General features: G+C 31.3%; 51 protein-coding genes and 1 pseudogene (1 of these 52 running past the window's edge). 22 read left to right on the plus strand and 30 right to left on the minus strand.

The annotated features are described in order from the left end of the window. Positions 1 to 612 precede the first annotated feature (612 nt). From ltrA to HY951_18150, 3 genes are all read right to left on the minus strand, one after another. Positions 613 to 1851 (minus strand): group II intron reverse transcriptase/maturase, encoded by a 1239-nt coding sequence (ltrA, locus tag HY951_18140; GenBank protein ID MBI5541982.1) that lies wholly within the window; start codon positions 1849 to 1851, stop codon positions 613 to 615. A gap of 698 nt (positions 1852 to 2549) precedes the next feature. Further along, the gene (locus HY951_18145) at positions 2550 to 2783 is read right to left on the minus strand and encodes a hypothetical protein (protein MBI5541983.1); all 234 of its coding nucleotides are present in this window, start codon (positions 2781 to 2783) and stop codon (positions 2550 to 2552) included. Positions 2784 to 2837: 54 nt separating this feature from the next. Further along, positions 2838 to 3629: a hypothetical protein gene (locus HY951_18150; GenBank protein ID MBI5541984.1), complete on the minus strand. Its 792-nt coding sequence runs from the start codon at positions 3627 to 3629 to the stop codon at positions 2838 to 2840. Positions 3630 to 3995: 366 nt separating this feature from the next. On the opposite strand from HY951_18150, the gene HY951_18155 reads away from it, so the two are divergent. Next, on the plus strand, positions 3996 to 4415 hold the full coding sequence (locus HY951_18155; protein ID MBI5541985.1) for a hypothetical protein: 420 nt from the start codon (positions 3996 to 3998) through the stop codon (positions 4413 to 4415). Positions 4416 to 4765: 350 nt separating this feature from the next. Here HY951_18155 and HY951_18160 read toward each other — a convergent pair whose 3' ends face one another. The 5 genes from HY951_18160 to HY951_18180 form a co-directional block, all read right to left on the minus strand. Continuing rightward, the gene (locus HY951_18160; GenBank protein ID MBI5541986.1) at positions 4766 to 6004 is read right to left on the minus strand and encodes a T9SS type A sorting domain-containing protein; all 1239 of its coding nucleotides are present in this window, start codon (positions 6002 to 6004) and stop codon (positions 4766 to 4768) included. Positions 6005 to 6079: 75 nt separating this feature from the next. Next, positions 6080 to 8437: a T9SS type A sorting domain-containing protein gene (locus tag HY951_18165; protein ID MBI5541987.1), complete on the minus strand. Its 2358-nt coding sequence runs from the start codon at positions 8435 to 8437 to the stop codon at positions 6080 to 6082. 2 nt (positions 8438 to 8439) lie between these two features. Continuing rightward, positions 8440 to 8904 (minus strand): hypothetical protein, encoded by a 465-nt coding sequence (locus HY951_18170; protein ID MBI5541988.1) that lies wholly within the window; start codon positions 8902 to 8904, stop codon positions 8440 to 8442. A 6-nt stretch (positions 8905 to 8910) separates the two neighbouring features. After that, complete coding sequence (locus tag HY951_18175; protein ID MBI5541989.1) at positions 8911 to 10680, minus strand: hypothetical protein; 1770 nt, start codon at positions 10678 to 10680, stop codon at positions 8911 to 8913. 1007 nt (positions 10681 to 11687) lie between these two features. Continuing rightward, a complete protein-coding gene (locus HY951_18180) occupies positions 11688 to 12755 on the minus strand; it encodes a tyrosine-type recombinase/integrase (GenBank protein MBI5541990.1) in 1068 nt (355 codons plus the stop codon). A 208-nt stretch (positions 12756 to 12963) separates the two neighbouring features. On the opposite strand from HY951_18180, the gene HY951_18185 reads away from it, so the two are divergent. Beyond that, positions 12964 to 13365, plus strand: a complete 402-nt coding sequence (locus tag HY951_18185; protein ID MBI5541991.1) for a hypothetical protein — start codon at positions 12964 to 12966, stop codon at positions 13363 to 13365. Between the two features lie 350 nt (positions 13366 to 13715). Here the strand turns inward: HY951_18185 and HY951_18190 are convergent, their stop codons facing one another. Next, on the minus strand, positions 13716 to 15440 hold the full coding sequence (locus HY951_18190) for a T9SS type A sorting domain-containing protein (protein ID MBI5541992.1): 1725 nt from the start codon (positions 15438 to 15440) through the stop codon (positions 13716 to 13718). Between the two features lie 161 nt (positions 15441 to 15601). Between HY951_18190 and HY951_18195 the strand changes: the two genes are divergently transcribed. Next, positions 15602 to 16015, plus strand: coding sequence for a hypothetical protein (locus HY951_18195; GenBank protein MBI5541993.1), 414 nt, complete (start codon positions 15602 to 15604; stop codon positions 16013 to 16015). 191 nt (positions 16016 to 16206) lie between these two features. Here HY951_18195 and HY951_18200 read toward each other — a convergent pair whose 3' ends face one another. After that, positions 16207 to 18078 carry a polysaccharide biosynthesis protein gene (locus tag HY951_18200; GenBank protein ID MBI5541994.1) on the minus strand — a complete coding sequence of 624 codons (1872 nt, stop codon included), beginning with the start codon at positions 18076 to 18078 and terminating at the stop codon, positions 16207 to 16209. A gap of 214 nt (positions 18079 to 18292) precedes the next feature. Here HY951_18200 and HY951_18205 point away from each other — a divergent pair, with 214 nt between their 5' ends. The 3 genes from HY951_18205 to HY951_18215 are packed head-to-tail and all read left to right on the plus strand — an operon-like array spanning position 18293 to position 20834. Continuing rightward, positions 18293 to 19810, plus strand: coding sequence for a F0F1 ATP synthase subunit beta (locus tag HY951_18205; GenBank protein ID MBI5541995.1), 1518 nt, complete (start codon positions 18293 to 18295; stop codon positions 19808 to 19810). 34 nt (positions 19811 to 19844) lie between these two features. Then, on the plus strand, positions 19845 to 20084 hold the full coding sequence (gene atpC / locus HY951_18210) for an ATP synthase F1 subunit epsilon (protein ID MBI5541996.1): 240 nt from the start codon (positions 19845 to 19847) through the stop codon (positions 20082 to 20084). A gap of 12 nt (positions 20085 to 20096) precedes the next feature. Further along, positions 20097 to 20834 (plus strand): dienelactone hydrolase family protein, encoded by a 738-nt coding sequence (locus tag HY951_18215; GenBank protein ID MBI5541997.1) that lies wholly within the window; start codon positions 20097 to 20099, stop codon positions 20832 to 20834. 186 nt (positions 20835 to 21020) lie between these two features. On the opposite strand, the gene HY951_18220 is transcribed toward HY951_18215, so the two are convergent. After that, the gene (locus tag HY951_18220) at positions 21021 to 21941 is read right to left on the minus strand and encodes a nucleoside recognition domain-containing protein (GenBank protein ID MBI5541998.1); all 921 of its coding nucleotides are present in this window, start codon (positions 21939 to 21941) and stop codon (positions 21021 to 21023) included. A gap of 159 nt (positions 21942 to 22100) precedes the next feature. Between HY951_18220 and HY951_18225 the strand changes: the two genes are divergently transcribed. The 9 genes from HY951_18225 to HY951_18265 all read left to right on the plus strand — a co-directional run bounded on the left by HY951_18225 (position 22101) and on the right by HY951_18265 (position 32331). After that, on the plus strand, positions 22101 to 24323 hold the full coding sequence (locus HY951_18225) for a T9SS type A sorting domain-containing protein (protein ID MBI5541999.1): 2223 nt from the start codon (positions 22101 to 22103) through the stop codon (positions 24321 to 24323). A gap of 109 nt (positions 24324 to 24432) precedes the next feature. Next, positions 24433 to 25230, plus strand: coding sequence for an outer membrane protein assembly factor BamD (gene bamD, locus HY951_18230; GenBank protein MBI5542000.1), 798 nt, complete (start codon positions 24433 to 24435; stop codon positions 25228 to 25230). A gap of 11 nt (positions 25231 to 25241) precedes the next feature. Further along, the gene (locus HY951_18235; GenBank protein ID MBI5542001.1) at positions 25242 to 25583 is read left to right on the plus strand and encodes a DNA-directed RNA polymerase subunit omega; all 342 of its coding nucleotides are present in this window, start codon (positions 25242 to 25244) and stop codon (positions 25581 to 25583) included. Then, a complete protein-coding gene (gene coaBC / locus HY951_18240) occupies positions 25583 to 26785 on the plus strand; it encodes a bifunctional phosphopantothenoylcysteine decarboxylase/phosphopantothenate--cysteine ligase CoaBC (protein MBI5542002.1) in 1203 nt (400 codons plus the stop codon). The genes HY951_18235 and coaBC overlap by 1 nt, the downstream gene beginning before the upstream one ends. Positions 26786 to 26789: 4 nt before the next feature. Continuing rightward, entirely contained in the window at positions 26790 to 27698 is a 909-nt protein-coding gene (locus HY951_18245) for a DUF4835 family protein (protein ID MBI5542003.1), read from the plus strand. Positions 27699 to 27703: 5 nt separating this feature from the next. After that, positions 27704 to 29359 carry a DNA repair protein RecN gene (gene recN / locus HY951_18250; GenBank protein MBI5542004.1) on the plus strand — a complete coding sequence of 552 codons (1656 nt, stop codon included), beginning with the start codon at positions 27704 to 27706 and terminating at the stop codon, positions 29357 to 29359. A 4-nt stretch (positions 29360 to 29363) separates the two neighbouring features. Then, positions 29364 to 29906, plus strand: a complete 543-nt coding sequence (locus tag HY951_18255; protein ID MBI5542005.1) for a hypothetical protein — start codon at positions 29364 to 29366, stop codon at positions 29904 to 29906. A gap of 12 nt (positions 29907 to 29918) precedes the next feature. Next, positions 29919 to 30830: a hypothetical protein gene (locus tag HY951_18260; protein ID MBI5542006.1), complete on the plus strand. Its 912-nt coding sequence runs from the start codon at positions 29919 to 29921 to the stop codon at positions 30828 to 30830. A 535-nt stretch (positions 30831 to 31365) separates the two neighbouring features. Beyond that, positions 31366 to 32331, plus strand: a complete 966-nt coding sequence (locus HY951_18265; protein MBI5542007.1) for an NAD(P)-dependent oxidoreductase — start codon at positions 31366 to 31368, stop codon at positions 32329 to 32331. Between the two features lie 103 nt (positions 32332 to 32434). Here the strand turns inward: HY951_18265 and HY951_18270 are convergent, their stop codons facing one another. From HY951_18270 to HY951_18305, 8 genes and pseudogenes are all read right to left on the minus strand, one after another. Continuing rightward, a complete protein-coding gene (locus HY951_18270) occupies positions 32435 to 34819 on the minus strand; it encodes a T9SS type A sorting domain-containing protein (GenBank protein ID MBI5542008.1) in 2385 nt (794 codons plus the stop codon). 359 nt (positions 34820 to 35178) lie between these two features. After that, positions 35179 to 35862 carry a hypothetical protein gene (locus tag HY951_18275; GenBank protein MBI5542009.1) on the minus strand — a complete coding sequence of 228 codons (684 nt, stop codon included), beginning with the start codon at positions 35860 to 35862 and terminating at the stop codon, positions 35179 to 35181. 218 nt (positions 35863 to 36080) lie between these two features. Beyond that, entirely contained in the window at positions 36081 to 36983 is a 903-nt protein-coding gene (locus HY951_18280; GenBank protein MBI5542010.1) for a cation diffusion facilitator family transporter, read from the minus strand. A 129-nt stretch (positions 36984 to 37112) separates the two neighbouring features. After that, positions 37113 to 38204 (minus strand): MBL fold metallo-hydrolase, encoded by a 1092-nt coding sequence (locus HY951_18285; GenBank protein ID MBI5542011.1) that lies wholly within the window; start codon positions 38202 to 38204, stop codon positions 37113 to 37115. Positions 38205 to 38220: 16 nt separating this feature from the next. Further along, a complete protein-coding gene (locus HY951_18290; GenBank protein ID MBI5542012.1) occupies positions 38221 to 40458 on the minus strand; it encodes a peptidase S41 in 2238 nt (745 codons plus the stop codon). Positions 40459 to 40659: 201 nt separating this feature from the next. Next, positions 40660 to 40981 (minus strand): annotated as a pseudogene (locus HY951_18295) (DUF421 domain-containing protein). A gap of 161 nt (positions 40982 to 41142) precedes the next feature. Beyond that, complete coding sequence (locus tag HY951_18300; protein MBI5542013.1) at positions 41143 to 42069, minus strand: SDR family oxidoreductase; 927 nt, start codon at positions 42067 to 42069, stop codon at positions 41143 to 41145. A gap of 12 nt (positions 42070 to 42081) precedes the next feature. Next, the gene (locus HY951_18305; GenBank protein MBI5542014.1) at positions 42082 to 42741 is read right to left on the minus strand and encodes a phosphoadenylyl-sulfate reductase; all 660 of its coding nucleotides are present in this window, start codon (positions 42739 to 42741) and stop codon (positions 42082 to 42084) included. A gap of 233 nt (positions 42742 to 42974) precedes the next feature. Between HY951_18305 and HY951_18310 the strand changes: the two genes are divergently transcribed. After that, positions 42975 to 43391: a DUF4440 domain-containing protein gene (locus HY951_18310; GenBank protein ID MBI5542015.1), complete on the plus strand. Its 417-nt coding sequence runs from the start codon at positions 42975 to 42977 to the stop codon at positions 43389 to 43391. 33 nt (positions 43392 to 43424) lie between these two features. On the opposite strand, the gene HY951_18315 is transcribed toward HY951_18310, so the two are convergent. Beyond that, entirely contained in the window at positions 43425 to 44459 is a 1035-nt protein-coding gene (locus tag HY951_18315; protein ID MBI5542016.1) for an endonuclease/exonuclease/phosphatase family protein, read from the minus strand. Positions 44460 to 44547: 88 nt separating this feature from the next. Further along, complete coding sequence (locus tag HY951_18320; GenBank protein MBI5542017.1) at positions 44548 to 45429, minus strand: class I SAM-dependent methyltransferase; 882 nt, start codon at positions 45427 to 45429, stop codon at positions 44548 to 44550. A gap of 106 nt (positions 45430 to 45535) precedes the next feature. Here HY951_18320 and HY951_18325 point away from each other — a divergent pair, with 106 nt between their 5' ends. The 6 genes from HY951_18325 (at position 45536) to HY951_18350 (ending at position 49584) form a co-directional block, all read left to right on the plus strand. Next, positions 45536 to 45949, plus strand: a complete 414-nt coding sequence (locus tag HY951_18325; GenBank protein ID MBI5542018.1) for a polymer-forming cytoskeletal protein — start codon at positions 45536 to 45538, stop codon at positions 45947 to 45949. Then, the gene (locus HY951_18330; GenBank protein ID MBI5542019.1) at positions 45900 to 46136 is read left to right on the plus strand and encodes an AtpZ/AtpI family protein; all 237 of its coding nucleotides are present in this window, start codon (positions 45900 to 45902) and stop codon (positions 46134 to 46136) included. Before HY951_18325 ends, HY951_18330 begins: the two co-directional genes overlap by 50 nt. Next, complete coding sequence (locus HY951_18335) at positions 46133 to 46510, plus strand: hypothetical protein (protein MBI5542020.1); 378 nt, start codon at positions 46133 to 46135, stop codon at positions 46508 to 46510. The genes HY951_18330 and HY951_18335 overlap by 4 nt, the downstream gene beginning before the upstream one ends. 75 nt (positions 46511 to 46585) lie before the next feature. Beyond that, a complete protein-coding gene (locus tag HY951_18340) occupies positions 46586 to 48400 on the plus strand; it encodes an ATPase (protein MBI5542021.1) in 1815 nt (604 codons plus the stop codon). Position 48401: 1 nt separating this feature from the next. Next, positions 48402 to 49082, plus strand: coding sequence for a TrkA family potassium uptake protein (locus HY951_18345; GenBank protein ID MBI5542022.1), 681 nt, complete (start codon positions 48402 to 48404; stop codon positions 49080 to 49082). A 1-nt stretch (position 49083) separates the two neighbouring features. Next, positions 49084 to 49584, plus strand: a complete 501-nt coding sequence (locus HY951_18350) for a dihydrofolate reductase (GenBank protein MBI5542023.1) — start codon at positions 49084 to 49086, stop codon at positions 49582 to 49584. A gap of 7 nt (positions 49585 to 49591) precedes the next feature. Here the strand turns inward: HY951_18350 and HY951_18355 are convergent, their stop codons facing one another. The 9 genes in view from HY951_18355 to HY951_18395 are tightly spaced (at most 19 nt apart) and all read right to left on the minus strand, a layout consistent with a single transcriptional unit that may run on beyond the window. Beyond that, complete coding sequence (locus HY951_18355) at positions 49592 to 50449, minus strand: protoheme IX farnesyltransferase (GenBank protein ID MBI5542024.1); 858 nt, start codon at positions 50447 to 50449, stop codon at positions 49592 to 49594. Further along, positions 50439 to 51365 (minus strand): cytochrome c oxidase subunit II, encoded by a 927-nt coding sequence (gene coxB, locus HY951_18360; GenBank protein MBI5542025.1) that lies wholly within the window; start codon positions 51363 to 51365, stop codon positions 50439 to 50441. The genes HY951_18355 and coxB overlap by 11 nt, the downstream gene beginning before the upstream one ends. 11 nt (positions 51366 to 51376) lie before the next feature. Beyond that, positions 51377 to 51661, minus strand: a complete 285-nt coding sequence (locus tag HY951_18365; protein ID MBI5542026.1) for a cytochrome C oxidase subunit IV family protein — start codon at positions 51659 to 51661, stop codon at positions 51377 to 51379. Between the two features lie 10 nt (positions 51662 to 51671). Continuing rightward, a complete protein-coding gene (locus tag HY951_18370; protein MBI5542027.1) occupies positions 51672 to 52286 on the minus strand; it encodes a cytochrome c oxidase subunit 3 family protein in 615 nt (204 codons plus the stop codon). 16 nt (positions 52287 to 52302) lie between these two features. After that, complete coding sequence (gene ctaD / locus HY951_18375; protein MBI5542028.1) at positions 52303 to 53904, minus strand: cytochrome c oxidase subunit I; 1602 nt, start codon at positions 53902 to 53904, stop codon at positions 52303 to 52305. A 10-nt stretch (positions 53905 to 53914) separates the two neighbouring features. Then, on the minus strand, positions 53915 to 54682 hold the full coding sequence (locus tag HY951_18380; protein ID MBI5542029.1) for an SCO family protein: 768 nt from the start codon (positions 54680 to 54682) through the stop codon (positions 53915 to 53917). A 10-nt stretch (positions 54683 to 54692) separates the two neighbouring features. After that, positions 54693 to 55592: a cytochrome c gene (locus tag HY951_18385; protein ID MBI5542030.1), complete on the minus strand. Its 900-nt coding sequence runs from the start codon at positions 55590 to 55592 to the stop codon at positions 54693 to 54695. Then, a complete protein-coding gene (gene nrfD, locus HY951_18390) occupies positions 55582 to 56901 on the minus strand; it encodes a polysulfide reductase NrfD (GenBank protein MBI5542031.1) in 1320 nt (439 codons plus the stop codon). Before nrfD ends, HY951_18385 begins: the two co-directional genes overlap by 11 nt. A gap of 19 nt (positions 56902 to 56920) precedes the next feature. Next, positions 56921 to 57671, minus strand: the 3' portion of a protein-coding gene (locus HY951_18395; protein MBI5542032.1) for a 4Fe-4S dicluster domain-containing protein. It continues 182 nt past the right edge of the window; only the last 751 of its 933 coding nucleotides appear in the window; its start codon lies beyond the right edge, outside the window — the gene reads right to left on this strand; its stop codon occupies positions 56921 to 56923.

Genomic DNA, 57671 nt, shown 5'->3' on the forward strand with positions numbered 1-57671 from the left:
ACAAGAACATTGACATGAGTTTAGAATTGTCACGATAAAAATGCCAAATAAAAAAAAGAGGATTATTTGTCTATTCATAACTTTAACTTTTTAAATGCTCTAATACTAGTCGTGCAGTTTTTTTACCTATTTTGCCTAACGTTTGAAGCTACGTAACGACGAGCATTTACTTGCAGTCGGTGTCAAACCGCTAATAATTTTATTTAATGTTAGATGTGTCAAGTTGCCCATGTCTGCTCGTTGTTATCGTAGGTGGTGTTACCAATATGTGCATTTATTGTTATTTCTTGCAGTTTGTGTCAAAAACCATTGAGGCTAATTTAGTCTTTTTTTAGTCAGGGCGGTTGTGTGTCGGCATTTAAATTTTTGTGAGAAGGGATTTTTCATTTTTTCTTTAGTCTTTGTCAAGTTGCAGTGAGGTTTATACAGAGCGAGGGCAGGCAAAAAGGATAACCTCTTTACGCTTTTTTGCACTTCGACAGGCTCAGTGTGACATCCATAGCTGCATTGCGGAAAAGCGGAAGTCAAGTAGATAAGGGGAATTTCGCCCCAAACCTCTCACAGAACCGTACGTGAAAGTCTCCCTTCATACGGCTCTTGTCATTCAAATCATTACCTGTAACCTGATGCCCAATGAACAAATAAAGACGGTTGCGTTTGTTGCATTTCTTTCAGCAATGAATATGCTCTTCTCGTGCTACGTAGCAAACTTTTGTATTTGTTTTTCATCCATTTTATTAGTCTCTTGTGAAACTGCTTGAATATTGAGGCAAGTTTGGAAGGACGATATTTACCATAGTAGTTTATCCAGCCTCGTATTTTCGGATTTAGCTCTTTGGCTATTTCTTCTATCGTGCGGGTACTCCATCTTTGTATACTCGTCTTTCTTATTTCCTCTAATATTCGCTTCCTCGACTTTGTGCTTATTGCTAAATCAAAACCAAGAAACAAATATCCTGCTTTTGTCTTTGATGGTCTCGGTTTAAAACTGAATCCAAGAAAATCAAATTTGACATTTTCATAATCTCCTGTTCGCTTATGGTCTTTGCAATAAACAATTTTCGTCTTTTCGGGATGCAATTCGAGTTCACATTCCTCTAATCTCGTCCTTATCATACTTAATACCAACTCTGCTTGTTCTTTGTTTTTGCAATGAACTATTACATCATCTGCGTAACGAACAAATCTCACATTTCTGCATGTTTTCATTAACCATTTATCCAAAGCATAATGTAGAAACAAATTTGCTAACAATGGACTGATTACACCGCCCTGCGGCGTTCCTTTTCCATTTTTGTATATCAGCTCTCCATTTGCCTTTTCTATTGGCATTTCAAGCCATCGCTTAATATACATTTTTAACCATGCCTCTTTTACATGTCTGTCTATGGCTAATAATAACTTCTCATGGCTTATGTTATCAAAGAACCCTTTTATGTCAAGGTCTATCACCCAATTGTACAGCCAACAATTTCGCCTCACTTGTGCTAATGCTCCATGAGTGCTTTTTAATGGTCGGTATCCGTATGAATTAGGGCTAAATTCCTTCTCTAATCTTGGTTCAAGGTAATCTTTTATCACCATTTGTGCTATCCTGTCCCCTACTGTTGGTATCCCCAATTTTCGGACTTTTCCATCTCCTTTGGGTATCTCCACTTCTTTTACTGGTGGTGGAAAATAGCTACCAGATGATAGACGATTCCAAATTTTGTACAGATTGCCTTCTTTATTCTTATCGAAATCTTCGATACTTACTTCATCTACGCCTGCACTACCTTTGTTCGCTCTTACCTTCTTGTAAGCTACCTTCACCATTTCTTCTGTTACTGGTACTGACTTTCCCATGTCCATTTCAATCTTTCCCTGCATCGCAGGGTTGTTTAAATTTACACTTTTGAATGACCTAAACCCTTCGCTCCTCTTCCATTACAGAAGACTCTTCACTACTACGGTTTAGTCCGTTTCCGTTACCGCTTCGGTACTATTTGCCTCGTGCTTGTACACTTGTGCATTTCCCTTTGTTTGCCCTGCGAATCCTTATGGTAGCATTAAATTGGCAAACTAACATCGGTATCCGGTTTATCCCACGTTCCATATACAAGCATGATTAGAGTTCATGCCACCTTTATATCGGTTGTCACATAGCCAGTAAAACAGGTAACCGCTATGCTAATCCTGTCATAACCACAAGCACAACAGTTTTGACAACGTGTTAAGTGGTCTCGATACTTCTTCAGTGGTTTACTTGCGTTCATCTCCTCTAACCGCACCTGATTTTGTCTTGCAAAACCTTTTTCTTATCGCTCAATACCTTGACCTTAAATCAAAGCACCATAAGACGGTTTGATAAATGCTCCTGTAAGCCCTTATCGGTGGGTCGTTTCCACCATCTTGTATATAGCATGTTAAAGAACTTTGAACTTATGCTCTTTTCCTTCGTGGCACACTGTGGTTAGACTTGTGTGATGGGAAATTTCATTATGGTTGCTTTCGATTCCCTGTCAAATTAGCAGCCTGTTTCAACTTGTACTGTCAATATTTCTATTTTGTTATGCAGTTTCAACTTTTTGCATAGCAGAAACATCTTTTGTTATGTTAAAAACAACTTTTGTCATTGAAGAAACATCTTTTGTTATGCCTAAAACATCTTTTGTCATTGAAGTTTTAACAATTGTAACGTGAAAAACATCTTTTGTCATTGAAGAAACATCTTTTGTTATGCCAAAAACATCTTTTGTAATGCAAGTTTTAACTTTTGTCAAGGTTAAAACATCTTTTGTCATGGCATTATCAACTTTTGTATTGGGTGTTTTAACTTTTGTTTGCTCCGTTTTAAATTATTTTCTTGGTTTTGTAAACTTTAATCTGCAAATAAGCTTATACTGGGGGCTATTTGCACCGAACAGAGACTTAATATAAGTTTTTGCTTCGGAAGCAACGTAATATAAGCCAACGGGTTCTTTGTAAAGAATTGCGTTACGTGAAAATTTTGCATTTGTTAATGGAATTGTGGCATTAATTACGGCTGTGTTTTTTGTTTTTAAGTCGTTGTATAAGGTTGTAAGGGCTGTAACCTTTAATTCGGCTTCGTTTGGGGTATATTGTGGAATAGATGAAAGGAACTTAATTAGTTTATCGAAATTGTCTAAACGGTTATCGTAGCCCATTTGTGATGTTGAAATATATTTCTGTTCCTGTTCAATGGTAATTTCTGCACCAGGAACAGGTTCGCCCTGTGCAGGTTCTGTTGAACTTATTTTAGGTGTTGCTCTACGTCCCTGAATTTTACGTGTATAAGTTTTTGCACTTTCTATAATTTGTTTGGAGATGTCGGAAGATTTTAAAGCGTTTGTAACTCTTGTAATAAGGATACTCAAGGGTTCGAAAGCTTCTTCACGTGCGTCTCGTGCAGTACGGTCAGCAGGAATTGCTGAATTGACAGTAGTGTTAGCATTTTTAGCTGTTGTTAAAAGTGTTTGCATTGGTGCTACTTTTAATGCTGTTTTAACTGGATTGTAGGTTGTACCATAACCGATACATTCGGCTATTAATACTTCGAAATTTGCAACGTTGTTGTAGTGGCTGGTTTCTGAACCGCGATGCTTTGAGATTTCATTAATTGTTGACATGATTGTAAGTTTTAGAATTGAATTTTACTTTTATAACGTAAAAAAGTCAATAATGTTGCAGAAAACAATGTGAAAAATAGAGTTTAAGATAAAAAAACATGAAAAACACAAATTTTTCAAAAAAATTAATTGTTTTATTTACTTAATAGTTATAAATTTGTATTATAAAAAACAATAAAGTGTTTTAGGTTCTTTTAATATTATTTGTAGCGTTAACTATTATTTTTGTTTTCGAAAACTGGTAATTTTCTATTCATGTATAAATAATAAGTCAAACGCTCATGCTATGGCGTGGGCGAACTTATTTGCATGAAGGGTATACCAGTACCTCGAAAACAGATATAGTTATGTCCCACGTCTTTTTTTATGCATATATATCTGCTCATTCATACAATCAATTCTCCGACATCTAAACGGAAACTGGAAAATTATCTTCCCAGCCTAACCAATATTTTATCTTTTGAAGTAGAAAATAACTGCTGTACATACGAAATACAAACTAATATTCGCAAAAAAGAACTAATAAAATTACTTGGCTTCTTTGTTAAAAAACTATCTCTAAATATAGATGAAAGGGTTGTTTTGTATGATACAAATATTTTGTCGAGCCTTCTTGAAAAACCAAGTAACAATGAGAAAATAATTTTAAATGGCGATGTTGAGAAAGAAAATAGAATTGAAGATATAATAATAGAAATGTTTAAGTATATAAATTTTAGGCAGGTTTTAGAAGAAGTACATAAAAATTATTTTGATTCATTACCAGAAAAACACAATACACAATAATAATAAATGAAAATAGAAGTAAGTGAAGAAACATTATTAAAAACAAATTATTGTAAGAATAATAAATTGTGTTTACATGGCGAATTACATCTTTGCTGTAAAGTAGTAAACTGTGTTGATGGAAAAATACACTTTGTTAAACCTATTACAAATTGTTATTGCAATTGTCTAATAAATTTTGGTAGTTCGTGTTTTTGTTGTTGTCCTACAAGAAAAGAAATATTTAACAAATACGAAAAGTAAAAAATCAAATATAAAATAGATAAATAATAGATAAAAATGTTATTGATTCATTACTTTACTTACAAAAATAGTGACTGTTCTAAAATCTGTGTTAAGAAGTCAGTTTGTTACTTTATTAATACTTTTTCTGAATATATTTTCTTACCATCATTAAATTTAACAAAGTATATTCCTTTAGGTTGACTTGATAAATCGATTTCGAAATTTGTCATAAAAGTTCTGAATGAATAAATGTTCTCGCCAAGAGAATTGTAAATATTTATGTCATTATTTATAGCATTTATTTGAGATTTTGAAATTGTAATATTTAGCTTTCCAGTCGTAGGATTGGGATAAATAAAAGATGAATTATTTAATGGTAATGGATTTTCATTTCCAATGTCTGAACTATTATCAAAATATTTGATTATTGTTCCATTAGTCCCAACGGCATAGCCTGTATTATTATTAGGAAAACATACAGAATTGAAAGTTTGTGATTGTATAGTAGCTAAAGACCAGATATTGCCACCATCTATTGTTTTTATTACTGTACCAGAATTAATGCCATTACCACCTACTGCATATCCAATATTGTCGTTTGTAAAATAAACCGAGTAAAGAGGATTTGTTTCATCTGTCAATTGTGATGTCCATGTCAAACCTGCATCAGTTGTTTTATAAATGGCAATTCCTGTTGAATAACTCATACCAACTGCATAACCAATGTTAAAAGAAGGAAAATGTATAGAGTAAATCGCTGTATATCCAGTAGGATCAATGATTTGAGTTGACCAATTTAGTCCACCATCAGTTGTTTTGTATATATTCGAAGAATAATTTACAAGGTAACCATTATTTATATCTGTAAAAAAAATATTAGGAATAGACATAACCATATCTAAAGAAATAGAAGATTGTAAAAACCAATTCTCACCGGCATTTATAGTTTTATAAATATAACAAGTACTAGCGCTGCTGTCAGTACCCAAAACATATCCAGTATTATTATCTGCAAAAAATATTGAACGGAAATAATAAAATGTTGCAGTAGTATTTTTTATTGTCCAAGAAGTTGCACCATTTGTTGTTTTTAATATTTTATTGGCATATATTGAATAGCCAGTATCATTGGATGTGAAAGAAATATAACTTGCAGTTCCTACAGGAGAAACAACAGACCAATTAGTACCACCATTTACTGTTTTTAAAAGTCCGCCATTTTCTTTTGTTATATATCCAGTATCAGGAGAAGGGAAAAATACACTTGTTAAAAAAGTTGAAGTCCCTGAAAATTGTGTAGTCCATTGTGCATTAACAATGTCTCCCAAAAAAGTAAGCATTGTCAAAAAGATTATTTTTTTCATTTTTGTATATTGTTTATGGTATTATATGGCATTGTTATACATATCACAAAATAAATTAATATCGGTAATTAGATATTATTGATTTACGACTTTGCTAACAAAAATATTTCCATCAGATGTAATTACTTTTACAAAATATATTCCTTTAGGATTTGAGGATAAATCAAACTGAGTATTTCCTGAAAAATTATCTTTTAAATACAATCTGTTTTTTAAAATATCAGAAATTTCAACGGAGAAGGAAATATTTTTATCAGAACAAGTAACATATAGAATTCCTAATGTGGGGTTTGGAAATACGTTAATTTTATAATTCCCGTTTGAATTAAAAAATTCCTGATTTGAAGCATTATTATTAATTCTTTTCTCAATTGGTGTACCAGAGGTATCAGGTATATCTGTACACGGTGGTTTAACAATGTTCATACATAACCTGTAGCCTGTTTGTGTTGCAGTATCTGTTAGAGAAATAATTATTTGATAAGTGCCGGGGTTGGCATAATATACAGATGGATTTTTAATATTTGAAAACTGAGGATTGGCACTGGTACCAAAATTCCAGATATAAGTATATTGGTCAAGGGTATCGCCGTCAATACCATTAAAATGTAATGTATCATACCCGCAAGGCATTGCAGGTAAATTAACAGTAATACAGGTATCTTCTGAAGTTGATTCAAATGTAGTAGGTTGTGGTATTGTATCTGTTATGAAGTTTTCACCACAACCAACTGGTTCAATATAAGCATGAAAAGTTGAACCTTCTTGAGCATGAAATCCGGGTTTTAATTCAATTTGTTCACCTGCTTTATAGTTTACCCATGGTAATGTTTGAGAGTCTATAATCTGTGTTGATGTAATTGAATTAAATGCAACTAAATTTTGAGGAGTATTAACATTTCCCAATAAATACCTGTCATTATAATTCTCGTAGGAAATACCACCATAAATAATTTGATATAGATTATAAAATATCATAAAATCAAGACCATTATAATTTCCATTTGGATCACAACAACCTTGTTGTTCAGTAATTATATCGCGCCATCTATAAGAGCCACTCCATCCACCCCAAATATCGTCAGTAGGACGATTTCCATTTCCATAATTATAAGGGCCTTCACATGGTGCGCTGTTTATTTGTGTTAATGCTTTAGATTGACTCATATATGTTGTACTTTTATTATGTAAAGCTTCATAAATCATTAAATAAAATGTTTCACTATTATAATAAGAAGTAACATTTTTAATACCCCACCCTGTTGCAGGGATATAAGCAGGAATATGAACACATGGTAACCAAGATGGACACCAGTTCCAGCAACATCCTAAATTAATAGTTATACCTACATGCCAAGATTTTCCAATTGCAGCAAGAGTAGCAGACATACTATTATTCCAAACAACACCACTATGGTGTAATCCAATTGGTTCCCAATTTGCTTCATCTAAACCAGCTTCAGGGTCAGCATAATTGTTATTGCAAGTATTATCAAAATAATTAGCAGCCTTAATAAAACCAAAAGCATAGCGTCTTGCATCACCCGGGCCTAATGCCCACCATATCCAAGAGTTATTCGGATTATGTACAGGAATTCCATCAGGTTCAAAAATTAACCAACGAATTGGTATAACTCCATTATCTTCATATTCATTCCTAACAAAAGTAATTATATTACATGCAATAGATTTACTTTTCGAATACTCCCAACTATTTATAGGGCAATACCTTCTTACAAAAGCTAATCCCTGCAATACTCCTATGACTTCATCTTGAGTCATTGCTTTTTTTGTAGTTTCTCCATCATAACAAGTACGTGAGTCAATAAAATCAGTATAACCGGGATGCCCTGCGGGTAAACCAAATGTATTGGTAGTACTATTCCAAACATTGTTAGCAAGTGTTAAATTTTTATTTAATAAATCCAAATGCCTTTCACCATTAGTAGTATGTCCATTACTTGCAATTGTATCCAAAAAATTGCAAGGATTACTTGGCATATTTTCACTTACAAAAAAACCATCTTCAACATCAGGATATCCCCAATAATTTTCGCATCTATCCATATAATTAGCAAATTGATTTAATGCCAAATTAATTTCATGTAAAGTATTTGCAGCTTCATTTGTTTGCCCGTTATCCGATAATAATTTATATTCAGTTGCAAGCATACTTAAATAATAGCCAAAATAAACACCATGTTGCCCATTTGAACTAATTTTATGAAAGGGGTCAGGATGAAGACCAACGTCTTCGGTAAAATCATTCCTTTGAGAAATTATTTCACTTTCACCTTGTCTTGTGCCAGGTATTACAAAATAATTTAAACGATTTCGATAATGCCAGTATTTGAGCATGTTTTCAGTTCCACTTTGAGCAAAAGAATTAATGTAAACATTAACAAATAATATTAAGAAAATTATTTTTCTCATAACTAATATTTTTTAAATGAAATAATATAATTTCTACTATTAAAGTCAGTTGTTATTTTTAATTTACTCTCTGTTAATTTCAATATTTTCCATTCGCTTCTCCCGCCTCCTAATGGGCCTATGTCTTTATATAGAGATGTATCTCCAAAATTAATATGCATTATCTTTTTATTATTAGAAAAAGTAAAACGACCTCCCATCGAAGGCATTTTACTATTATAAAAATTCACTTTGTTATCGGAATCCAGACTTCCGTCTGGGTAATAAAGAGTTATTTTCATTATACCTCCACAACTATCATTATAATATTGTAAAGAGTCAATACCATCTGAGGTAAATCCAATTACTTGCCAATCTCCATTTAATCTTTTTTCTACTGAACGAAAACTGAGCATAGGACCGTCTTTGTATCTGCAACCTGATAAAATAGTTGTTAATACAATTAAAATAAACAGGAACTTTTTCATTTAACTTTATTTTTTAAGTTCTTCGATTACTTTCTTCAATTCATCAATCTGTTTTTGCAAACTAATAATATACAAGGCTTGTTCTTCTGTTTTTTGTAAAACAAGATTTTGAAATTCGCCTACATTCATTCCATTTTCTTTTACTTCTTTTGCTGATGGAATTTTAGGTAAATGATGATTTTGTTTTATATAATTTTCGAGTTCGTAAATGGTCATTAAGTTATAATCGTCATTAAAAACAAAGTCTCCTAAATGACCCATCTTAACAATAACATCCCTTGCCAAAACATGTCCGTTACCATAAACAATAAAATTATTGATTGTGTCTTTTTTAACTGCAAGTGCAATAGTATTATCGCCTGTAGTGCCTACATTTGCTATTATTCCATAACCATGTGAAGTTGAATCAAATGAAGTTTCAACGATTAATCCAGTTTTAATATTATCTGATTTAATATATAGTTTTGAGGTTGGTGTAAGTGTGCCAATGCCAACTGTACCGTCTGATTGTAGTCTCATTATTTCATTATAGTTATTAGTAGCATTTCTGAGAGTAAAAGTAAAATTACCGGCTTTCTGATAGCGATCAGGTTGCATTAAAGTAATATATCCAACAGCTGTATTGCCTCCACTTATCCCTTTTGCCCTAAATCCTATAGAAGAATGTTGTGAATTAGTTTGAGCATTATTGAAATTATCAAGCAGTAAAGATGGAATTGGTGCTACTGTTGGTGAATAAGAAACCGTATCAATGACTGAAATATGTAATTTTCTTTCAGGAAAAGATGTTCCAATACCAACGTTTCCCCTAGTAGCATTAATTATAGTAGCATTTTGAGCTAGATTCATACCGCACTGAATATATAAATTACTTCCTTGTGTAGTATATAGAAGATTATATGCAGTATTCATCACTATTGAACTATCTCCAAAATGTATCAAACTATCCCCAACTAAAGATGTAATCCTACTTGTTCTTATTTTATCATTAACATTCAAACTTTCAAAATTAGTTTGCCCGGAAACATTCAAATTAGAGGTATAAATTGAATTTGATGAAATATTTCCCGGTGTATTTATATTGCCATTTACTTGCACATCTCCTGTAACATCTAATTTGAATTTTAGCTTTACATCGCCCTTGAAATTTGATTCACCATAAAAGGCTTTAGTACTATCCATTATTATTGAGTCGGCTTTAAGTGCTGCCGATTTTAATTCCTGTGTAGCATATATTTTTCCTGTATTAACTTCGCTTGTTGCATTAACTTTATCGGTAATAATAATTCCACCACCTACATATAAATTTTCTGAAATTCTAACATCCCCATCAATATCAAGTTTAAATAATGGGTGATCAGTACCTATTCCAATATTTCCGGGAGTCATTGTAAAAATATCTGGATCATGAAATTGCCAGTAATTTTGAGGAGTAGGAACATTTCCCCATGTACCGTTACCTAAGAATACTTTTGTTGCATCATTTGGAAATGCTGTTGGAATTAATTTACCTGAATTGTCAAAAGAAACAATTCCATTACCAACATTAGATAATGAATTTAATAATATACCGCCGCCTGGATTTATTTGTAATGCAAGCGCATTATTTACCTTTATTAAAAGGGCTTGGTTATTCGATGTGCCAAAAGCCTCGCCAGAAAAAATGGAGTTAAGTCCTGTTGACCATTTCTGACCTGATTGAGAAAAGGCAGAAAAATTAAAAGTTACAAATAACATTGTTGTAACAAATAATAATGAAATTATTTTTCTTTTCATATTTAGGTGTATTTAGTTTAAAATTATCAAAGTCATTTTACGGAGTAAATATTGTAAGGTTATTGTATTTTGGCTGTTATTTATAAACATGATTTTAACAATGTTATGAACAATTGTTTGAAGAAGATGGTTGGGGAAGATTTGGCTCTTTGACTTTTGCGAAGGAATTGCTTGTGTAGTGGGCAAAAGGCAATGTGCCAAATGTGCAAGGGCAAAACCTAACTGCCTGATAAGGCAGAGTGCGGTGGCAGAAAAATTTAAATTATTAGGTTGGGCTAGAGTGTCGGCAGTCTTAAAAGTCATTTTATTTTTTTATTTTAGTCAATATACAAAACTGTCAAATATACGATTTTTTGTCTTTTCTATGCATTATTGGTAACGGTTGCAGCTTGGCATAGTTGCGTTATTTCTTGCAGTCATTGTCCAAATGTAATAAAGTTGATTAAGGAAAGCAAATTTATTTAACATTCTACCAGCAATTATGCTAAGGTGGTGTTAGCAATCTGTAGCAGTGCTGCTCAAATTCAGCAATACAGCGTCAAAGAGAAGCGATTTGAACAACGGTTTCAAGTTGTAATAATGTTTCGAACTTAGTTTCCGGCTGATTTGTTGCAGCATTTTCTTTTCAGGATTGTCATGCGAGGAATGTGCGGTTTTGGGCTGGGTAAAAAATTTAGGTCTGGCCACAATTATTTGGGTCAAATTATTGTGATTGCTCCTGCTTTGTCAAAAAGAACGGATTTGCTCTTTTGAGTGATTAGCGAAAAAAGTGCAAAGAACAAATTTGTCATTGAAAAACTGCCGTTTTTTTGCGCTGAGAAATTTTTTACGAAGTGAAGCATGCCTTGTGCGTTCTGCTATAGTTGCTAACACCCTTATAGGTTATATATCGTCATACTTATTCGGCTAATGGTGGACGTATATGTATTACTCGAGTTGTTTTTTATATTTTGTTCTTTATTATCCATTTTTATTTTGCCATTATCAAATATATTACAATATATCAACTAAAACAAATCATCGTAAGGTGATTTGATTTTTTGTAAGTAATGAGAACTTACATGTGTATATATTTCGGTTGTTTTCGAACTTCTATGACCAAGCAATTCCTGAATATAGCGTAAATCAGTTCCCGATTCTAATAAATGCGTTGCATAACTGTGACGTAACCAATGTAAAGTTACTGGCTTGGTTATTTTAGTTTTTTCTAAAGCTTGCTTTAAAATACTTTGTAAACTCTGTTCGCTATACCTTTCGCCTGGAGCATTTCCTTCAAAAAGCCAAACTTTTGGTTTGTATAAACGAAAGTATTCTCTTAACATTTCAATTATTTTTATTGTAATTGGAACAACTCTATCTTTATTCCCTTTAGCATTTCTTATCATTAACAATCCACGCTTACTATTAACATCTAAAGGTTTTAAATTTAATAACTCACTTCTGCGTAAACCACATGCATATATTAAACTTAACATTGTACTGTGTTTAATGTTTGCATGAGATTTTAAAATTAATGATACCTCTTCTTTACTTAATACATTTGGCAATTTATGCTGAGTTCTTGGTCTTTCTATTTTATCTACCTCAAATTCACATTTTACAATTTCTTTGAAAAATATTTTAGCTCCATTAATAACCTGATTTTGATACGCATAACTTAATTTTTTATTTATAATATACTCGTTAACAAAATTAATCATGTCACTGTTATTTATTTCAATTAAAGGTTTTGGCCAGATAAATGATAAAAAAACTTTAAGACATTCAGTATAATTGTTTATTGTTGCTTCGCTATATCGTTTATGCTTCATCCATGATTTGAATTCAGATATTTTTCCTGAATAATCATCAGAAAAGGGTTTAAAATGCTTAACTTTTTTCTCAGATTTTGGTTTATCAAATTCATTTGTATCAATTGATAAATCTGGCGATTTTTTATCTATAGCAGAAAAATCAAAGTAAGCTAGATTACCTAAACCTGAATAAATTTTATTTCTATTAAATTCACTTTCGTATATATACCATTTATTATTTGTTTGACTCCAACTTGCAAAAGTTTGAGTTTTAACTGCCATATTTAATTCATTATTATAATTAAATAAAATAAATATTACGGGCCTGTTTCGATGTGTGCCAGGTTCAAAAGTAATTTTAGATTTCATATAAGTTATTGTTTGAATAGAATATTCAGAAAAAATAATTTCTATTAAATATAACCTTTATGATAAGTGTATTGCAAATTTAACCGTACATTTGTTCGTTTAATATACTTATAATATACTTATGTATTCAAAATTAACTAATGTAGTAGCTTCAAAATGTGCTGAATGTGGCAAAACATTAAAAGGTCGTTTAGGACAGAAATTTTGTAATGTTTATTGTAAATCAGCATATCATTATAAAAATTCAAAACTAAAAGAATCTAGTATTTATGTTAGGGTTGATACTATACTTAAACATAATCGCCGGGTTTTGAAACAATATAATTTATCAGGACAATCACAGGTAAAAGAAGAAGTACTAATTAACGAAGGATTCAATTTTGACTATTATACCACAACTTGGAAAGCAAAAAATGGAAATATTTATTACTTCTGTTACGAATTTGGATATCGTAATCTTGAAGATGGAAAATATATGTTAATAATGTGGCAAGACTATATGAATAAAAGAAAATTTTTATAGCTCACAAAACTCATTTTCTATATTTTAATCACGGCACAGCCCCGTCAGTCCCATGTCTGTTAACCGCAAAACAACGAGACGACAAGGCAAATATTAATACTTTACAAACACTCTTCAAATATATAATAAAAAATCGCTGTAACAAAAAAATAGATTAATTGTTATATCATTTTGACATTTTATTTCACATGCTAAATAACAGCTTTTTAATTATGTTATTTTATCTTTTGATTTTAATTGTTTTTAAAAAACATAACAATCTGAATTACATGTATTTTATTCCCCATGTCAATCGTTAATTAGAATAAAAAAACCGACTTATGTCGGTTTCTTTATTCTTCTAATATATGTTACTGCACTACAATCTTCTTTAATCCCGTTGTTTGATTATTGTTATCAACAAGTCTGATAAGATAAATACCTGAGCCTAATTCTTTAAGATTTATGTAACTTTCTCCTGAAGAAATATCAGATATAGTTTTAATTATTTCTCCTGTAATATTCACTACTTCTATTGAGTATATTCCAGTATTATTAATTAAAATTATTGCATCATTAACAACAGGGTTTGGATAAACATCAAAAGTACTTTGTAATTCAGGTGTTATTTGAATCTGTGTTGGCATCGAAATAGTATTTAATGTAGAATTTGTTATAACCGGAGCATTATAATCAAAATATATTGCTGCACTATTTGTTATTTGTGTTCCTATAGGTAATGCTGGTTTTGGATCAATCGAATAAACAACGTGTCCCATACTTCCATTTAAATCAATACTACTATCCGGAAGAAAAATATTTTCAAAATTAAACCGAATAACATTTGGAGCCGGCCATGTTGTGTACATATAATGACTACTAGATAAAATTCTTAAAGAATTAATATCCAAATCAGAATCTAGTGTGTCGTCAATATATATATTATAAGCATAATATGTTCCTGTATTCTGGAAATTTATTGTGTAAATAAGTTCTTGTGTTGGCGATATATTTCCGGCTGCACCTGCACCTCTGGGGAATACCGCTTTATCATTTGGATCCCATGAAGTTACTACCGGAAAACAAAATTCACCTGTATTGTTATTAGGATTAAGATCTCCGATTATTGGTGTAGTTAAAATATTTACACAAACGGTATCGCCAATTGTAGCAGTTGTACTTGTTATAACATTAAAATAATTGGAAACAAAAGCGTTTGAATTAAAGGTAACCTGATATATTAGCGTATCACCACTAATAGTTATTGGAATCGATGATGTTACCGAATTATCATAGGTTAATAACGGATCGAGTAATATTTTAACTGTTGCTGTTAAAGGCGAATTACAAGTGAAATTGTAAGTTGTAACCCCCATAACCCTTGATTGGCCAGGAATGCAGCCTGTTGGATGAATAATGCTGGCAAAGTTAAAACCGGTTGGAGAACAATAATAACCAAAATTATTTGACGTAGAAGGTATTGTGTTTATCTGAATTGATTGCGGACAGAAATCGATAAGATTTATAGAAGGAGAATATTGATTTCTTGGATAAACAGTATAATTATATCCTATTGGAACATTTGGAAATTCATATTGACCTGATATATCAGAATAAACATATTCAATAAATTGATTGTTTTGATAAAGATCTGCGCGCTGATAAGAGTAAGCTGTTTCTCCACCATCTAATGTGCAGTTATTATTAAAATCATTATAAATATTTCCGCTAACAACTCCGCATGTGTTGCTTATTATAATCGGTATAGTGCAAGTAAATATTTGACCACTTTCTGTAATTGTTAAAGTAGCCTGATACGATCCTGCAGTTGAATAAGAATGTGTAAAAACGTGGTTAAAATAACCTGTACCTGAGCTAAATTGAGCTGATTGTCCGTCACCAAAATCTACATTAAAGTCAGCAATATGCTGAAAATTGCCATAATAATTAATATTAAAAGTTGGAATAGCAGGAACCTGGCAAAATAAAGATCCTTCATTGGTGTAAAATGTTGTAGAATCAATCTGGGCTTTTATTTCATTAGAATTTAGAATTAAAATAAAAATTCCGATAAATAATCTGTAAATTGTTTTCATAGTATTTTATTGTTTGTTTTTCTATAAACTCAGAAAATAAAAATAGTTGCCTTAAAAAACAAATTTAGAACAAATTTTATAAATAAATATTTAGTAATCATTAAATCATTAGTTTTATCATTAGATTTCATTTTTTTGTATATTTGTTAAAAACAAATTATATGAAAAATTTAATATTAGTAATTACACTTTTTGCATTTATATATTTCACAATATCCGTAAATGCACAGGAAACATTACCAGTAAATAAAAATAACGATTCAATTGAATACACATTAAATGGTACCATAGCATCGAAAACAGGAAAAACAGTAAATATTAAAATTAATAACCAGAGAACTATTCCAACAGTTGGCCAAACCGGAATACTTCAAAAATATTTTGAAGAAGAAATATTTGGCATGAAAACAACAGGTTGGCTGGATATTGGTAAAATGAAAGTTACTTCTGTTAAACCTGATATGGTTTCAATGACAATTATTGAAGAACATAGTGTAGTTACCAAAAACGGACAAAAAGTAGACAACTTTAAAATTGGGAAAATTGTAAATTTTAACTGGAAAACAGTAAAATAGTTTTTTAACGAGAGTTCTTTATTATTTGTCATTCTGAACATAGTGAAGAACTTTCTCACCGAAGGTAATCTATATTCCTGACAAATATACACCTCGATTCGCCGCGACGGACTCTCAGTATGACATTTGGGTTAGTATTGCTGTCAGGTCTTTCGACCTGATTGTTTTAAATTCGTGAAATTAGTGTCTTATTACTTCTTATCCAGTTTTTCGTAAACCGAATTTGCACTTATAAACTCCGGTACAATCTCCTTCATTTGTGCAACAACATTGTAATTATCATATGTATTTATTGATTCCAGAAGTTTCTCAATTTTACTATTCACATCATTATAATCATATGATCTAACCTTTGCAATCATTATTTGAGGATGATAAGTAGGAACGGTATTTTCTTTATCATTTAGTAATTCTTCGTATATTTTTTCTCCAGGTCTTAACCCTGTAAAAGTTATTTTAATGTCTTTATCTTCAATCAAACCCGAAAGACGAATCATCTTTTTTGCAAGATCAACAATTTTTACAGATTTACCCATATCGAAAATAAAAATCTCGCCACCTTTGCCCATTGCTGCAGCCTCCAAAACAAGCTGACAGGCCTCGGGAATAGTCATAAAATAACGGGTAATTTCAGGGTGTGTAACTGTAATTGGTCCACCATTTTCAATTTGCGCTCTGAATCTCGGAATTACCGAACCATTTGAACCCAAAACATTACCAAAGCGTGTTGTTATAAAACGGGTTTCAGAAATTGTAGATAATGATTGAGTATATATTTCGGCAACTCTTTTTGATGCACCCATAACATTAGTAGGGTTGACAGCTTTGTCAGTTGAAATCATAACAAATCTCTCAACTTTATGCACATGTGCCAGAAATGCAAGAGTTTTAGTTCCTAACACATTGGTTAAAACAGCTTCTGCAGGATTTTTTTCCATCATTGGAACATGCTTGTATGCACCAGCATGGTAAATAACAGTTGGCTTATACCTTTCAATTATATAGTTTATCCTTCCTGCATTTGTTAAGTCGCCAATAATTAATTTAAAATCAGTAAATCCTAAATCTTCTAATTCAAGCGATAAGTCATTAAGCGGAGTCTCTGCCTGATCAAAAAGAACTATATTCTTAGGTTTAAACTTAGTTAACTGAATTACCATTTCGCGACCTATTGACCCTGCTGCACCTGTTACCATAACAACCTTTCCAAGTATCTGCGATTTTATATTTTCTTTATCAAGTTGAATAGGGTCGCGTTCTAACAAATCTTCAATTTTAATTTGTTTTAGCTGATTAGCACTCAATTCACCATTAATCCATTTTGAAGCTTCAGGAATAGTAAGAATATTAACATTTAAGCTAAAACAAATATCAGTAATGTTGTTTTTTATTTCCGATGATGTAAAAGTTGTTGCAAAAACAACAGAGGTTATATTATATTTCTCGATTAAATAAGCAAGTTTATCATAAGAATAAATGTCAATTCCTTCAAATTTATTTCTACTCTTTTTACCTGAAGGATCGATAAAGGCAACTGCACGGTATTTAATTTCTATGTCATTATCAAAAGCTCTCTTAACAGTGTGAGCTAATTCATCAATTCCAATTATTATTATGTCAGACCTCTTTCTGTTTGGATTAACATACTCAAAATAAAGCGACTTTACTAACAATCTGGAAAACGTTAAAACAAATACTGTTATCAAAAAATCTAAAATAATTATTGAGAACGGAATAATAAAAACATGATTAAACGTGTAATATGTTATAGCATCTATACCGGCAAAAGAAACACTTCCAAAAAGAGTAACAAGAAATATTCTCTCTGCATCTTTTGTACTTGCATATCTTACCAATCCTGCATATAATCTGCTTATCAAAAAACTTAACGCCCTTATCACAAGAATTATCGGCAAAACATAATAAAACATCGGTATTAATTCGTGATATGGAATAGAAAAATTAAATCTTAATAAATAAGAAAGAAAAACCGAAAACACACAAATTAAAATATCAATTAAAAAGACCACCCACCGAGGTGTGTTTTTTCTTAAAAGTTCCATTTATTTATATTAAGAATTACGACAAATGTACAAATTGCAATTTTAAAATTCACTCTTTTTATTTAAGTTCTTTTAATCAAACACATAATATATATCTGTACGTCAACTATTTTAACTCAATTATTTTTCTTTAAAACTTGTCAATAAAAATTTGTTTTTGGGTTTGGAAAAAATTCTATCTTTGTGACAAAATTGAAATTAAAAATTAAAATTAATGTCGCAGAAAACTGGTGAAATAGTACAGGTTATCGGTCCGGTGGTTGACGTAAGTTTCGAAAAAACCGGCGGTGTGCTTCCAAATATTTTAGAAGCGCTTGAAATAACTAGAGATAATGGTCAAAAGCTAATTATTGAGTGTCAGCAACATATAGGCGAAAACACTATCAGAGCCATAGCTATGGACTCTACTGATGGTCTTCGTCGCGGAATGACTGTAACTGCAAAAGGAAGTAACATTAAAATGCCAATTGGAAAACAGATAAAAGGCAGATTATTAAATGTTATCGGAGATGCTATTGATGGTCTTTCTGAAATGAAAAAAGATGAAGGTTATCCAATTCATGCTCACCCTCCAAAGTATGATCAGCTTTCTACCGAAACTGAAGTTCTTTTTACCGGTATTAAAGTTATCGACTTATTAGAGCCTTATTCAAAAGGTGGAAAAATTGGTTTGTTTGGTGGTGCTGGCGTTGGTAAAACCGTTATTATCATGGAGCTTATCAATAATATTGCAAAAGGATATAGCGGAACATCTGTATTTGCCGGAGTTGGTGAAAGAACCAGAGAAGGTAACGATTTACTTCGCGAAATGATTGAATCAGGCGTTGTAAAATACGGCGAAAAATTCCAGAAAAGTATGGAAGAAGGAAACTGGGATTTATCCTTGGTTGACCAGAACGAATTAGTAAACTCACAAGCTACAATGGTTTTCGGTCAAATGAACGAACCACCGGGAGCACGTGCTACTGTTGCTTTATCAGGTTTAACAATTGCTGAATATTATCGTGATGGCGATAAAGAAGAAGGTGGAAAAGGTAAAGATATTTTATTCTTTGTTGACAATATTTTCCGTTTCACTCAAGCTGGTTCAGAAGTATCTGCTCTTTTAGGTCGTATGCCTTCAGCTGTAGGATACCAACCAACTTTAGCAACTGAAATGGGTGTTATGCAGGAAAGAATCACTTCAACAAAAAATGGTTCTATTACTTCGGTTCAGGCTGTTTATGTACCTGCTGATGACTTAACTGACCCTGCTCCTGCTACAACTTTCTCGCATCTTGATGCAACAACTGTTCTTTCACGTAAAATTTCTGAGCTTGGAATTTATCCTGCTGTTGACCCATTGGATTCAACCTCCAGAATTCTTACTCCCGAAATTATCGGACACGAACATTATGATTGTGCTCAAAGAGTTAAAGAAATATTACAACGTTATAAAGAATTACAGGATATTATCGCAATTCTTGGTATCGACGAACTTTCTGAAGAAGATAAACAAGTTGTTCACCGCGCACGTCGTGTTCAGCGTTTCTTATCACAACCTTTCCACGTTGCCGAACAATTTACTGGCCGTCAGGGTGTAATGGTTTCTATTGAAGATACAATTCGTGGATTTAATATGATTATTAACGGTGAAGTAGACCAATATCCAGAAGCAGCATTTAACCTTTGTGGAACAATTGAAGATGCTATTGCAAATGGTGAACGTATGCTTGCTGAAGCTAAGGCATAATAATTGACAATAGAAATTTATAAAATTGTTAATTATGATAGTTGAAATTTTAACACCAGAAAAAAGCCTTTTTACCGGAGAAGCTAAATTATTACAGCTTCCCGGTGCAGATGGCTCTTTTGAAATAATGAATAACCACGCTCCATTGATTTCTACATTATCCGAAGGAAAAATCAAAGTTGTTGAAACTAATGGCAACAAAGTTTTTTTCGATATTTTAGGAGGAATGGTTGAAATGTCATCCAACAAAATAACAGTTTTAGCTGAAGCTTAAAACACTCTTTTTATGAAACACTTACTTACTACCCTAATGTTATTCTTAGGAATAATCTCTTTGCACTCACAAGAGTTGGTAACTTTCGAAGCATCTGACGGACTTACTGTATCGGCAAATCTTTACGAAGTTGACGAAAGTTCACCTTATCTAATTCTTTTTCATCAGGCAGGGTATAGTAAAGGAGAATATAAAGCTTCTGCAATAAAACTATTAAAATTAGGATATAACTGCCTGGCAGTTGATTTACGTTCAGGCGGAGGAGTTAATTTTGTTCAAAACGAAACTGCAAATCTTGCTAAATCAAAAGGTATGTCAACAACTTACCTCGATGCTGAAAAAGACATGCTTGCTGCAATAGACTATGCATATGAAAAAAGCAAGAAGCAAGTTGTACTTTTAGGTAGTTCATATTCCGCATCTTTGGCATTAAAAATTGCAAATGGCAATTCAAAAGTAAAGGCTGTTGTTGCATTCAGTCCCGGTGAATATTTTCAACCTGATATGGTAATGAAAGATCAACTAAAAGGCTTTGACAAACCGGTTTTTGTTGCTTGCTCACAACGCGAATACGCTTATATGAATGAATTACTTACAAACATACCAGCATCTGACTTAAAAACTATTTTCAAGCCTCAGGATGGACTTGGAGAACATGGGTCAAAAAGCCTTTGGCAGGATTGTCCAACAAGTAAAGAATATTGGTTGGCACTTTTACTTTATTTCAAAAAGTTAGATAACATTAAGTAGGATACACTACTCATTTAAGCATTTTGAATTGTTGTACGTTCTACGTTGTACGTTCTACGTTGTACGTTGTACGTTCATTATTAATTGTTGTACGTTAATTGTTATACATTCTACGTTGTACGTTAATTGTTAATTGTTCTATGTTGTACGTTTCTTATAGAACAATGAACTATAACAACAAATTTTTCAACTCTTTGCCAACCCTATCCACAAAAATTTCTTATATACATTTTTAATTGATAGTAGCTTCATTACTAAAAAAGCTAAAATAACCCGGGTTAAAAATATCCACCAGAAACTTGCACCCAACACAACAAACACTAGTGTGTCTTCAATTATTGCATGTGCTAATACCATAAATACCGTAACAAGGCAGGCATCTTTGTGGCTTAATGCTTTCTTTTCAGAAAACTGAAATAATATTCCTGCACCATAAACAATACCTAATAAAAAACCAGCCAACCAGGGAATAAGTGCACTAGGTGATAAACCAATTAGCGATGAAAATCCTTGTAATTTATTTTTTATTACCTGACTGAATTTCCACTTTTTTAAAAGCTCATATAAAAAATTCATAACAAAGATTAAAACTAAAACCTGAAAACAAGTAACAACCATAGCTTTTATTGTATTTACCCAACTAAAAGTTTCAGGGTTCATATATGGATTAAGAACTGCACCTTTCATTTCATCAGGTAAAATTAAATTCATTAACATCCCTGCTAATAAGCCAAAAACAACTCTGAATAAAGAAAATCTTGCGTTTGCAAATTTCAGTTTAATAAGTATACCACTTTCTACTAAAAGATTATGCGAAAAACCAAGTATAATTCCAAGAATTGTAACCTGTTTAAATGTTAAATCTAATGCAGGAATAGTCGCAATACCAGCATAAACATTACCGAAGAAACCAGCCATCAGTGTTACTGCAGCTTCTCCCGGTAATCCTAATAATTTCATAAATGGGCTTAAAATTGGACTTACCCAAACAAAAAAACCAGAAAACTTTAATAAAGCAGCTAAAAGTGAAAATGGCACATATATCTTCACCAGCATCCACGATATCTTAAGCGATAACTTTCCGGTAGTTATAAATATTTCTTTCATTTTGAAAAAGTTTTCGAAATTATATTTAATTATCGAGAACTTATTAAAGCAGTATATTTTTTTTCTAACTATTAACTAAAACATAAAATAGTAATTACTAAAACAAAGCTCAGTCTCAATTTTATAAACTACTTTTGTATTTAAATTAACAATTTAATTATGAAATATTATTTTCTACTTTCTTTAATTATCTTATTCCCCATTTTAACAAAATCACAAGCCAATATTGCTGCTGCCAGAGCAATTACAGTAGGCACATCAGTTACAGTAACCGGAATAGTTTTGAACGGATCTGAACTTGGTAACACAAGATACATTCAGGATACAACAGCAGGAATTGCAATTTACAACGCATCTTCTGCTAATGCAGTTCTTAGTTCTGCCATTAAGGGAGATAAAATTACAGTAACAGGTATTTTAAAAAACTACAACTCATTATTAGAGATTGATCCGATAACAACAGCTACATTAATTTCCAGCTCACAGCCCTTACCAGCTATTCAAAACATAACACCAGCAGGAATGAACGAAAGTACAGAAAGCGAATTAGTTCAGATTAATCATTGTACAATTCAGGGAACCGGGAACTTTACAGCAAATACAAATTATACTTTTAATTCAAATGGAGAAACCGGACAACTAAGAATTGTGACCACCTGTCCGTTGGTAGGTCAGGCTATTCCTACCGGAGCAGTAAATATTTCGGGAATAGTTTCACAATATTCATTCACAGGTTATGGCGGGTATCAATTACTTATAAGAAATGGAATTGACATTGTTCCTGATTCGTCAATAATTATTACATCGCCAATTACAATAAGTAATATATCAACTAATGGTTTTACTTTAAACTGGACTACTAATATTACAGGTACTTCTCAAATTCAATACGGCAATACAACAAATCTAGAACTGGGAATTTTAAACGGAACAACAAATACAACAAATCACACAATTAATTTAACCGGAGCCAATGCTGCAGAAATATTTTATATAAAGGCATTCTCGGTTCACAATAACGATACAGCAAAAGCCTCTGTTCAAACATTCGTAACACAATCAAATTCCTCAGGAAATATAAAAGTTTACTTTACCAGAAGTGTTGATAATACTGTTTCAACAGGCACAAATGCAATTACACTAAACAGTTTAATTGATGATACTTTAATAAATTATATAAACCGCTCAAAATATACTCTGGATATTGCAATTTATAATTTTAGCACAACAAATCTTGCAAATATTACAGGAGCTATTAACAGTGCAAAAAGCAGAGGCGTTGCAGTAAGAATTGTGCATGACGGAGCTGCATCAAATACCGGACTTACTGGATTAGATGCATCAATCGGACAAATTTCAAATGGAAGTTCAAGTGGAATAATGCATAATAAATTTGTATTAATAGATACAGATTCACCAGATCCTGAAGATGCTATTGTATGGACAGGCTCAACAAACTGGACAGATTTGCAGATTAATAACACTGATGCGAATAATGTTATAATAATTCACGATCAGAGTCTTGCAAAAGCATACAAAATTGAATTTGAAGAAATGTATGGAAATTCGGGTTTATTGCCTAATGCTTCAAATGCAAAATTCGGAAGCTATAAAACTAATAATACTCCACATGAATTTATTATTGGCGGTAACAGAGTTGAGCTGTATTTCAGTCCTTCTGACAGTGTTACAGAAAGAATTATTGATGCAATAGAAACAGCAGATAATGAATTATATGTAGAAACTAATTTAATTACTAAAACAAACCTTGCTGATGCCATAAGTAATAAAGCAGGTTCTGGTGTTGTTACAAAAGCGATGGTAAATAGTCCGGGCAATTGCACACCTGCAGTAGTCTCTATACTTTCACTTGCATTAGGAAATAATTTTAAAGAATATATAGAAGGCGGAATTTTACATCATAAATTACTAATTTCAGATCCGAATTACACTACCTCCGACCCCCTTGTTTTAACCGGTTCACACAACTGGAGTTTATCTGCAGAAACTATAAATGATGAGAATACACTTGTTGTACATAATGCAACAATTGCAAATTTATATTATCAGGAATTTGTAAAACGATTTGGTTTAAGTTCTGTTATCACAAATAACAGTGAATTGCAAACAAATTACAATATTAATATTTATCCAAATCCATGCACTAATTTTTTTACATTAAATTTTCCAGAGAATTTAAAAACTGATCTTGAAATTAATTTATTTGAAATATCAGGTAAACTTATTTTTTCTGAAACAGCTAACTCAAAAAATAAAAATTCATTTTCTTTTAATGTTTCCAATTTGAGTAAAGGGTTATATATTTTGAAAATTCAAGACGAAAATTCATTAAATTTTCATCAGAAAATTTCAATTGAATAATCTTTATTAAATAATAATAATCAGTTTTTTTTCTTAAAAAACCTTTAATTGCAATAATAGAATAGCGTATTCGTTATAGAATTTCATTTAAAATCATTACCTTCGCAAAATGTTTTCAAAAAAGCTATATATAGTCGCACTGATCTCATTATCAATTATCTTTGGATCGTGCAGTAAGTATCAGAAATACCTTAAAAGTTCTGACTACGCTTTAAAATATGAAAAAGGCGTTGAATATTACGAAAAAAAGGACTATTACCGTGCAATCGGTTTATTTGAAGAATTAGAAAACATGTACAAAGGTTCCGATAAAGCGGAAAAAATTCAGTTTTACATGTCATATTGCTATTACAATCAAGGAGATCACATTTTAGCTGGATATTATTTCAAAAATTTTGCTGAAAGATACCCTTTAAGCATTCATCGCGAAGAATGTGATTATATGTCAGCATATTGCAGTTATTTGAATTCACCTGAAGCAAGTCTTGATCAAGCATATACATACAAAGCAATTGAAGAAATGCAGATGTTTTTAAATAAATATCCTAAAAGCACAAGAGTTGCAGAGTGTAATAAAATTGTTGATGCATTAAGAAATAAACTTGAAATTAAATCTTACAAAGCTGCAAGACTTTATTTTGACATTGGAGATTTTAGGGCTGCAGTTATAGCATTTAAGGCTGGTTTGATTGATTTTCCAGATAGTCCTTTCAGAGAAGAAATTTTATTTTTAACATTAAAATCAACCTATTTGCTAGCCGAGAATAGTATCATTTCAAAAAAATCAACCCGTTATCAGGATACTGTTGATGAATATTATACCTTAATCGCTGAATTCCCTCAGACTAAATATCTTAAAGACGCAGAGAAAATTTTTAACGACGCAACCAAAAATTTAAAAAACTAAATTTCAATAATATGGATCATAAAAAAATTAACGCATCAGTTTCAACAATTACACGCGACTTAAACAAACTCGAAATAGAAACGGGAAATATATACCAGTCAGTAATGGTTATAGCTAAACGTTCAAACCAAATTTCATTAGAAGTTAAAGATGAATTAAGTCGTAAATTAGAAGAATTTGCTTCATTTACAGATAATTTGGAAGAGATATTTGAAAATCGTGAACAAATTGAAATTTCACGTTTCTACGAAAAACTTCCAAAACCTTCTTCAATTGCATTACAGGAATTTATTGAAGGAAAATTATATTTCCGCACTCCTGAAAAAGAAGAAAAACAACCTGATATTCTATAATGTTTCTTCAGGGGAAACATATTATTCTAGGTATCACTGGAAGTATTGCCGCTTATAAAGCAGCAACTATTACCAGATTGCTTATTAAAGAAGGTGCCGAAGTAAAAATTGTTATTACCCCAACCGCTAAAGAATTTATAACACCAGTTACACTTTCAGCATTATCAAAAAATTCCGTGTTGTGTGATTTTTTTCAGCAACATAGTGGCGACTGGAATAGTCATGTTGACTTAGGAATATGGGCCGATTTATTTATTGTTGCCCCAGCATCAGCAAATACTATAGCAAAAATGGCTCATGGCGTTTGCGATAATCTTTTACTCACAACTTATTTATCTGCAAAATGTCCTGTAATAGTTGCACCTGCAATGGATTTAGACATGTTTGCACATCCTGCAACCCAAAAGAATATAGAGATTCTAAAATCTTTTGGTAATAAAATTATTGAACCGGCTACAGGTGAACTTGCAAGTGGTTTAGATGGAAAAGGAAGAATGGAAGAACCTGAAAAAATTGTTTCAGAAATTGTAAAATTCTTCGACTCAAAAAAAAAACTTAAAGGCAAACGAATAATTGTAACTGCCGGACCAACCGTAGAAGCAATTGATCCAGTGCGATTTATAAGCAACCATTCTACAGGAAAAATGGGATATGCTATTGCAAATTGTTTGCAAGAAGAAGGAGCAGAAGTTATTTTAATTTCAGGCCCTGTCTCAATAAATAAAATAAACAAACAAATAAAAATAGTTAGCGTTATATCTGCAAATGAGATGTTTGAAGCTGCAAACGAATGGTTTCCAAAGTCAGATGCGGCTATACTTTCAGCTGCAGTTGCTGATTATACTCCTGCAAATGTGTCTGTTACTAAAATCAAACATGCTCAGAATTTAACTACAATTCAACTGGAATCTACTAAAGACATTGCAGCTCACCTTGGTAAAATAAAGACTGTTAATCAAAGAATTATAGGCTTTGCATTAGAAACTGATAATGAAATAGAAAATGCCAAAGCAAAGCTGAAAAATAAAAACTTAGATCTTATTGTGCTTAATTCGCTGAAAGATAAAGATGCAGGTTTTGGAACAGAAACAAACAAAGTAACATTTATTGACAATAGCAATAATATTCGTAATTTTGAGTTAAAGCATAAATCAAAAGTTGCAGAGGATATTGTAAATGAGTTATATAAACTACTGTCTTAATATTATGCGAAAGTATTTAATTTTAAGTTTAATCCTGTTCTCAGGAATAGTTAATGCACAAGAACTTAACTGTCGTATTTCGGTTTCTTCACAACAAATTCAGACTTCAAACAAAAGAATTTTTGAGTCGATGCAAAAAGACCTTTACGAATTTTTGAATAATCGTAAATGGACTGACAATGTTTTTTCGAATGACGAACGTATTGAATGTAACATCCTGATAAACTTAACTGAGCAAATTTCCACTGACGAATATAAAGGAACAATACAGGTTCAATCAAACAGACCGGTTTTTAATTCGAATTATAATTCTGTAATGTTAAATTTCAAAGACAACGACGTTCAATTCAGATATGTAGAATTTCAACCAATGGATTTTAGCGAAAACACTCATTTATCAAACCTTACATCTCTCCTTGCCTATTATGCTTATATTATTATTGGTCTGGATTACGATGCATTCTCTGTTGATGGTGGTACAGCTTATTTTCAGAAAGCAGAGAAAATTGTAACAAATGCACAAAACGCTACAGAAAAGGGATGGAAATCATTCGAAGGTCAAAGAAACCGCTATTGGTTAATCGAAAATATTCTTAACCCAAAATACGGTCCTGTAAGAGAATTTTATTACAATTACCATAGAAACGGATTAGATGTAATGGCAGAAAAAGCTGCCGATGGAAGGGCTGTTATTGCTGAGAATCTAAAATTATTACAAAAAGTATTTCGCGAAAAACCTAGTCAATTCATGACTTTTCTGCAAGTTGTTCTGGATGCAAAATCAGACGAGTTTGTAAATGTTTTTTCTGACTCATATCCCGAAGAAAGAACCAGAGTTAACAATTTGCTAAAAGAAATTGATCCGACAAATTCAGGAAAATACCAGAAAATACTCACACCTGACGGAAAGTAAAATTTGTGTTACAAGCTTTACTAATACAGAACTACGCATTAATTGACAACCTTCAGATAGGTTTTAAACCTGGCTTTTCAACAATCACTGGCGAAACCGGTGCAGGAAAATCAATACTGATGGGAGCCTTGTCGTTAATTCTTGGACAAAGAGCAGATTTAAGTTTACTAAAAAACAAAGAGAAAAAGTGTATTGTTGAAGGCACATTCTTAATTTCAGATTATAATCTTGAAAGCTTTTTTAAAGAACATGATTTAGATTTTGCAGATACTCTTTTAATACGAAGAGAAATTGCTATTAACGGCAATTCACGAGCTTTTGTAAATGACACACCTGTAAATCTTAACATAATAAAAGAGCTTGGCTTAATGCTTGTTGACATTCACAGTCAACATGAGAATTTGCTTCTTTCAAATGGTAATTTCCAACTATCAATTTTAGATGCATTAGCCGGCAACAAGGAATCATTAGAGACTTACAAAAAGCATTTCGAGACCTTTGTTAACTCACAAAAAAAACTAAAAGATTTACAGGAAAAATCAAATAAAAATTCAGCTGATAATGATTATTTCCAGTTTCAGTTAAAACAGTTAGAAGAAGCAAATCTGCATGATGATGAAGTAAATGAACTTGAAAAAGAAAAAGATTTATTAAGCCATTTTGAAGAAATACTTGAAAATTTTGAAACTGCAACAAGGCTATTATCAGAAGACGAAACTCCAATCCTTTCAAGACTTAAAGAGTTAAGAAACACTTTAGAAAATCTTTCAAAAAACTATCCAGATGCTATTGAATGGAAAAACAGAATAGATAATAACATTATAGATTTAAAAGACATTGCTTCAGAAATCGGAAATACTTCATCGAAAATAGATGCCAATCCAAACAGACTATCAATAATTTTAGAGAGACTTGATGAGATTTATAGCCTACAACAAAAACACAGAGTTAACACTATAGCAGAACTGATAAGCATAAGAGAAGATTTCAGGAATAAAATACAATTTACCGAACAACTTGACGAAGAATTAAAACAACTTGAAGAAAGTATAAAAAAACAATATTCACAACTCGACAAACTTTCAAAACAACTTTCAGAAAAACGCAAGAAATCAATTAAAGATTTAGAAAAGAAAGTTATTCCTATGCTTAAGGTATTAGGAATTCTTAACGCTGATTTTAAAGTTGAATTATCTGCCAATACAGAATTTTCTTCAACCGGAAAGGATATTGTAAAGTTTATGTTTTCTGCAAACAAGAAAGTTGAATTGATGGAAATTTCTAAAGTTGCATCGGGAGGTGAACTTTCGCGCTTAATGTTAACAATAAAATCACTGGTTGCAGATTCTAACGAAATTCCTTCTATTATTTTTGATGAAATTGACGCAGGGGTTAGTGGTGAAATAGCATTTTACATGAGCGAAATTATGCAGAATATGGCAAAAAAGCTTCAGGTAATTTCTATTACTCATTTACCTCAGATTGCTTCGCGTGGCACAAATCATTATCTTGTTTACAAAGATCATTCAGGTAAATCTTCAGAAACACATATCCGACTTTTGAATAAAAATGAAAGAATAGCTGAAATTGCCAAAATGCTTAGTGGAAAAGAAGTTTCTGAAGCAGCACTGGAAAATGCACGTAACCTTTTGAAAAACTAATTAGATGTTTAATTATAACAATATATTAAAAACAATTGTAATTGCAACATTACTAATCTTTAGTTCCGATTTATTTTCACAAAATAAAGGAATTGGGTTATGTGCAATTTACAATTTCCAAACAGAGAGCATCGGTATCGGCTTAAGAGGCGAAGTTCCGGTAAAAAAATTAATAATTGTACCACAAATTGCATATTACCCGGCTTTTAACAAAATAACAGAATTTTATGCAGGTGTTAGCTGGCATCTTGATATTGCTAGTTATGGAAATTTAACAATGTACACTGTTCTTAACGGAGCTTTTAACGGATGGATAAATTACGAAAGCTCAACTATGAGTAAAGCCAGATTTGCAAACTGGGCAGCTGAAGGCGGAATTGGGTTTAAGAAAGGTAAATGCTGGAAACCATTTATGGAATTAAGGTATAATGTTAAATGGAAAGAAGCAAACCTGAGATTAGGAATTATGTATTATTTTAATTGCAATACAAAAAACGGACGTTCAAAAAAGAAGAAAGCAGTATCATGCCCTGCATATAACCAATAAATAACTAACAAAATGAAATCAAAAAGCAAATTTTTAAGTTTAATGCTGATAGCATTATGTTTTATTAGTACTTTTATCAGTAGCTGTTCTAAAGAGCGCATTGAATCTAAGGAAGAAGAAGATCAGCTTAATGATTACCAGTCGATGAATAATTATTACGACAGTAAAAAACAACAGGAACAAGAATTTACAATCGATTCAACTGGCACCGGACCAATAGTTGGTAATCAGGGAACAAAAATATATGCGGCTAAAGATTTATTGATGTATCCAAACGGCGATAGTGTTCATTGGCCTTATACAGTTAAGCTTATTGAGCTATACACTCCAAAGGATATGTTATATTATCAGATGCCTACTGTTGCAGGTGGTAGTTTACTAACAACAGGTGGTGAAGTAAGAATAAGAGCATTCAAAAACGGACAGGAATTGGTATTACGTCCAACTAAAACATGGACTATTGAAATGCCAAACACCAGTCCATTAGCTAATATGAAGATTTATTACGGAGTTCAAAGTTCATCTTTTATAGACTGGTCGCCTAACCCTGCTGGAAACTACAATACAACTTCTTATGGTTATACCGGGCAGATTGCAACTCTTGGCTGGACTGCCTGCGGAAAACCTGCTGCAGTTTCGACTACAACAACAAATTATAGTTTTACTTCAACAACTGATAATTTGCAAAATGTTAGCACATTTATTTATTTCCCAAATGCAAAAAGTTTAATGCAGGTTTATAATCAGACTTCGGGTGCAATTCCTGTTGGCGAAAATGCTAAAATTATATTAATGGGAATGAATAGTAATAACGAGATATTCCACTATTATAGCGAAACTACTATAAGCACATCAAATCAGGTTAGTGTGACTTTAACTCAGATTTCTGATGCCAATTTAACTGCAATATTGAACGCATTGTAATTTTATACAGTCAGGTCGAAAGACCTGACGGCGATGCTATCCTAAATGCTAATTCGAGCCTGCCTGACAGTAGGCAGGTGTAATCGAGAACTACAGAAACTACATAACCCGCACTTCTCGATACGCTGCGCTACTCGAAGAAGCAAATGGGTTTTTCTATACACAACTATTAAATGCTAGTCTACCGCAGCGGAGAGTTTATCGAGAACTACAAAACCCGCACTTCTCGATACGTTTCACTACTCGAAGAAGCAATTGGGTTTATTTTACAAAATTGAAATGCTTGTCCACCGCGGCGGAGAGTTTATCGAGAACTACAAAACCCGCACTTCTCGATACGCTGCACTACTCGAAGAAGCACTCTCCTAAATGCTAGTTCGAGTGTAATCGAGAACTACAAAAACTACAAAACCCGTACTTCTCGATACACTTCGTTACTCGAAGTAGCATAAGTATAATTATATTTTAATCTAAATATGACAATATGTTTAAGAATTTATTATTTTTATATCATACAAAATGAGCAATAAATAAAATGAATAATAAAATAAATGTACTCATAACCGGTGCTGCTGGTAATCTTGGCGGAATACTTGCAAAACATTTAAAACCCAACCCTCTTGTTAATCTTCATTTAATGATTCATAAAAAAGATGTTGCTCCAGAATTAAAAAATGAGGACATTAAAATTATTAAAGCTGACCTTTCAAAAAAGGAATCTCTGAATAATGTTTTTAACAATATTGATGTTATAGTACATTTTGCAGGTATTTTGTTTAAACCAAATCCCGATAAGTTCTTACCCATTACAAACACCGAGTACTTTAAAAACTTAGTTGATGCTGCAGTAGAACAAAATGTAAAACGTATTATACTTTGCAGTTTTCCGCATGTTGAAGGTGAATCTTTCCCCGACAAACCTGCTACTGGAAAACTAGATGCAAAGCCGAGTTCAGCGCATGCACGTACACGACTCGAAGAAGAAAAATACATGTTCAGCAAAGCTGAAAACAATACCTTTGAAGCTGTATCATTACGATTGGGAATGGTTTACGGAAAAGGAATACTAATGATGGATGTTGCAAAAATACTGGCAAAATACTGGGTACTTGGAATATGGAGAAAGCCTACATGGGTACATTTTATTTCAACTCAGGATTTTCTTACTGCATTTGAAAATGCAATTATAAAACAAAATATAAAAGGCATTTACCATTTAGGTGATGATGGCGTGCAAACATTACAGGATTATTTTGAAGTTGCCTGTCCGTATTGGGGGCATAAAAAACCCTGGCACAATATGCCAGTATGGCTTATAATGCTTTTTGCCAATTGTTGCGAAAAGTATTCTTATATTTTCGGAACCCGCTCTCTCCTAACCCGCGACTTTATAAAAATTGGCATGGTATCATATTATGGCGACACTAAACGAATGAAAGAAGATATATTACCAAGCCTTAAATACAAGACTTTTAAAGATGGTTTAGAAACATTTAAGTAAAATATTTGAACTTTGTTATTTAGTCTCTAACACGGCGTATTGCCCATCCTGAAGCTTCGGAACAGCTTGCTAAATTTTAATCGTGTGTTATGGGCTAGTTTTATTATTGTCTAATTATTTTTTTTACATAAATATTACTTGAGTCAATTACTTTCAATATATAAACTCCTTTAGTCTGATTTGCCAAATTAACTGTAGTGATATTTGTAAGATCAGTAATCACTTTTTTAAATAATTGCTTACCATCTACATCTGAAATCAGAATAGTATAGTTTTCGTCACTTTTAATTTCATTGAATTTAATATTAAATACCCCATTACTTGGGTTCGGGAAAATAGTAATGTTATTATTTGTTTTATTTGTTTTAATTCCTAAAGTACTAACAACACGATTAACCGTTGAGTTTGTTGCAATAGCTGGATTAAAATCAAAATATATTTGTGCTTTATTTCTAATTATAATGCCTTCGCTATTTGATTCATTTTGTTTAATTGTATAAGATAAAAAGCCCTGACTTTGTATTGGATTAGTTGTACTATCTGGTAGATTAATGTTACGGAATTTCCAAGTAGCTATATTTTGCCCACTTAAATTAAACTCATAAGGATGACTTGCTGCATTTGGAAATATCGTAGAAATATCAAGATAATCCGAAATAGTATCTTGTATAATTACGGTTTTTGCCGTATCATTTCCAGTATTTTGAAAATGAATTGTATATTTAAGAACTGAGTCATTTAGTAGAATATCTCCTAAGCTTCCGTAACCTATAGGAAATACTTCTTTGAAATTTGGGTCAAATGAACCAGAAACTATACTTACAACAGAATCAACATTATTTATAGGTGTTTCATCTCCAACAATTGGATTAATAGAAGTATATAAAACTAACTGGCTATTAATTAAACTTGGTAATGCAGGAACCTGAAAGGAGATATGAATAGTATGTTGCTCGTCATATTGAAGATTTGTAAAGTTCCATGAAAGAACATTACTAGTTTGGCTATTTAATAACGGAATGCTTGAAACAAATGTTAAAACTGGGTCATATGTTAGCTCAATATTTCCATTCATTGGAAATGTTCCAACATTTTTATATTGGATTGCTACATTATATATAAATCCCGGATGAGGTGTATTTGCTGCAATATTAATCTGTAAATCCTGAACAATCTGATTAGGATTCCATCCGAAATTATAATTTCCAGCACTACCCGAAAGTACATTAATATCATAACTGTTTGTAATATTGTTAGGACAATTTATGTCCCAATAAAGTTGTGGCACACATTTCACATTATATGTTCCCGGAGGAATAAGAGTTGAATAATTTCCGTTAGAATCAGCATATGAATAATATGGTCCAGGAGTTATTTCGATAATCCGATTAGTAAGGAGCGTATCATTGCTATCAAAAATACAATTTGAATTCTCATCATTATAAATGGAACCAGTAATCAATGAACAATCATTCATTGTACATAATTTCTTTAAGGTTACTGGATTGCCATTTAATGCACAACTAATATATAAATCGCCATTAAATGTGGTGAAATTTGAATATGAAGTAAAGTTATATGTTACAGCATTAGTTCCATTCCAAATTGCTGCCTGGTTACAGATAATTTGCATACAAGATCCTTGCATATATAATTTTCCATTATACCCCAATACACGTGACGCGAAATCAAAACTGGAAAATCCGGGTGCCGACCAATTATTACCATCCCATTTAATGAAACCATATGAGTTTATAGAACCACCTCCGGCAAATTGACCTCCAACATATAAATAACTGCCATATGCATGAAGCGACCAAATATTATCACCTCCATAAAAGTCTGGTATCATACCGCCTCCTACAACAACCCAACTAAAACCAGTCCATTTTCTAAACTCTGAATATCCACCAATATATAACTCGTTATTAAAAACTTCAATTGCCATTATTGTACCAATTGGTGTAATAATATTACCAATGCCAAGCCAGTTAATTCCATCCCATTTTGCAGCATAATAAGCATTGCCATTTATTTTAAAATAGCCAACAGCATAAATTTCATTATTATAAATTGTTATATCTCTGGCAATAGCATCAAAGCCATTTCCTAAAGGCACCCAATTTCCAGAGGTGTCCATTTGAGCAATTCTGTTAACAACAATTCCATTAATTGTAGTAAAATTTCCAATAACGATTAGTTTGTTATTTAATATTACTCCTTTAGATATGGTACCATTAATTGTCATATTTAATGGTGTAAAACTATTTCCATCCCAACTTGCTAAATTTTTTGCTGGTAAATTTCCAATACTATCAAAATTTCCGAATAAATATAATCTATTGTTAAATTCTTTTATAAATGTCACAGAACTATCAATTACACCACTTATAGAATACCAAGATTGTGATTTTCCAATTGAAATATTTGTTAAAATGATAAATAATATAAAATAAAATTTTAAGCAAATCTTTTTTAATGTTTTCATAGTTATATACTTTATTATATTGCTAAGACAATAATGACTTGAATTTAGTTGCCTAATAATTTATAATGGGTTAAAATAATTGAATTAATGTCCATTTAATTTGGAATTCTCTTTCTACTTTTTAATTTAAATAATAAAATACAATTTACAAATATTATTTAATTTTTCAAAATCATTAACCAAACTTGGAATATTTGAATAATTGCACCTAACGGTTTGCTGTTGAATTTGGCAAGCTTTTACTTGCAGTTGTGCTTGCCCCTTCGGGGTCAAACTGCTAAGAATTTTATTTAATATTAAAATTGTCCAAGTTGCTCATAACAGCCTGCTAAATTTTAACCGTGTGTTAGGCACTGAAATTATTTTTGTCTGTTGTAGCGTGAGTCATATTCACTTAATATGTCCATTATTGCTTTATCGGATATTTTCATTTTAACAATTACTGTGTCTGGTGTTACGCTATTTTCAGTTTCACCTTCTATTATTTGGTCTAAAATGTCAAAAGTTGAAATAGATATAGAAACAATTTCTTGATTTGAATAGAATTCACAATTGGAATCCATTTCGAAATTAGTAAATCCATCTTTTGAATCTGCGAATCTTAAAATCAAAATAGGGGATGTGTTGGGATTTTTGCAATTATAAAAGAAAACTTTCAAGCCACGATTATAAAATACTCCTGAAGAATCTGTAATTGTTGTCAAAAAGCAATTGAGATTTTGTGATGCAAATTTGATTGGAAAGTTAAAGAATTTTGTTCTTTTTATAAATTTGTCTATATATTGTTTTCTTTTTAAACTATAGTCTTTCCCAACTGTGTCTAGTGGATAAGAAAAAAACATATATTTATCATTGTCCCAACCAGACACATTGTCGAATTGTGTTGCCAGTAATTGTATTTTTTTATGACTTAACGGTTTTAAATTGTTAAATCCATTGTTGTAAATATTCTTAGCATTTAATTCTAATACAATTTCGTTGTCACCAGTTGTAAAAGAAACAGTAATTGAAAATATTATTAATATGTAAAAAAGTCTTTTCATTTTATTTTAGTGCCTAACACATCGCTAACAGTATCTTTTATTATTTCTAGTGATTATAAATACTTATAAGAATTACTTTCAAATATAAATAATAACACAATTAAAAATAAATATATAGCAATATTTCAGATATTTTCTTAGCTCTCACCACATCATGCAAGTGAAAAAAAAACAAATTGTAACTCGCAATTTTACATGAAGTAATATATCTAAACTTATTATTCATTAATGCTGCTTAACGAAACTCTGACCTCAAAATTTTGAGAATAACTTTCGACCTCAACTTTTATCTGATTTTTTATATTGTCGATTGTTTCAATTGATTTAATCTCAAAATTTTTATCGTAAAAACAGATAACTTCAATGCACGTTGTTCTACCAATTTTTGCAGCATTAATTTTTAATTCTTTAAATCCAAACTTTTGTTTATTGTTTAGAAGTTTTTCTTTTATCTCTTCTGTAAATTTTTCGGGGGGTGCTGTTAGCAGCAAATCAGAAACTCCTGATTTTATTAATTTTATTGGCTGATAAACAAAGAAAAGTATAAGAATAATTGTTATTCCCGGATCTAAATATGGGATCAGATAGCTGTACTGAGTTTGCTTTAACCATATCGACATTAAAAAAACTATTAAAACAACAACACTTATAAGAGCATCAAGCATCCAGTTAACTGATTCTGTATAAAGTATTTCAGATTTTGTTTTTTTAGCAAAATACCTTAACATAAATGTTAAACTACTGCATACTAAAACCGAAAAAATTAAATATTCAGTAACAACAGCCAGTTCAATTATTCTACCTCCATTAAAAATTGATTGAATTGAAGAAACAAATAACGATACAGCTAATCCCATTAATAACAAACCGTTAATTAATACAAATAACGGCTCAAAAGAATAGTATCCAAAATTATACTTTAAACTGTGTTGTATTTTCAATAATTTCGAAATACGTAACCCTACTATTGAAATTGTCATTGCTATTAATGTATAAAGTGCATCAAATAACAATGAAATTGAGTTACCAAATAACGAAGCCAAAATACCCGTAACAGCCATTATTATGGAACCATAAATAGATAATTTAATTGCAAAAGATTCCTTATTACTAATAACCATTACTTCTTTAAATAATTTAAACAATTACAACTACATACCATCAAATATAAAGAATTACATTTTCAAAAACAAATAAAAATCACATCACTCTTTCATGCGTGCACGCATGAAACAACCTAAGAGAAAAAATTATTTCACACTCTCCCACCAGTTAGAAAACTTTTGTGAATTATCTGACAGATTAACCTGTTCGCCGATTAAAGGTGTAATAATATTCAGGTTTTCTTTTTTATTTAGTTCTGAAATTGCCTTTAATGGCTCGGCCCATAAATGTATAGCAAGAATAAATTTACACGAATGTATTGGTAATATTCGTTTTGCATTTAAATCTTTTGCCGCCTTTATAACTTCTTCTGGCAACATGTGAATATGCCTCCAATTCTTATTGTACTGACCATTTTCGAGTATAGCCAAATCAAATGCACCAAAAGTTTTTCCTATATCTGCAAAATGTTTATCGTAACCACCATCACTTCCCATAAATATTTTCAAGAGTGGAGTTTCGATAATAAATGATGTCCACAATGTTTTGTTACGTTTTAAAGTTCTTCCCGAAAAATGTCTGGATGTAACAGTGTGTACAATAAAGTTATCTTCAAAAACTATTTTTTCATCCCAGTCTTTTTCATATATAATATCAGGGTTATACCCCCAACGTTCAATATGTTCGCCGGTACCTAGTCCGCAAATTACATTTTTAACCTTATGCTTTAAACCTGCCAGAGTATTATAATCTAGATGATCCCAATGATCGTGAGAAATAAAAAGATAATCTATTTCGGGAATATCATCTGTAGAATACGGATCTGTTCCTTTAATTGCCTTATTTGTAAAACGAACCGGCGATACCGAACCACTTAAAACAGGGTCGAACAAAATCTTTTTGCCACCAATCTGCATAAAATACGAAGAATGCCCAAACCAAACCAGAATATTATCTTCGGGGTTTAAATTCATCAAATCTGTTTTAACCGTAGGCATAACACTTTTAGGCTTTCTGTTCTTTGTTAGTAGAAATTCTTTAATTATTTTAAAGAAACTGTCACCTTCTGTTTTTATTGAAGTATGACTTTTGTTATAAAATGCACCATTTTTATAATTTGGCGATTTTTTAATTCTTTCTAGTCTATCGCCTGAAGGCAATTTACCAAATACTGGTGATTGCATAAAACTAATTACTAATAAAATAAGAGTAGCAAAAATTAGAATGGTGATAAACATTTTGCAAAGAATTAAATTATTTCCCGGAATTAATATATTCTATCGCTCTTTCAAGAACTTCATCTTTATTGTTTTTAATTCCTTCAATTGTTGGTTTACTTTCAATATCAGGAACAATACCTACTCTTTGAGTTTCTTTGCCATCAGGATAATAAACTCCAATTCCACTAATCATTGTGTTTAAACCTCCGGGGATATTTATTTGCGAAACATTACCATCAGCTCCTGCAGTTGTAGAACCAATTACTTTGACATCAGGCGACACCCTGTATGCCATTGCATGGTACTCTGCAGAACTTTGTGAAATCTCATTTACTAATACAACCACTTTACCTTTAAAGAAATTCTTATTTTTCTTTCCGGCATCTAAAGTTTTTGTAAAAGTAAAAAGTCCTGGTATTTCTATGCTTCCGTTTGTAAATTTAACAAATGGCACCCTTTTAGGCATTAAATAATTACTTAACTCGTAAATTGGAAAATCTGAAGGATAATTTCTGTCATCAATAATCAGCCCTTTTGCTTTTTCTATTTCTTTCCATATTGCGGGCAAATAATCTTGTTTAAGTGAACCGTTATTAATATAAGCAATATCCTTATTTATTAGCTTAAAACAAGTATCAGTGCTATTATATTTACTATAAATATTTACTTTGTTAGAAGAATATGTTTTAATAGTTTTCTTCTCCGGTTTTCCATTACGTAATATTTCAATATTTAATATTGTATCATTTGTTCGTAATAAATCTTCAGCAATATCTCTTAACTGCGTGGGATAATTTGATGCAGGGGTGTATTTTAATTTATCTTGTACAATTTTTTCAACAGGAACATTATTAATGCTTGTTATAATATCGCCCAATAACATTCCCGACTCTTTTCCTGTCTCTTCATCATAAAAACCTGCAACAACAGCTTTATTTTCTATAAATTTAATTTCCAAAGTAGAATAATAAATTCCACGGTAATTTTTAAGTGCCTCGTCTTCTCCCCATATGTTTGCATGCGTATCATGAACTCTTGCAATTATTTCCAATACTGCATATTTGTATTCAATTTCATTTGATGCATTAATATATTTTGGTATAAACTCTTTTAAAACATCAGTCCAATTTTCCTCTATTAAATTTTTGTAAGGGAAATAATATTGTATAATGTTCCAATAACGAAACAATGATAACAACCTGAATCCCGCATCGGGATATTTCATAGAATTATAAGCATTCTCATTTTTAAACTCAGGATTTCCAACTCCGGCAATAAGTCCGATATAGTAATTTTCATCTTTTCGTTTTGCATTTTTTACTTTTAAAAGTTGTGTTGTTAATTCTGTTGAAAGATTTGATTTTGTAATCCAATCCAAATCGGGCTTAATTTTAATATCTTTAATATTCTCTATTGAATTATTTGTTTCTTCGAAAGTACCAAGACTTTTTATCCATTCGTTTAAAATATTGTCCCTGTCAATTATATTTTTACAGTTAATTATTTTTGGTAATATTCTGAATAATTCATAATCCCAGTTATAATTTCCCTGTGCAACTGAAGGATGATAGTACTTTAAGAATCCCCATATTTTCCCTAATATATCAAGATCATTTAATTGTTCTTTTGTAAGATTTGTTAATTCTATTCCGGAGCCTTTATCAAATTCTTTATCCTTTTCAGCAGGAAATGTTTTTAACTCTATTTGTTTAGCATCTTTAATATTTTTTCCATCAATAAGAATTTCAAAATCATCTACCCAAAGCTGCCCACTGCCAGATAATATAGCACCAATATATATAGTTCTTGCGTTTTGTGGATAATCTAATTTCACAGAATACAATGTCCAATCAGATGTTCCATTAATATTTTTTTGTTGCATATTATCAAACTTCAATGTACCTGAAGATCCATCAATACGAAGCATTAAGCCAATTGAACCATCTTTAACCTCCTGAAGTTTCATATATGCTTTTAACTCGATTTTTTTACCTACATATACAGCCGGTATTTTATATGCAACACAACCAAAATCTTTTGAATTTGCTTTTTCAGATGGTTTTAAAAGCACAGAATTTTCACCACTATGCTTAGTTGCTTTATCAATACTTAACTGATAATTGTTTCCCCACTGAAACCAATTATCAGGAAGTGTTTTCTTAAATACAGTATTCTCAAAACCAAAATTAAATTCTATATTATTAGCATTACCCTGACCAAATACTATAGTAGTAATTACTACTAACAACATTGTAAAAATTGATTTTTTCATAATTTAATTTTTAAATAAATATTATCCTTTAAATATGATTTACATAAAATGGATTACAATTAACAATTTCAAATATAAAAATAACAATTTCAGATACAAAATAATAGAACAATTTTTAAAGTTTATTAAATAATTTTAATACTATACAGAATATTACATATTTAATAATTGTAATTTATAAAATAAAGACCCTTTTATCTATTAAACTCTGATATTCTTATTTGTTCTAACATTTTTCACATATCTTTTTTTATAATTATCAGAAAGCACACTAATTGTACCGTTTACTTCGAGGATTGCCAGATTAACTCATGTATTCCCTGTACACCATGTTCACGTATCACCTCCTTTAACTCGCTTGTAGTAATTCTTTCACTTCGCATATTTTTATAATTTACCTTTCCTTACGACACTAGAATAACATTCTGTACTACATTACTTATAAGCAAAACAAGAACTAAATCAATTACAGATAATTGAGAAAGTTCCTTTTTACTAAAAAATTCTAATTTGCAATTATTATAAAAAGATAGAGAGCTACAGAACTAAAACAACGTTCAAATAAGGATTATGAAACATATAATTTTTTAATAAAAAACTAAATTTACTAAAGCTATTTTAAATAAAATAGAATAAATTAAAACAAATTATAGAATAAAACCTGAAATTAAAAAACATCGGGCATTACATTGCACTTGAATTATGAAACTTCTCCATAAATATTTTCAATTCATCTTCAAATGACAAATCGGGAGCAGTTAGCAGCTTCATTAAACGATCATCACGTTTAACAAGAAGCTCGCGCATTTGTATATGCTGATTTATAAAAATCATTTCAAGTTTAGGATATAAATCTTTTATATTTCCTGCAATTTCTAAAATGGTCATTACTTTATCTACAAGATTATATGTCCCTGAGTCAATATTACCATCAACCATATTAGCAAGAATGCTTGCAGCTTTTTCAATATGTATAAATGAACGTCTCTGCAATCCGTTACCATGAATACTTATTCTGTTTGTAAAAGTAGCATCGAACATAAAATGGTTAATAACAGCATCAAATCTCATACTTATTCCATAGCCATAAACATTGCTGCTTCTAACAATATAAGTATCCATTTTAGGCATTAAACGTTCTACATGTTTTTCGCCACGATATTTAGAAATACCGTAAAAACTTTTAGGATCGGGAATTGTATTAATATCAATTTCGTCATTCTGTGCACCATAAATAGAAGCACTGCTTAAATAAATAAAGCGTTTTACATTACTATCTTCGGTTGCATAAACAAGTTCAGCAGTTCCCCAATGATTAACCTGTTCAAAAAGATGCGAGCTCTCATTTGATAATGGTGTAGAAACTCTTGCTGCAAGATGATAGATAACATCCACAGTTTGTACAATTTGTTTTAACATTCTGGAATCAAGCATCTCTCCTTTAATAAAGCGCACCTTACCCCTTTTAATTCCTGAATGAAGAAAAATGTTATAATTGTTTCTGCTTAAATTATCAAAAATAATTATTTCGCTTACAGCCGGATTCTGATCCAATAATCGGGTTAACTCAGTTCCTATATATCCTGCACCGCCTGTTATTAATACTCTCATTATTTTTTAGGTTTATTTTTTTACTACTAAGTCGGTATTTAAACCACACTCTGTTTTATTCATTCCAAACCAACGCCCCATTCGTTCATCATCTGTAATTACCATTTTTCTTGTACATGGTTCGCAGCCTATACTTACAAAACCTTGTTCATCCAATGGATGACGAGGTAAATTATGTTCTTTAATATAAGCATATATCATTTGCTTTGTCCAGTCTAACATAGGATGAAAACGTACTACATTATGTGGTGCAAAATCTTCAACAAACAGCTCTGAACGCACTTTAGACTGGTCGGCTCTTACACCGTTAATCCATACATCGTGTTCTGCTAAAATAGCGTCTAATGGCTGAACCTTATTTAAAAAGCAACAATAATCAGGATCACTGGTAAAAAGCAAATTACCTTGATTATCTTTTTGTAAAATTTTGGGTACAATTGGTTTTAAGTCAATTATATTTAGATCAAACTTATTTTGCAACAAATCTTTATACTGAGTAGTCTCGGGAAACAAGTAGCCCGTATTCATAAAATATACAGGAATCGACTTGTCTATCTGACTCATAATATGCAAAAGAACTACACTTTGAGTTTGAAATGAAGATGTTGCAAAAAGTCTTTTACCTTGATGCTTATATAGCTTTATCTGTCTTTCAATTTCTTCAAATATCATTTAATATCGGTTTTGAATTACAAAACTACTAAATTTTTAAATTAAGATGCTATATAACCAATTATGAGATTAGATTAGTTAATTTTATTTATTGCATTAAACTGTAAACCATTAATTTGATATAATTGTTAATTAATCATAACCTTAGCAATATTAATTTAATTAATTTCAAGCAAAATTTTTATTATACATTTTATAATTCTTATGCAATGAAATACAAATATTTAAACATCATATTTTTTGCTTTTATTTTTTTTGTTCCTTTAATTACATTTAGCCAAAAAGATATTTTCGAAAAATCAGTAAGATTAACACTTGCGGATCAGGAGAAAGCCTGGAATAATGGCGATTTAGTAAGTTATATGAATGGATACTGGAATAACGATTCTTTAAAATTTATAGGGAAAAGCGGCATACAATATGGTTGGCAAAAAACCTTAGACAATTACAAAAAATCTTATCCAGATAAATCGTCAATGGGTAATTTAAAATTTGAAATAGTGAAAATAGAGCTACTTTCTGACAATTCTGCTTTTGTTATTGGCAAATGGGCATTAACCCGCGAAAAAGGAGATATTAACGGATACTTTACATTACTTTTTAAAATAATAGACGGAAAAACTGTAATTGTTTGCGACCACAGCTCATAGCAAGCTATACGAATTCATAACAAATTACAATATTTATTTTTCTTTTACCAGAACAATATATACAGGAAAGTGATCGCTGTAGCCACCCTGCCATGTACCTGCAACAAAAGTTCTAAACGGATAACCAGCAAAAGCACCATCTTTTTGAACCATGTAGTTTTTCTTAAAAACTCTTGCTTTTAAAAATCTTAAAGAAGATTTATCTTCTAATAACAATGGCTGCGAAACAATCATCTGATCGAAAATATTCCAGTTATCTCTGTATGCAAGACTTCCAACTCCTTCTTTATGCATTTTATACATAGGATTATAAAGATCACCAGGTTGAGTTAATTTCTCATCACCTTTTACCTTTAAATGCTCGGTAAGACTTTTATTTGAAGGATCATCATTTAAGTCGCCCATAATTACAATCTTAGCATTGGCATCAGTCTTCATTATAGAATCTGTTATACTCTTACAAAGATCGGCAGCAGCATTTCTTAATGGTGCACTTTTCTTTTCACCACCACTTCTTGAAGGCCAGTGATTTACTATAAAATGCATTTGTTCTCCATCCAATAATCCTGAAACAACTAACTGGTCACGGGTTTTAAAATCAGGTTTACCTACTATGCTTAATGTTACAGAACGTGAAGAGGTAACAGTAAAATGTTGTTTCTGATAAAGCAAAGCAACGTCAACACCCCTTTTATCGGGACCTTCAATTTGAACTATACCATAATTCATAGGTGCAAGTAATGGCGAAGCAACCAAATCCTGAAGTACTTTAATATTTTCAATCTCACTTACTCCCAAAACAACCGGACCTTTAGCCTGAATTTCATCGCCAATCTGACTTATAACAGTTGACATGTTTGCAAGTTTTTTATTATATTTTTCTGTATTCCATTTATTACCTCCATCAGGAAGAAACTCCTCATCATTTTTATTGGGATCGTTTACGGTATCGTATAAATTCTCGAGATTATAAAAAGCTACACATAATGCTTTATATTTTTTTTCTTGTGAAAAACCATTTGCAGCAATAAAAAAAACTACAACAACTAATAAAAATATTTTATTCATAAAGTAAAAAATTAGATTCACAAAGGTACTTACTATTGTGGTATTTTGAATTTAAATGTTTGTGAAAAATAAAAAAAACTTCACAAAACTATTTCGCTGTTTTTAAAACTTTTACAAAAACACCAAGAGGCAGATTCTTTCCAAATTTATCTGGCAAAAAGATTTCTCCGGTTGAAATTAAATTATGATCTGCAAAAGTACACTTAGCAAGATTCTCAACAATTAGCGACGAAAATCCTAAAGAGTAAGTATTAAGAATCAAAAAATGCTCTACAGGATCGAGTAGCTGAGCTACTTCTTTTAATAATCCATTTATATCTCTTTCGAGTTTCCAGTTTTCACCTTCAGGTCCATGTCCGAATGCTGGAGGATCTAAAATAATACCGTGGTATTTACTACCTCTTCTAAGTTCACGTTTAACAAATTTTACTGCATCATCAACTATCAATCTGATATTTTCCAGTCCTGAAGCCGTTCCATTATCTCTAGCCCAATTTACAACCTGCTTTACACTATCAACATGTGTAGTTACAGCTCCGGCTGCACTTGCAGCAAGTGAAGAAGCCCCAGTGTATGCGAAAAGATTTAATACTTTAATTTCTTTTGAAGAAAATGCTTTAATACTTTCATAAATAAAATCCCAGTTAACAGCTTGTTCGGGAAATAAACCAACATGTTTAAATGACGTTAAACCTAATCTGAATGTTAAAGTTTTATCTCCAAGCTTATAATTAATATTCCATTGATCGGGCATTGATTTAAATTTCTTCCATACCCCGGAATTACTCGATTGAGGAATAAACTTTACATGTGCCCTGGATTCCCAATCCTGATTAGATAAATGCTTATCCCATACAGCCTGTGGTTCTGGTCGAATAAGAATATATTGTCCAAATCTTTCAAGTTTTTCAAAATATCCTGAGTCTATTAACTCATAATCTATCCAATTCTTTGGAAAAAGTAATTCCATATTAATTCATTTTATAAAAAAGCATAAAATTAGAATATTTACTGCTAGTAAAGTTGATTTACGAATACGATTTACTATTTTTGTTAATTAAATTTGAAAATAAATCCTGATTATGGCAAAAAATAATGAACCCGAAGTACAGGTAAACTCCATAAATATTATTGGTAACGGAACTACTATTGTCGGTGACATTCAAGGAGAAGGCGATATAAGAGTAGATGGAAATTTAAAAGGCACTCTTATCACTAAAGGAAGAGTTGTTATAGGATCAACCGGTGTATTCAGTGGCGAAATTACCTGTCGCAATGCAGATATTTCGGGCAAAGTTGACGGAAAGATTAAAGTTACTGAACTTTTAGCTTTAAAAGCATCTTCAAAATTTTCTGGCGATATAATAACAAATAAATTGGCTATTGAACCAAATGCTATATTTACAGGAACCTGTAATATGGCAGGAAACCATATTAATCATGGAATTGGAAGACCAGAAAATATCGCAGAAAAAGAAGCAATTAAATAGCTTCGGACGATATTCTTCTATGGCAATTCAAATGATGGTTATCATTGCCGGTGGAAGTTTAGGTGGACTTCAGCTTGATAAATGGACTGACACTAAATTTCCTTATTTCACCCTTTCTCTTTCAGTTATATCAGTTGCTTTGGCTGTTTATTTTGCAATAAAAGATGTAATAAAATTAAACAAATGAATATTCCAATAAAACCATTTTTAAACAGAATAATAATTGCTACATGGATATTGGAGTTAATCTCAGGTGGTCTTTATTTTAGCTTTAAAGAATATTTTAGTGTATACGTAATGTTAGTTCCAGTATATTTCTTTTTACTTGTAACGTACTTTCATATTTCACTAATAAAAGCAGTTGAAAAACGTGAATTGTCATTTGTTTCAAAATACATGATGTACACCGGATTAAAATTATTTATAAATCTTGGAGCTTTAGTTGGATTAGTATTTGCACAAACAGAATTTGCAATTGCAAGTGCATTAAGTTTTCTTTTCTGTTACTTTTTTTATACTATTTTTGAAGTAAGAGAGCTACTTACAACATTTAAGAAATAACAAAATATTTTTAACTTTAATAGATTACCTTAGATATTTTTAAGGTATTTTTGCCGAGTTCTACAATGTCAAAACATGACCAAAGCAAAAAAATATTTACTCCTTTTTAATGAAACTTTTGGCGATTTTAAGAAATTAATTTTAAAGCTTGCTGAAACCCTTTTATTATTATTTAGCTTGTTAGGGGTAATCTGCATGATTTACTATTTTGGTTTTGATATTCAGTATTATATAAAAAATAACCTTGAAACATTTTTTCAATTCCTGGCATCCACTTTTTTAGTTCTTCTGATTATTCAATTATTTTTTAAACGAAAAAGAAAAAAGCAAGCTATATTATTTGATTTTCTTCTGATAACTATGCTTGGATTAATGGTACTTGAGAGATTTACTTTTTCAGAATGGTTTAAAGAAAATCTGTCAATACTGTCATTTCTACAAAAAAACATTTTCATTTATCTAATAACAATAACAATATTTATTATTGAAATATCGAAACGAAGCTTATTTATATTTTTAAGTAAAATTAATCCTGCACTCTTATTTATTATAAGCTTTATTTTTATAATTATTATCGGAACAGGTCTATTGTTATTACCCAACTCCACTACAAACGGAATAAGCTTTATTGACTCGCTATTTACTTCAACAAGTGCAGTATGTGTTACCGGCTTAGCTTCTGTTGACACACAATATACATTTACTGCATTAGGAAAAGGGATTATCCTTATGCTTATTCAATTAGGAGGATTAGGTGTAATGACCTTCACCAGTTTCTTCGGACTATTTTTTTCGGGCAATGATTCATTCAGAAATAATATGTTTATTAAAGACATGATAAACAATGATACCCTGGCAGATATCTTTAAGAACTTGTTAAAAATATTAGTTTTCACTTTAGTTATTGAATTAATTGGTGCAATTATTATTTATTTTAATATAGACAGGACAGTATTTCCTGATGAGGCAGCAAATTTAAGATATTCAATTTTTCATAGTATTTCTGCATTTTGTAACGCCGGATTTTCAACACTTTCACAAGGACTTTACGACATAAGATTCCGTTTTAATTACCCAGTACATTTAACTATTGCATTTTTAATTATTCTTGGTGGTATAGGTTTCCCGATTTTATTAAACTATTACAAACTAGCTAAACATTATTCACATAATTTATTTAGAAAATTAAGAAGTAAATCATATTTACATAAACCAAATATTATTAATATTAATACAAGAATTGTAATATATACAACATTAATACTTTTGATTTTTGGAACAATTGCATTCTTTTTTACAGAATATAACAATACTCTGAAAGAACATAGTCTTGGCGGTAAAATTGTTGAAGCTTTTTTCCTTTCTGTAACACCTCGTACAGCAGGCTTCAACACGGTTGATTATGGTGCAATTTTACCATCAACCATTTTGCTAACAATATTCCTGATGTGGGTTGGAGCATCTCCCGGAAGTACAGGGGGTGGTATAAAAACAAGTTCGTTTGCAATTGCTTTATTAAACGTGTTCAGCATTGCCAAAGGCAAAGACAGAATTGAAGTAAGCCGTAGAGAAATTGCTGACGATTCTGTTCGTAGAGCATTTGCAACAATAGTCCTTTCTTTGCTTGCAATAGGTATTTCAATTTTACTTGTTTCGTCATTCGAAAAAGGTGAAAAAACTTTAGCAATTGCATTCGAATGTTTTTCTGCCTTTGGCACAGTTGGACTAAGTAATAACCTTACTCCAACATTAACTTCCGAAAGTAAATGGGTTTTAGTTTTCACAATGTTTTTAGGACGAGTAGGCACATTAACAATTTTCGTTGCATTTATCAGAAAAGTAAATTCTCTCAGATATAAGTATCCTGAAGAGAATATAATAATAAACTAATATGAAGATAATAATTATCGGTCTTGGAAATTTCGGTTCTGCAGTAGCAATAAAACTCGCTGCATTGGGCCATGAGGTTATTGGTGTTGACAGTCAGATGCAAAAAGTTGAAAATGTTAAAGATAAAATAACATATGCAGTAATGCTTGATTGCACAGATACACAGGCATTAAAAACTATCCCTGTTCAGGAATGTGATATTGTTATTGTTGCTATTGGTGAAGATTTCGGAGCATCAATATTAACAACAGCAATCTTAAAAAAGATGAATGTTAAAAGACTTATCAGCAGAACAATTTCACCTATTCACAGAACTATACTCGAAGCTATTGGCGTAATGGAAATATTAAGTCCCGAAGATGATTCTGCTGAACGCTTTGTTAAAAAAATCGACATGTCAAATGTTCTTGATTATTTGGATTTATCTGACGATTTTGCAATTGTTGAAGCTGTTATTCCTCAAAAATATATCGGATTATCAATAAGAGAATGCGATGTAAGACATAAATACAATATCAATATTTTAACAATAAAACATGATATTGAAGTTAAAAATATAGTTGGGCAAAATGTTATTAGACCTGAAATTATAGGTGTTGTTTCACCCGATTACATTTTTGAAGCAAATGATATTCTTGTTGCATTTGGACATACTAATGATTTAAAAAAATGGTTACATTAAAATGAAAAATATTTCGATTATTGTTGCAATAGCATCAAATTATGCTATTGGAAAAAACAACCAGTTACTATGGCATATTTCAGATGACTTAAAACATTTTAAAAAGATAACTTCAGGACACCCTGTTATTATGGGAAAAAAAACTTATGAGTCTCTCCCATTTAAGCCACTACCAAACAGAGAAAACATTATTTTGACTGATGTTGCTGGTGAAATAATTAATGGTTGCACAATGGTATATTCTATACCGGAAATTCTTGAAATATGTAAAAATAAAGAAGAATGCTTTATTATTGGAGGTGGTTCGGTATATAAACAATTTATGCCACATGCAGAAACTCTTTACATAACCTGGGTTGATAAAGACTTTGATGCAGATGTTTTCTTTCCTGAGATTTCTGAAAAGGAATGGGAATTAACTGAAGATGAAAAACATTTTAGCGAAGAAAATAAATTCTCTTATTATTTTCGAATTTATAAAAGAAGAAGTTCCATTCAATGATTTTTAATCAGAAGGAATTTTCAATTATTATTAAAAAGAAAACGACCAAAAGATATACCTGAACAGATATATTAGCAAATTTAAACTGCTGTTGTTCTTTCTGAAAAAAAAGCATTTTAATAAAACTCATTATCACAAAAACATTTATCAAAACCAGCAATAGTATTCCAAATATTCCTGAAACTATTTCGAAATAAGGAAACATAAATGTAAGAAGAGAGGTTGACAATATCCAAATAAACAATAAAAGCTTAAAATTATTTGGTTCAACTGATTCTAATATACTTTTAATATTTGCATTAACATAATCCTGTTTATATTTTGCAAGCAATATCCAGAAATGTGGTATTTGCCATAAAAACATAAAAACAGAGAAAAAAACAATTGATGGAAGTAGCACTAAACCCGAAGCAGACCAGCCAATAACAGGTGGTATTGCACCAACCAGACCACCGGCTATTAAACCAAACTGACTTTTATATTTTAACGGAGTATAGATTAAGTTATAAATAACAACGTTTAATAATCCCAATAATGCACAGTATATATTTAGATTTAACAATAATCCAAAACCTATTGTTATTAAAATAACACTGAACACAATTGCAGAATTAACTGAAATCTTTTTTGACGGGATGGGTCTGTTCTCAGTTCTTCTCATCAATAAATCAGTTTTTCTTTCCTGAATCTGATTAATAGCAGAAGCTGCAGACGACATAAGAAAAACACCGAGAATGAGAATTACTGAAGAACTAAAATCAATATTTTGGGAAAGCGAATAACCAACAAATGCAGAAAAAGCAACAGCTAACGATAGAAATATCTTAGATAATTTTAAGTATTCTATTATTAAATTACTTTTCATCAGGTGTTTTAAAATACTCTATTATCTGTTGAATTTCTTCTTCTTTCAAAATGGACTGATATGATTTCATCAATCCTTTATTATATCCTTTTACAACATCATTATCAGGATTTAAAATAGAGTTTTTAATATATTCATCGTCAGATTTTACATTTCTTTCAACATCATTTGTAACAACAGTTACATCTCTTCCATACAATCCCTTAAAAGAAGGACCTACAAGTTTAGTTCCATCTAATGAATGGCAACCTGTGCAGGCATTATTTTTAATAACAAGAAATCCCGGCAACTCTTCCTTTTTTGATTTCTTTTCTATTATGGATAACCACAAATTAAATTTATCTTCATCAATAACATTTACCTCTGATGACATATAAGAATGGCGAACACCACAGTACTCAGCACAAAAGATATCAAACCTGCCCTTCTGAGTTGGAATAAACCACATGAAATTTGGTTCACCTTTTACCATATCTTCCTTAATTCTGTATGCTGGAATATATATACTATGAACAACATCTACAGAAACTAATTTTAAATTTACTGCTTTATTAAATGGAACAACAAGCTTTTTTGATTCCTTACCATTTTCATATATAAAATTCCATTCCCACATTTTTCCAACAGCTGTAATCTGCAGTGCGTCTTTTGGCGCTTCACGCATAGGAATAAAAGCTATATAACCATAATAAAACATAAAACCAACAATTATTAGCGGTATGACAGTCCACACCACTTCAAGCATAGTCCTTTCTTTTACCTGAACTGCCTGTGGATGTTTTTTCTTATTATATTTAAATACAAAAATCAACATCAGAGATGTTAAACCAACAATAAAAAACACTCCTATTCCCATAATAATAAAGAACGCTTTATCAACGCCCTCTACAAAATTTGATGCCACCTGTAATAACATATTATATGGTTTTATCTAAATAAATAATCAGAAAACAAAATTAAAAAGATAACAAGTATCAGTAGAAATACAACTCCTACCATTAGCTTAAATACTAGTTTATCATGCTTAATATGCATAAAATAGCTTATAACTATTGTAACCTTAACAGAAGCAATTGCCATAGCTACAACAATTGTAAGAGCCTCGAAATCGAACCAGGTTACATATACTGTTAACGCAGTAAGAAAAAGCAATACCGTTAATACTATCGCATATGTTCTGTAAGATGTTATATGTTGATGTTCTTGTTCCATATTAAATAAATTATGAAATTAAATATAACAACGGAAATAGGAATATCCATATTAAGTCAACAAGGTGCCAATAAAGTCCTCCATTTTCCAACAATGCATTATCGTCCTTTGTTAATCTGCCATTTTGAACTTTTCTGTATATTACAATTAAAAGTATCATACCTACAATAATATGTAAAGCATGCAAACCTGTCATAAAATAATATAAACCAAAAAACAAAAGCTCACCCCTTTTTAAAGTTAGCATTAATTCTGAGCCAGGATATAAATGGTGATCAATTTTTAAACCCCACTCAAAATATTTGTTGACAAGGAATAGAAAAGCAAAGAAAATTGTTGTAGCCAACAGCTTTAATGTAAGACTTTTATTTCCTGTTCTTAATGCAGTTACCGACATTGCAACAGTCATACTACTAACTAAAAGAATTATCGTATTTATTGTTCCAACAAAAGTGTTTAACTGATTAGCTGCAACATGAAAATCTTCGGAATATTTAGATCGATATACTGCATAAACAATAAACAAACCACCAAACAGTAATAGTTCTGTAAAAATAAATAACCACATTCCCATTTTTGATGCAGTATCATCCCGGTGCTCTGTATGTGAAATTTTATTCTCCATTATAAATTATTACATTTTATTTATATTCGTAAGGACCTTGAGTAATAACAGGAATTTCTTCAAAATTCTCAACTGTTGGAGGTGATGCAATTGTCCACTCAAGAGTTTTACCTCCCCAAGGATTTGGACCGGCAATTTCTCCTTTTCTAGCAGATTTAAAAAGATTAAATAGCATTATAATAACACCGATTGCTAAAACTATTGCACCAAAGAAAGAAAACACCTGCCCCCATTCATATTGTGGCAAATAATCGAAATATCTTCTTGGCATTCCCTGCATTCCAATAATAAATTGTGGAAAATAGAGTAAAGTAAATCCACCAAATATAAATGCACAAGAAGTATTTGCCAGTTTATTATTATACATTCTTCCATATATTTTAGGAAACCAATAATGAATAGCAGCAAGAAATGCAAAGCCCATTCCTCCAAAAATTATATAATGAAAATGAGCTACAACAAAAGCAGTATCGTGAACATGAATATCTGTTGCTAAAGAACCCAATACAAGACCAGTTAAACCACCAATCATAAAATTAAAAACAAAAGCCATTGTAAAATAAAACGGTGGCTTTAAGTTAATAGAGCCTTTATACATTGTAGAAATCCAGTTAAACACTTTAATTGCACTGGGAACAGCAACAATAAAAGTTAACAAGCTAAAAAACCATCTGGCAGTTGTACTCATTCCGGCAGTGTACATATGGTGCCCCCATACTAAATAGCCAACTGCTGCAATTGCAACAGAAGAAAAAACAATTGCTTTATATCCGAATACTTTTTTCTGACTAAAAGTTGGAATAATTTCAGTAATAACACCCATTGCAGGTAAAATCATAATATAAACTGCAGGATGAGAATAAATCCAGAACAAATGCTGAAATAAAATTGGATCACCACCAAGATTAGGATCAAAAAAACCAATTTTAAACCATCTTTCAGCAATAATCATTAATAATGTTATACCTACAATTGGTGTTGCTAAAAGCTGTATCCATGCTGTTGCATATAACGACCAAGGGAATAATGGCATTTTAAACCATGTCATTCCTGGTGCTCGTAATCTGTGAATTGTTACAATAAAATTCAGTCCTGTTAAAATTGATGAAAATCCTAGTACAAATGCTGCTAAAACCGCAGCAACTACATTAGTATTTGTATCTGTACTATATGGCGCATAAAAGGTCCATCCTGTATCAGGTGCGCCTTTTCCAAGAAATTGAGAAAGTATTGCCAAAATAGCTCCGATAACATAAATATAAAATGAAAATAAATTAAGCTTAGGAAAAGAAACATCCCGTGCACCTATCATTATAGGCATTAAAATATTTCCAAAGACTGCAGCCAGACCAGGAATAACTACAAGAAAAATCATAATAACACCATGAACAGTAAATACTGCATTATATGTTTGTGCAGTCATAATATCCTGTCCGGGTCTGAATAATTCTAACCTCATTAAACCACCCAGTAATCCTCCTACAACAAAAAATATCATTATTGCATACATATACATCAAACCAATTCTTTTGTGATCGGTAGATGTTAGCCAACCAAGTATTCCTTTATACTTGGTTCCATGTTTTAAGAAACTATTGTCAATTGCGGAAACTTCCATATTATATTACTTATTTTTTACGTCTTTTTGATTTTATTATTAAAAAAATAAAAAGTATAACTGCAAAAAATATAATTATAGTTGCAGAAACTTTAGTTACCTGTAATGAATATTTTTTACCCTCCTGATCGTATGCAAAACAAAAATCGAGTATTTTGTTAATAGTAGGTCTGGAAAGCCCTTGTTGAGCCTCAATTACTGCTAATTTAAAGTCAAAAGGCAAATATGTCAAGCCATAAAAATAACGTGTTATTTTTCCTTTTGGACTAAGAATTATAATTCCTGAAGGATGAGAAAAATCCAATCCTGCAATTTTTATTTTATACCCTGCACTAGTTAAAATACTATTAATAGAGGCACTATCTCCAGTTAAATATGTCCATGAGTTTCTTTTATCAACAGGTATTTTAGTTGTAAAGTTAGCCTTCTTCATTATTGCAGCAGATGGCTTATCTCTGTAATTAAAGCTAATTGTTATCACATCGTAATCTTTACCGAGAACAAGATCAGAATTTGCTATTAAATCTGATACACCTTCTTGTAAATAAGTACAAATACCAGGGCAATCATAGTAAACAAATGACAAAACAGTTGGCTTATTTATTAACTGACCAAGTGACACTGAGACGCTATCCTCATTAAAGAATTTTAAATCTAATGGAACAGTTTGGTCTAAATGTTCAGAAATACCTATTGTATCGTTTCCTGGTCCAAGTAATTGTGCTTTCACGCCACTAAAGGCAAACAAAATTGAAATCAGAAAAATAATTTTTTTCATTTTATTCATATTAATCTAAAGCATTAGCTCCACTTTTTCTAATTTTTAACAAAAGCCATAATATATAAAAAATAACTCCCCATGCAGCAAACACAGCACCACTATATGCTAACACAAGCCACACAGGAGCCATTGAACGAATATTCCACATTGCACGCTCATCAAGTATATTATATTGTTTACACTTTACATTTGTTTTAATAATTGTATCAATAACTGTTTGTTCTGTTCCATCAGTATTTGCCATATTAACTTTAACAGTTACATTTCCTTCTTTATCGCCCGGCAAATCATTAGGGTATTTAAAAGTCAATTGTCCCGAAACATTCGAGGATCTTACTTCATCTAGTGGTAACCAGCCAAAATTTCTTTTTGCATAAAGTGATAATTTAGCACCAGAAACAGGCTTTTTATTTAGTTCCTGTATTAAATTAACATTTATCTTATTATCTTTAATTACATACTCGAGTTTTGCAGAAATTTTACCATTTATTGCAGAAGCTGAATCCTGACTTCCAACTTTCTGAACATATTCTTTGTTAAATGTTCTAACATAACTAATAATATTCCAAATTTCTTCTGATTTAAGCATCTTTTTAAAAGAAGGCATTAATCCACGACCTTCAGTTATCTTATAAAAAAGCTCACCATCTAAATTTACCTGATATTCTTTTGAAGCAGGATCTTTTGGTAGAGGTACAAGTTTTGCCTGATCAGGTTGTCCAGGATGTCCATGACATGAGACACAGGTTTTATTATAAACCTCCAGACCTAACTTTTTTGTTTCATCACTAAATTTAACAGGAGCCAATAATCCTTTTTTATCGTCAGGAACAACCCATGGTGTTTGAGCTTTAACATATGTTCCTAACAAACTTATAATAGCAATTATTATAAAACTATTCTTCATGCGATTCAGTTTTATTATTTTGTTCATCAATAGTTTCTTGAATTGGAATTAATGGAAATACTTTTGCTAACACAGATACAATAATTAACACTAGTATAAATGAAGCAAGTGTTATACAAATTTCAGTAAAAGTAGGTTTATAGAAAGTATAACTATCAGGCACATTCTGAACCGGCAGAAATGGATGTTCCTGAGTAGGAATTACAATTAAATACCTTTTTAGCCATGCACCTACAAAAACAAATAATCCAATAATTAATAATGGTGTAGGTTTTCTAAATCTTTTTAACAAAAGTAAAAATATTGGAATAACTAATCCTGCCAATTGAACAAACCAAAACATTATTGCATGTCCTCCATTAAATAACGAGTGCAATGTTATTGCTTCGTGCTTTGGCATTTTATAACCAGGGACTAAAAATTCATTTATATTAAAATAAAGATAAACCAATGAAACCAGAACTAAAAGTTTTCCAATTTTATCGAAGTGAATATCTTTAATATAATCTTTTAAATTATAGATTTTTCTGAATACATACATTGCAATAATAACAGATGCAACACCTGTAACAAATGCTCCGGTTACGAAGTAAGGACCAAAAATAGTTGAGTTCCATCCTGCTCTTGGGGTTACAGCAAATAACCATGAAGTAACTGTATGTATAGCTAAAGCAACAGGAATAACCAAAATTAAAAGGATTCTGACCGCTTTATGTAATAATTCTTTTTGCTCTTTTGAACCTACCCAATTTAATGACAATAATTTATATAGCAATCTCTGCCATTTTGGAAGATCAGTTCTGGTTTTGTATGCAATTGCTAAATCAGGAACCATTGGAACAATAAATAAAAGTAAACTTATCATTACATATGTTGTAACAACAGTTACATCCCATAATATTGGGGATTGAAAACGACCATAAATAAATACATTCAACAATCTTTCGGGGCGCCCCATATCAGAAACTATAACTAAACCTGCAACAGCAGCAAATGCAAATGCAATTATTTCTGCCATTCTTGTTATAGGGGTAACCCATTTCTGTCCTGTTAAACCTAATACAGAACTTATTAACATTCCTATTAAACTTGATGCAACAAAGAACACAAAGTTTGCAATATACATTCCCCAGGAAACATAGTCCCTAAGCCCTGTAACACCTAATCCTGTTGTTAACTGTTGATAATACGCTGTTAAGCAAAAAACTAAGCTACATGTAAGAAATGCCATCCATAAATAAAACCCATTATTTAACTTTACAGATTTCAGTAAATCATGTATTATTCCGGATTTTGTTTTTTCGTCCATTCTTAATTAATTAAATAAATTACACATGATTATTTTTATTTTCCTCTTCAGGAAATGGGAAAAGACGGTCTTTAGGTGGAAGATAATATACTCTTGGCTCCTGACCTAACTCTTCCATTAACCGATACGCTGCATTGTCTTTAAGTAAGGTACTTAATCTAACAGTTTCTTTTGTTGTACCATTTGTTACAGCATCTTCATTTTTATCTCCAAAATAATAAACACCATTAGGACAATTTGAAACACAATATGGTAATTCATTTATCCTTAATCTATCTGCACTAAATAAGCATTTTGAAACAGTGCCTCTTTTTTGTGGAACATTTAATTCTATATCGTAAGGATCATTCGCAAATTTTTCTGCATCTTTAGGATCAAACCAATTAAATATTCTGGCAGAATATGGACAAGCAGCAATACAAAAACGACAACCAATACAACGCTCATTATCTATTAATACCGGGCCATCAGTTCTTTTAAATGTTGCATCAACGGGACAAACTGAAACACATGGCGGATTATCACAATGTTGACATGGCTTAGGCATAAAATAAGGAGATGCCATTTCTGAATCCTGCATCTGCAGTGTGTTAATATGATACTGTTCAGGTTTTAAATGATGAGCATTCTGACAGGCAGAAATACATTTTCTAGCATTTCTACATTTTGCAAGATCAATAACCATTACCCAGCTTTTACCAGGCAGTCCTTCTCTGCCTCTGGCAATAAAATCTTCAGTTGTGCCCTTAAATTCCTTTAGTTCACCGTTT

The sequence above is a fragment of the Bacteroidia bacterium genome (genome assembly GCA_016218155.1).
Classification (GTDB): domain Bacteria; phylum Bacteroidota; class Bacteroidia; order Bacteroidales; family GWA2-32-17; genus GWA2-32-17.

Excerpts from the sequence above, each read along its gene's own strand:
- ltrA (MBI5541982.1), bottom strand. The coding sequence starts at position 1,851 with ATGGACATGGGAAAGTCAGTACCAGTAACAGAAGAAATGGTGAAGGTA.
- HY951_18145 (MBI5541983.1), bottom strand. The coding sequence starts at position 2,783 with ATGACAAAAGATGTTTTAACCTTGACAAAAGTTAAAACTTGCATTACA.
- HY951_18150 (MBI5541984.1), bottom strand. The coding sequence starts at position 3,629 with ATGTCAACAATTAATGAAATCTCAAAGCATCGCGGTTCAGAAACCAGC.
- HY951_18155 (MBI5541985.1), top strand. The coding sequence starts at position 3,996 with ATGCATATATATCTGCTCATTCATACAATCAATTCTCCGACATCTAAA.
- HY951_18160 (MBI5541986.1), bottom strand. The coding sequence starts at position 6,004 with ATGAAAAAAATAATCTTTTTGACAATGCTTACTTTTTTGGGAGACATT.
- HY951_18165 (MBI5541987.1), bottom strand. The coding sequence starts at position 8,437 with ATGAGAAAAATAATTTTCTTAATATTATTTGTTAATGTTTACATTAAT.
- HY951_18170 (MBI5541988.1), bottom strand. The coding sequence starts at position 8,904 with ATGAAAAAGTTCCTGTTTATTTTAATTGTATTAACAACTATTTTATCA.
- HY951_18175 (MBI5541989.1), bottom strand. The coding sequence starts at position 10,680 with ATGAAAAGAAAAATAATTTCATTATTATTTGTTACAACAATGTTATTT.
- HY951_18180 (MBI5541990.1), bottom strand. The coding sequence starts at position 12,755 with ATGGCAGTTAAAACTCAAACTTTTGCAAGTTGGAGTCAAACAAATAAT.
- HY951_18185 (MBI5541991.1), top strand. The coding sequence starts at position 12,964 with ATGTATTCAAAATTAACTAATGTAGTAGCTTCAAAATGTGCTGAATGT.
- HY951_18190 (MBI5541992.1), bottom strand. The coding sequence starts at position 15,440 with ATGAAAACAATTTACAGATTATTTATCGGAATTTTTATTTTAATTCTA.
- HY951_18195 (MBI5541993.1), top strand. The coding sequence starts at position 15,602 with ATGAAAAATTTAATATTAGTAATTACACTTTTTGCATTTATATATTTC.
- HY951_18200 (MBI5541994.1), bottom strand. The coding sequence starts at position 18,078 with ATGGAACTTTTAAGAAAAAACACACCTCGGTGGGTGGTCTTTTTAATT.
- HY951_18205 (MBI5541995.1), top strand. The coding sequence starts at position 18,293 with ATGTCGCAGAAAACTGGTGAAATAGTACAGGTTATCGGTCCGGTGGTT.
- atpC (MBI5541996.1), top strand. The coding sequence starts at position 19,845 with ATGATAGTTGAAATTTTAACACCAGAAAAAAGCCTTTTTACCGGAGAA.
- HY951_18215 (MBI5541997.1), top strand. The coding sequence starts at position 20,097 with ATGAAACACTTACTTACTACCCTAATGTTATTCTTAGGAATAATCTCT.
- HY951_18220 (MBI5541998.1), bottom strand. The coding sequence starts at position 21,941 with ATGAAAGAAATATTTATAACTACCGGAAAGTTATCGCTTAAGATATCG.
- HY951_18225 (MBI5541999.1), top strand. The coding sequence starts at position 22,101 with ATGAAATATTATTTTCTACTTTCTTTAATTATCTTATTCCCCATTTTA.
- bamD (MBI5542000.1), top strand. The coding sequence starts at position 24,433 with ATGTTTTCAAAAAAGCTATATATAGTCGCACTGATCTCATTATCAATT.
- HY951_18235 (MBI5542001.1), top strand. The coding sequence starts at position 25,242 with ATGGATCATAAAAAAATTAACGCATCAGTTTCAACAATTACACGCGAC.
- coaBC (MBI5542002.1), top strand. The coding sequence starts at position 25,583 with ATGTTTCTTCAGGGGAAACATATTATTCTAGGTATCACTGGAAGTATT.
- HY951_18245 (MBI5542003.1), top strand. The coding sequence starts at position 26,790 with ATGCGAAAGTATTTAATTTTAAGTTTAATCCTGTTCTCAGGAATAGTT.
- HY951_18255 (MBI5542005.1), top strand. The coding sequence starts at position 29,364 with ATGTTTAATTATAACAATATATTAAAAACAATTGTAATTGCAACATTA.
- HY951_18260 (MBI5542006.1), top strand. The coding sequence starts at position 29,919 with ATGAAATCAAAAAGCAAATTTTTAAGTTTAATGCTGATAGCATTATGT.
- HY951_18265 (MBI5542007.1), top strand. The coding sequence starts at position 31,366 with ATGAATAATAAAATAAATGTACTCATAACCGGTGCTGCTGGTAATCTT.
- HY951_18270 (MBI5542008.1), bottom strand. The coding sequence starts at position 34,819 with ATGAAAACATTAAAAAAGATTTGCTTAAAATTTTATTTTATATTATTT.
- HY951_18275 (MBI5542009.1), bottom strand. The coding sequence starts at position 35,862 with ATGAAAAGACTTTTTTACATATTAATAATATTTTCAATTACTGTTTCT.
- HY951_18280 (MBI5542010.1), bottom strand. The coding sequence starts at position 36,983 with ATGGTTATTAGTAATAAGGAATCTTTTGCAATTAAATTATCTATTTAT.
- HY951_18285 (MBI5542011.1), bottom strand. The coding sequence starts at position 38,204 with ATGTTTATCACCATTCTAATTTTTGCTACTCTTATTTTATTAGTAATT.
- HY951_18290 (MBI5542012.1), bottom strand. The coding sequence starts at position 40,458 with ATGAAAAAATCAATTTTTACAATGTTGTTAGTAGTAATTACTACTATA.
- HY951_18300 (MBI5542013.1), bottom strand. The coding sequence starts at position 42,069 with ATGAGAGTATTAATAACAGGCGGTGCAGGATATATAGGAACTGAGTTA.
- HY951_18305 (MBI5542014.1), bottom strand. The coding sequence starts at position 42,741 with ATGATATTTGAAGAAATTGAAAGACAGATAAAGCTATATAAGCATCAA.
- HY951_18315 (MBI5542016.1), bottom strand. The coding sequence starts at position 44,459 with ATGAATAAAATATTTTTATTAGTTGTTGTAGTTTTTTTTATTGCTGCA.
- HY951_18320 (MBI5542017.1), bottom strand. The coding sequence starts at position 45,429 with ATGGAATTACTTTTTCCAAAGAATTGGATAGATTATGAGTTAATAGAC.
- HY951_18330 (MBI5542019.1), top strand. The coding sequence starts at position 45,900 with ATGGAATTGGAAGACCAGAAAATATCGCAGAAAAAGAAGCAATTAAAT.
- HY951_18335 (MBI5542020.1), top strand. The coding sequence starts at position 46,133 with ATGAATATTCCAATAAAACCATTTTTAAACAGAATAATAATTGCTACA.
- HY951_18340 (MBI5542021.1), top strand. The coding sequence starts at position 46,586 with ATGACCAAAGCAAAAAAATATTTACTCCTTTTTAATGAAACTTTTGGC.
- HY951_18345 (MBI5542022.1), top strand. The coding sequence starts at position 48,402 with ATGAAGATAATAATTATCGGTCTTGGAAATTTCGGTTCTGCAGTAGCA.
- HY951_18350 (MBI5542023.1), top strand. The coding sequence starts at position 49,084 with ATGAAAAATATTTCGATTATTGTTGCAATAGCATCAAATTATGCTATT.
- HY951_18355 (MBI5542024.1), bottom strand. The coding sequence starts at position 50,449 with ATGAAAAGTAATTTAATAATAGAATACTTAAAATTATCTAAGATATTT.
- coxB (MBI5542025.1), bottom strand. The coding sequence starts at position 51,365 with ATGTTATTACAGGTGGCATCAAATTTTGTAGAGGGCGTTGATAAAGCG.
- HY951_18365 (MBI5542026.1), bottom strand. The coding sequence starts at position 51,661 with ATGGAACAAGAACATCAACATATAACATCTTACAGAACATATGCGATA.
- HY951_18370 (MBI5542027.1), bottom strand. The coding sequence starts at position 52,286 with ATGGAGAATAAAATTTCACATACAGAGCACCGGGATGATACTGCATCA.
- ctaD (MBI5542028.1), bottom strand. The coding sequence starts at position 53,904 with ATGGAAGTTTCCGCAATTGACAATAGTTTCTTAAAACATGGAACCAAG.
- HY951_18380 (MBI5542029.1), bottom strand. The coding sequence starts at position 54,682 with ATGAAAAAAATTATTTTTCTGATTTCAATTTTGTTTGCCTTTAGTGGC.
- HY951_18385 (MBI5542030.1), bottom strand. The coding sequence starts at position 55,592 with ATGAAGAATAGTTTTATAATAATTGCTATTATAAGTTTGTTAGGAACA.
- nrfD (MBI5542031.1), bottom strand. The coding sequence starts at position 56,901 with ATGGACGAAAAAACAAAATCCGGAATAATACATGATTTACTGAAATCT.